Raw genomic sequence first — 57,179 nt, forward strand, 5'->3', positions numbered from 1 at the left:
GACGAAAGGTCGCTATAAAAGCGACCTTTCTATGTTTGGTACCGGTAGGCGGACTTATTGGACAGGCATTCCTGCCGCCACCGCGAAGGCAACGCTTCCTATACCCCAGATACAACAAAGCCCCGACCATTTCTGATCAGGGCTTTATCTAAATATGGTACCGGTAGGCGACTTGACTGGGCTTGCATCCAAGCCGACACGCTGGATTTAAAATTCACAAACGCCCAAAACGACGAAAGGTCGCTATAAAAGCGACCTTTCTATGTTTGGTACCGGTAGGCGGACTAATTGGACAGGCATTCCTGCCGCCACCGCGAAGGCAACGCTTCCTATATCCCAGATACAACAAAGCCCCGACTTTCGTCGAGGCTTTGTCATTTAAATATGGTACCGGTAGGCGGACTTGAACCGCCACGCCCGAAGGCAACGGATTTTGAATCCGTCGTGTATACCAATTTCACCATACCGGCATTATCTTGGGGCATTGCCCTTTCGATGTTTGGCATTATACGTATGCGAACTGATGTGGCAAGTATAAAAACTTGAATTCATGTGTGTTTGCCGATAATTTCGCCACTAAGTCATAAGCTGTGCGTCATGTCTCTTTTCAGGCTAAGCCTTAAACTATATTCTGACGCCTCAATTTTTAAAGAAGTAATAACACATGACATCAACAAACACTCTGCCACCAGCAGGAGTCATGCGCCGATTTGGTGCTTTGTTCTATGACGCCCTTATTGTAATCGCTATTGAAATGTTGGCGGCTGGCGTCATTGTCGCTCTACTGCACGCGCTCATGGCTCTCGGCATTTTTAACCACAGCGGTTATGCAGATGTTAGTGACTTCTTAACCAACCATCCGATTTGGAGCCCTGCATATACCTTTTACTTAGTCGCCGTTTGGGTATATTTCTTCGTGTTCTTCTGGACTAGAGCTGGTCAAACTCTCGGCATGAGAGCTTGGAAGCTGCGCGTTCAAAACAAAGATGGCTCAGCGATCACAGTAACTCAGGCGCTGATTCGTTTAGGTACTTCAGGTTTTGGATTGGCAAACCTATGTGTTCCATTCGATCCAAAAAAGCGTGGCTTTCACGATATCTGGGCAAAGACCGAAGTCGTTGTGTTACCACAAGCACGATAATGTGATTTAAGTTAGCTCCAATCAAGATCAAAAAAGGAAGGCGTTATGCCTTCCTTTTTACTATTTACAGTTTCCGCCTCAAGAGCATGATGGCAATTCCAAGGAACACCACGCTCGGGGCTATTGCGCCAAAGGCGGGTGGTATTTGATAAACCAAACTCACTGGGCCAAAGAACTCACTGGATATATAGAAGGTAAAGCCAGCAATAACACCTGACAAAATCCTCGCACCCATGGTCACACTACGCAAAGGACCAAAGATAAACGACAGTGCCATCAACATCATAACCGCAATAGAAATTGGCTGGGTTATCTTTCTCCACAGCGCCAATTCATAGCGTGATGCATCTTGCTCTGACGCCTTCAGATAAGAAACATAATCATACAACCCACTTAACGATAGCTCTTCTGGTTTAACCGTTACTATCGCCAACTTATCTGGAGCTAATGACGTTTCCCAAGAGTAAGTCGGTAAACTTTCTTTAGTAATTTGAAGTTCGTTTTCAAAAGACGTGATCTCTACATCCTTCATCGTCCACACGTTGTCTCCAACGTAATCAACTTCGTCAGAATAAATAGCGGTTTTAAGTGCCTTGTTTTCATCAAAGCGCCACATGTTCATTCCATATAGCTTCTGGTCATCGATTTTGACAATGAAGATGAAGTCATTGGCATCACGAGCCCAGACACCACTTTGCGTCGAAATAATATTACCACCAGCAATCGAGATAGTTCTTAAATCACGAGCCATTTTCTGCGCTTGCGGTGCTCCCCATTGACCAAGCAATGTCACCACGATCATCAGTGGAATAGCTGTTTTAAGTACTGATAGGCCGATATCTAACTTAGAGAAACCAGCTGCCTGCATAACGACAAGCTCAGAACTTGCAGCAAGCATACCAAGCCCTATCAATGCGCCAAGCAATGCAGCCATTGGAAAGAACATTTCGATATCACGAGGGATACTCAATAAAACGAAATACAGCGCTTGTAATAGATCGTATGTACCACGGCCAACTTTTCTTAGCTGTTCTACATATTTGATGATCCCAGAGAGACCAACAAACGTCACCAATACCAGTGACGTCGTTGCGATGATGGTTCTGCCTATATATAAATCGAGAATCTTAAACACGGCTTAAGCCAACCTCTTATTCTTGAATTTTTCTTTCAAACGCCTTACTGGCACGCTATCCATAAAGTTGGCACCAATCGCGACAAATAACAATAACGCATTGATTGGCCACATGCCGATTACCGCAGGAATGCTCCCCTCTTCGATTGAAGACTTGGTTGCACTGATTGCTAAGAAATAGGTGAGATAAATCAGTATTGCTGGGCCGATTTTCGCAAAACGACCTTGTCGAGGGTTTACCGCAGACAGTGGCACGACAAGCATGGTCAACAATGGAATACAAAGTACCAAAGAAATACGCCACTGCAACTCTGCTTTCGCACTATTATTTGAGTTACCAATCAGTTCAAGCGTAGGGATCGCTTCCCAGTCTCGACCTTTCTTCTCAACTTCACGCTGACCAATCAGGCCTTCGTATTCTTCAAAGTGCGTCACCCTGTAGTCGAGGCGAGTCGGAATGCCTTCATGACGAGTACCATCGTACATTACGATCACTTGGCGACCATCACTGAGCTCTTTTACATCACCTGACTTCGAGAACATCACACTTGGCAGTACAGAATCACGCGGACGCATTTGAGCTACGAACACGTTTTCTAACTTATTACCGTCGATATCATCAATAAACACGACAGAAGAGCCATCCGGCGTACCTTCAAACTTACCTTTTGGTAGCAAATCAACGCTGTTCTCTGCAGCTACTTCTTCATACATTTGTTCAACTTTGTCTTGTGACCAAGGAGATAACCAAAATGAGTTAAAGGCTGCAACAGATGCCGTAATTAAAGCGAGGTAAAGCGCAGATTGGATCAGGAATTTATTACCGATACCGGTGGCGTTCATGACCACTATTTCACTTTCAGCGTAAAGGCGGCCAAAAGTAAGCAAAATACCAATATAGATACTGAGTGGAAGCATCAATAGGCCCATCGCTGGCATATTTAAGCCAACAATCGACAATATAAGACTCGCAGGGATATCACCATCAGAGGCATCCGCTAAAACACTGATGAATTTTTGGCTGAGAAACACGAGAAAGAGAACAAAAAAGATCGCAAATTGGCTCTTGATTGTCTCGCGGATCAAATATCTAACAATAATCACGCTCAAATTACCTATACAAAACTTGTTTTTTTGATTGAATCACTATAATTTCCCGTTGAACCTTTTATTTTTTTAAATTTTTAGCTAAGTGTTAGCGTTCTTCTTTAAGGTTAGTTCCATTATAGGATCCAACAAGTAAGAACCCATTATCTAACATTTAGTTCGATTTGTCTTCAGGATGTAGGAGTACGCATGGAGTTCAGTGTAAAAAGTGGCAGCCCAGAGAAACAGCGCAGCGCATGTATCGTTGTCGGTGTATTCGAACCGCGCCGCCTTTCTCCAGTAGCCGAGCAATTAGATAAGATTAGCGATGGCTACATTAGTTCACTGCTTCGTCGCGGTGATCTAGAGGGTAAACCTGGCCAGATGCTACTACTGCATCAAGTACCTGGTGTACTTTCAGAACGTGTTCTACTGGTAGGCTGTGGTAAAGAACGTGAGCTAGGCGAGCGTCAATACAAAGAAATTATCCAAAAAACCATCAGTACACTAAACGAAACAGGTTCTATGGAAGCTGTATGTTTCCTTACAGAACTTCACGTTAAAGGTCGCGACACTTATTGGAAAGTTCGCCAAGCGGTAGAAGCGACTAAAGATGGTCTTTACACATTTGACCAATTCAAGAGCAACAAGCCAGAGACTCGTCGCCCACTACGTAAATTGGTATTCAATGTACCAACACGTCGCGAATTGAGCCTGGGTGAGAAAGCAATCTCTCACGGCCTTGCTATTGCTTCAGGTGTAAAAGCGTCTAAAGATCTAGGCAACATGCCACCAAACATCGCAAACCCTGCTTACCTTGCTTCTCAAGCTCGTCGTTTAGCCGACGATTACGAGACAGTGAAGACTAAGATCATTGGCGAAGAAGAGATGGAAAAACTGGGTATGACATCATACCTAGCAGTTGGCCGTGGCTCTAAAAATGAATCGATGATGTCTATCATGGAATACAAAGGCGCTCCGGATCCAGATGCGAAGCCGATTGTATTAGTAGGTAAAGGTCTGACTTTCGATTCAGGCGGTATCTCGCTTAAGCCTGGTGAAGGCATGGATGAGATGAAGTACGACATGTGTGGTGCGGCGTCTGTATTCGGTACAATGAAAGCACTGGCTAAGCTGAACCTGCCTATTAACGTGGTTGGTATCCTAGCCGGTTGTGAAAACATGCCGGGCAGCAATGCTTACCGTCCAGGTGATATCCTAACGACAATGTCAGGCCAAACGGTTGAAGTACTCAACACTGATGCTGAAGGTCGCTTGGTTCTATGTGATGCTCTAACTTACGTTGAGCGTTTTGAACCTGACTGTGTTGTCGATGTTGCTACGCTAACTGGCGCATGTGTTATCGCTCTAGGTCACCACATCAGTGGCGTTCTATCGAACCACAACCCACTTTCTCACGAACTTGTTAATGCTTCAGAGCAAGCAAGTGACCGTGCATGGCGTCTACCAATGGCAGACGAGTACCATGAGCAGCTAAACAGCCCATTCGCTGATATGGCGAACATCGGTGGCCGTCCTGGCGGCACAATCACTGCTGGTTGTTTCCTGTCTAAATTCACTAAGAAGTACCACTGGGCACACATCGACAGTGCTGGTACAGCTTGGAAGTCAGGCGCAGCGAAAGGCTCGACAGGTCGTCCTGTCTCAATGCTAGTCCAATTCTTATTGAACCGCAGCGGCCAAGAGACTGAAGAGCAATCTTCAAAATAATAAAAAGGGCCTACGGGCCCTTTTTTAATAAGCGCTATTTGTTAGACCCTGTTAACCAAGTAACATTGATATCCACGATTTTCAGTTCGAGTATTAAGTATGCAGACTGCTACATTTTACATTGTGCCTTCAGACAGCCCGCAAGCCAGCGAAGATGGTTTTGCTCACTATGTGCTGTTTCTTGCTCAGCACTTTGCAAAACAAGGCGCTAAACTTTATCTCAACTGTAATGACAAAGAGCATGCCGAGCGTATTGCTGAAGTTTTCTGGCAAGTCGAACCCTGTGATTTTATTGCGCACAACTTGGTTGGCGAAGGCCCGAAGTATTCAACCAACATCGAAATTGGCTATCAAGGCGTAAAACATAATTGGAATCGTCAGCTAGTAATTAATCTGGCCGATAATCATACAACCTTTGCGAACGCCTTTGCTCAGGTGATAGACTTCGTCCCTTGCGAAGAAAAAGCTAAGCAACTCGCTCGAGAAAGGTATAAAATTTACCGTCAAGCTAGATATCAGCTACAAACTATCGAGATTCAACATCCATAGTCAAACCTCATAGTTAAAGCTATCTTTGGATTTAGATTCAAGAAGCTTCACTTATGAAGTTTGACCACGATTAACCATTCACAGTATCCGTTTAAGAGCACTATGGAAAAGACATACAACCCAACATCAATCGAACAAGCTCTGTATAAGACTTGGGAAGAGAAAGGCTACTTTAAGCCACACGGTGACACATCAAAAGAAGCTTACAGCATCATGATCCCGCCACCGAACGTCACTGGCAGCCTACACATGGGTCACGCGTTCCAAGATACGATCATGGATACGCTTATCCGTGCTCAACGTATGAAAGGCAAAAACACGCTTTGGCAAGTGGGTACTGACCACGCTGGTATCGCAACTCAAATGGTTGTTGAGCGTAAGATTGCTGCCGAAGAAGGCAAAACAAAACACGACTACGGCCGTGAAGCTTTCATCGACAAGATCTGGGAATGGAAAGGCGAATCAGGTGGCACGATCACTCAACAACTTCGTCGTCTTGGTGCATCTGTAGATTGGGATCGTGAACGATTCACTATGGATGACGGCCTATCGGCTGCGACTCAAGAAGTGTTTGTTCGTCTATACGAAGAAGACCTAATCTACCGTGGTAAGCGTCTAGTAAACTGGGATCCTAAACTGCACACTGCAATCTCGGATCTTGAAGTTGAAAACAAAGACAAAAAAGGTTTCATGTGGCACTTCCGCTACCCGCTAGCGAACGGTGTTAAAACGGCTGATGGTAAAGACTACATCGTTGTTGCGACTACTCGTCCAGAAACCATGCTTGGCGATACTGGTGTTGCTGTTAACCCAGAAGATCCTCGTTACAAAGATCTTATCGGCAAAGAAATCCTACTTCCTGTTGTAAACCGTCTTATCCCTATCGTAGGCGATGAGCACGCAGACATGGAAAAAGGCACGGGTTGTGTGAAGATCACTCCAGCTCATGACTTTAACGATTACGAAGTGGGTAAGCGCAACAACCTACCAATGATCAACATCCTAACGTTCAACGCTGATATCCGTGATGCTGCTGAAGTCTTCACAACGAACGGCGAAGAAAGCGATGTTTACTCAACAGATATCCCCGCTAAGTACCAAGGCATGGAGCGTTTTGCTGCACGTAAAGCTATCGTTGCTGAATTCGATGAGCTTGGTCTTCTTGAAGAGATCAAAGATCACGACCTAACTGTCCCTTACGGCGACCGTGGTGGCGTGGTTATCGAACCAATGCTGACTGACCAATGGTACGTGCGTACAGCACCTCTTGCTGAGCCAGCAGTTAAAGCGGTTGAAGATGGCCAAATCCAATTCGTACCTAAACAATACGAAAACATGTACTTCGCGTGGATGCGTGACGTGCAAGACTGGTGTATCTCTCGTCAACTTTGGTGGGGACATCGTATCCCAGCATGGTACGACAACGATGGTAAAGTTTACGTAGGTCGCACTGAAGAAGAAGTTCGTGAAAAGAACAACCTAGCGCCTGTTGTTGTGCTTAAGCAAGACGACGACGTACTGGATACTTGGTTCTCTTCTGCACTTTGGACGTTCGGCACACAAGGCTGGCCTGAAGATACTGAAGCACTGAAAACATTCCACCCATCTGAAGTACTAGTATCTGGTTTTGATATTATCTTCTTCTGGGTTGCTCGTATGATCATGATGACCATGCACTTCGTGAAAGACGAAGATGGCAAGGCTCAAGTACCTTTCAAAACTGTTTACATGACGGGTCTTATCCGTGATGAAAACGGCGACAAGATGTCTAAGTCGAAAGGTAACGTACTTGACCCAATCGACATGATTGACGGCATCGGCCTTGAAGAGCTAGTAGAAAAGCGTTGTGGCAACATGATGCAACCTAAACTGGCTGCTAAGATCGAAAAAGCGACACGTAAGACTTTCGAAAACGGTATCGAACCATACGGTACTGACGCACTGCGTTTCACTCTTGCTGCTATGGCTTCAACTGGCCGTGACATCAACTGGGATATGAAGCGTCTTGAAGGTTACCGTAACTTCTGTAACAAGCTATGGAACGCAAGCCGTTACGTACTGATGAACACAGAAGAGCACGACTGTGGCATGTCACTGTCTGTAGAAGACCGTGCAAACATGGAATTCTCTCTAGCCGATAAGTGGATTGAGTCTCAGTTTGAAGTTGCAGCGAAAGAGTTTAATGCTCACCTAGACAACTACCGTCTAGACATGGCAGCAAACACGCTTTACGAATTCATCTGGAACCAATTCTGTGACTGGTATTTAGAGCTAACTAAACCTGTTCTTTGGAAAGGTACTGAAGCTCAACAACAAGCGACTCGTTACACGCTTATCACGGTTCTTGAGAAGACTCTGCGTCTTGCTCACCCTGTTCTTCCTTACATCACTGAATCTATCTGGCAGAGCGTTAAGCCGCTAGTAGACGGCGTTGAAGGCGAGACAATCATGACTCAAGCGCTTCCTCAGTTTAATGAAGCTAACTTCAATGCTGAGATCGTTGACGACATCGAATGGGTTAAGACTTTCATCACTGCTATCCGTAACCTACGTGCGGAATACGACATTGCACCAAGCCAAGGCTTAGAAGTAATGATCAAGGTTGCTGATGAGAAAGATGCCGCTCGTATCGAAGCGAACAAGATCGTTCTTACTTCTCTAGCTAAGCTAGACGATATTAAAGTTCTAGCTGATGGTGAAGAGACTCCTGCTTGTGCAACTAAACTGGTTGGCAAATCTGAGTTGATGATCCCAATGGCGGGTCTTATCGACAAAGATGCAGAGCTTGCTCGTCTAGATAAAGAAGTCGCTAAGACTCACGGCGAGATTAAACGTATCGAAGGTAAGCTAGGTAACGAAGGTTTCGTTGCTAAAGCACCAGAAGCAGTTATCGCGAAAGAGCGTGAAAAGCTTGAAGGCTACAAGGAAACTCTTGTTAAGCTTGAAGAGCAAAAAGCGACAATCGCTGCGCTTTAAAACCGAGTGAACGAGAAGGCTTCAAACTTCTCGGTCTAAATAGAAAGGTTGGTCTTGGTGACCAGCCTTTTTTTATGTCCCTGATTCCAATATTCCAATGCTTCTCACTCTAGCCGCACTGATTGATAGGTTTCATCTATCAAATTAATCTCTACTTCCCATTATACTTAATGATAATAATTCTCAATAATAGACCTATCGAAACAACACAACGATTGAGTAATTATCATGAAAAAGACACTAACCTTTGCTGCATTACATTTTACTATCGCATTTAGTGTCGCTTATGTACTAACAGGCGACATCTTAATTGGTAGCTTAATCGCTATGATTGAGCCTTCTGTGAATACTGTTGCCTTCTATTTTCATGAAAAGGCGTGGGCTCAAGTTCCTGCTCTTAAAGCTCGTCAGTGGATGACCAAATTAAAAACAGCAAGCTTTGCTACCATCCACTTTAGTGTTGCCTTTACTGTTGTCTACTTGTTGACTGGAGATGCTTTTATCGGCGGTGTGATGGCTTTGCTAGAGCCAACTTTAAATACCGTTGCTTACTACTTCCACGAGAAAGTCTGGTTACGTAAATCAGGCGACCAAATGGCACAACAACAATTCTGTTTGCACCAACATGCTTAGTCACCATATATTGGGTCACATATTAGTGACCCTTTCATAGGCAGATCATGGAACAAATTGCTGAGTTCACCCTTAGACCCATTACACCGCAAGACAACCCAAGCATCGCACAAATCATTCGCCAAGTTTCGGCTGAGCATGGACTCACAGAAGATAAAGGTTATGGCGTAGCCGACCCAACACTCGATGATATGTACTCTGTCTATAGCCAAGCGAATGCAATGTACTGGGTTATCGAACACAACGGAAAGATCGTCGGAGGCGGTGGCTTTGCCCCTCTAGCAGGTAAACCCAATGTGTGTGAGCTACAAAAGATGTACTTCTTACCGCAAACTCGAGGGCATGGCCTAGCCAAGCGAATTGTCGCTTTGAGCTTAAAGCAAGCCAAGCAAGTTGGGTATCAACACATGTATTTAGAAACGACGAAGTACTTGGGTGCTGCGGTCAAACTCTATGAGAAGCTTGGGTTTGAGCATCTTGAGTCAGCTTGGGGAGAAACAGGCCACGACGCTTGTGAGGTTGTCATGGCCAAGTCGTTATAAGCAGAATGCGCCGCTATAGCGAAAGAAGATAACGCTAAAATATACGGAGTTAACGTAGAAAGTTACTGACGCAAGAAGTTGGGTTCAAGGCAACAAAAGAACTCTCTTCTTGCCCATCAAGTACCACTTCTAATGGGTATAGATACTTGGGGTTAGGATTCTCAATATCAAAAATGATAGGAGCTTCGACCTGGAACACGACGCCAGTATGTTCAGCGCGTACATCAATCGGCATCACGAGAGTCATACCATTAAACTTGATGGATGCCGATACTAACCCCGCCTTTAGCGTTTGATAGATAACATCCACTTTAAACTCACAGCCACCACCGTGGTGCCAGATCTGCTCTGTGACAACTTGCTCTAGCTTGACGTTTCGAACGAACTGCAGGTATGGCGCTTGCCAAATCCCGATGCGTGAATCAGATTTAGCGATAGCCTGTGAAGATACAGAGTCATCCATGTCTTCTTCAAGCAATAGGCTCTCCTCTTCTTCAAGGAAAAGGATCTCGAAACGGTTTCGGCCGGACTGCATATAAGGACGGATATCTTTACGGTATTCAGCTTGGCTACCATCACAATCAAAAACAGCCACACCATTAAGTCGAACTTCAGCAAAATAATCGACTCCAGCCATCACTAACTCAACAAATGGACACGCTAACATAGCGTCATCCACTTCGATGTCGTGCATCAGGTGCCACTCTTGCTCTGCAATTTGACTTTCACTCAAGCTATCAGGGAGCTTTGAGCTTAACGGAGCCGGAAAGGTGATGTCATCTTGTGGGATAGAGAGATCCGTCAGTGGCGAAATTTGCCAAAGACCATCGAGAAGCAACCGCATATCATTCCTTGAGCTAGATCAATTTTGACCGCATTATAATGAATGAATGCATATAAAGACATTTATTTTTCTGAGGGTAAAAAAATGCCAGCTCGAGGCTGGCATTTTTTAAAATTGGGAAAGAATTACTCTTCGCCTTCATCATCTTCGTCTGGGTAGATAGCATCTTCACCTTCGTAGTAAGTGCCCCAACCGTCGTAGATAATGTCAAACTTCTCTGCAAGGTTTACAAGCTTCTCAACTTGCTCATCAATCGCTTCTGCATTCAGAGTACATTGCATCGTTGCATCACAACAAAGTAGCTTATTGCCATCTTCGTCTTCTGTCTCTTCAGCTTCAAGCACTTCAAAGCCCATTTTGAATGCTTCAACAACCGCTTTCTCAAGCACATCGAAATCTTCAGCAAATAGGTGATGCTCGATATCGTATAGAGCTTCAGGATCGCTACCATCTTCAATTAATGCTGTAATGATGTCGCGAGTCTCTTCCTTTTGAAATTCAATTAATTCCGCTACTGATAGATATTCATCTTCGTGAGACATGTGTCTGCTCCAGAGTGTTGACTATGAAAAGATCAAATTTGATTGCCACGAAATATGGCACGGATCGTCCAGAAAAGCCACCCAGATCAGGCCTAGAAAGGTAAGTTTATCGCGAGATCGCAGCGCCAATATCAATTCAAAAGTGAAATCAAAATCACAGAAACAAATTTTCAACATTTTATTAACTGCGCCGTATTTTAGCATTTCGTTTTTGTGGCCACTTTAGGGCTTATTGAATAAAACTTGCGTGATTAGTCACGTTAGGTGCATACGCTAAACCGCTTTTGGGGTGCATAAATCCTCAGCTTGTTATCAAAAAGTGCATAATAGTGAATAAAAAATCACGATTAATAAGCAAAATTCAATTCTAACAAGCCACGAATTGAGCATAGATCCTCAAAAACGTTGTTCCGTTCGATAGCCAGTTAGTTGGAATTTAATCTGTATAAACTTAAAAATCACAGGTTTTATGACCAATTATTACCCAAATACCTTGTATTAACTCAATCTACAAAACTTGCATATTACGGACAAGCTTGTCATAAATAGACGCTGGATTAATAGTAAGGATGCAAAATGAGTAAGCTGTACGTTGGCTCCGAAGTCGGTCAATTGAGACGAGTTCTCCTAAATAGACCTGAAAGAGCACTCACCCACCTCACCCCTTCAAACTGTCATGATCTTCTATTTGATGATGTACTTGCCGTTGAAGCCGCTGGTGAAGAACATGATGCCTTTGCAGCAACGCTGCGCAGCCAAGACGTAGAAGTACTACTGCTGCATGACCTGCTAGTAGAAACGCTTGCCGTATCTCAGGCTCGTGAGTGGTTGCTGAATACTCAAATCTCAGATTTCCGTTATGGGCCGACTTTCGCCCGTGACTTAAGAAACTACCTTGCTCAAATGGATAATGAGCATCTAGCAACGATCTTACTCGGTGGCTTGGCCTACTCTGAGCTTCCTATCAAATCATCATCGATGCTGCCTAAAATGCATCGACCACTCGATTTCGTTATCGAGCCACTGCCTAACCACCTATTTACGCGAGATACTTCTTGCTGGGTTTATGGCGGTGTATCGCTTAACCCGATGATGAAGCCTGCACGTCAACGTGAAACGAACCACCTGCGTGCTATCTACCGCTGGCACCCAGTGTTCGCAGGCCAAGATTTCATTAAGTACTTTGGTGATGAAGACCTTCACTACGACAACGCTAACATTGAAGGCGGTGACGTACTGGTTATCGGTAAAGGTGCGGTACTGGTTGGTATTTCAGAGCGTACTAAACCACAAGGTGTCGAAAACCTAGCGGCTAGCTTATTTAGATCAGGCCAAGCTACCGAAGTGATTGCGATCGATCTACCAAAACACCGCTCTTGTATGCACCTTGATACGGTGATGACACACATGGATATCGACACGTTCTCTGTCTATCCAGAGATCGTGCGTAAAGACCTAGACACTTGGCGCTTAACGCCAAAAGAAAATGGCGAAATGCGTGTCGAGAAAGCTGAAAACTACCTGTCAGCGATTGAAGGCGCGCTAGGCCTTGATCAACTGAAGATCATCACAACCGGCGGTGATAACTACGAAGCTGAGCGTGAACAGTGGAATGACGCAAACAACGTACTGACAGTGAAACCGGGTACGGTTATCGGTTATGAGCGTAATGTTTACACCAATGAGAAATACGACAAAGCAGGTATCGAAGTTCTGACGATTCCGGGCAATGAGCTAGGTCGTGGCCGAGGTGGCGCTCGCTGTATGAGTTGTCCTATCGAAAGAGACGGTATCTAAGCCACAAAACTCAATAAAACGAACACACTAACTTATCTAGGCCAGTACCATTGTACTGGCCTTTTTTATCAAATTAATAAAATAAATATTCACAAATATAGCATTTTTATGTTTAACTGAGTTCTTCATTGATCCTATATACGCAAGGAGCGAGAGATGGCCTTTAATCTTCGCAATCGTAACTTTCTAAAACTTCTCGACTTTACTCCTAAAGAGATTCAGTTTTTACTCGACCTGTCTGCCGACCTTAAAAAAGCTAAGTATGCAGGTACAGAGCAGAAAAAGCTTAACGGTAAAAACATCGCTTTGATCTTTGAAAAAGCATCCACTCGAACTCGATGTGCTTTTGAGGTAGCTGCTTTTGATCAAGGTGCTCAAGTCTCTTATTTAGGCCCTTCTGGTTCTCAGATTGGTCAGAAAGAATCAATGAAAGATACGGCGCGTGTATTAGGTCGCATGTACGATGGCATTGAATACCGAGGGTTTGGCCAAAGCATTGTCGAAGACCTAGGCGCTTATGCCGGTGTACCGGTTTGGAATGGCTTAACCGATGAGTTCCACCCTACTCAGATCTTGGCTGATTTCCTCACTATGCTTGAGCATGGTCGTGGTAAACATCTACATCAAATCAGTTTTGCTTACCTAGGTGATGCACGTAACAACATGGGTAATTCTCTGTTAGTGGGTGCAGCTAAAATGGGTATGGATATTCGCCTTGTCGCGCCAAAAGCCTTTTGGCCAGAAGAGCAGCTTGTTGAAGAGTGCCAAACCATTGCGCAAAACACTGGCGCAAAAATCACGTTAACTGAAGACGTTGCTGAAGGCGTGAAAGGTTGTGATTACCTATACACCGATGTTTGGGTTTCGATGGGCGAAGCCCCTGAAGCTTGGGACGAACGTGTGGCGGTAATGAAACCATACCAAGTGAATATGGATGTCATTAAGCTAACTGGTAACCCTCAAGTGAAGTTCATGCACTGCCTACCCGCTTTCCACAACAATGAAACTGTGATTGGTCAGCAAGTCTCTGACAAGTATGGAATGAACGGCTTGGAAGTGACTGACGAAGTGTTTGAATCTGACTACTCGATTGTATTTGATGAAGCTGAAAATCGCATGCACACCATCAAGGCGGTGATGGTCGCGACGCTTGGTTAATAGACAATAATGAAAGTAAACAAAAGCTTGATGTAATCGCTTGCGCTCACAAATTGAAAGCGTATAATTCTCGGCAATTTGTCTGAGAGTAGTGAAAATGACGCCAACCAATATTGTGATAACACATAGTAATATTGTGAAAACACCAAATATTGCTCGTAAGCTAAGATGCTTACCAGGCCGTCTATTCTGCTTTTCAGCACTTTTTTAAAGCCTCCCATTATGGGGGGCTTTTTTATGGCCAATACATTATTGTGGGGAAGAAGATCATGGCGAATTCGCTCTATCAAAAGCACATCATCTCAATTCCAGAGCTTTCTCGTGAAGAGCTAGAATTAATTGTTCAAACGGCAGGTCAGCTAAAGGCTGAGCCAAACCCAGAACTCATCAAGAACAAAGTTGTTGCCAGCTGCTTCTTCGAACCTTCTACGCGAACTCGTCTCTCTTTTGAAACTGCGATTCAACGCATCGGTGGTGATGTGATTGGTTTCGACAGTGGTGGTAACACTTCTTTGGCAAAGAAAGGCGAAACGCTAGCGGACTCGGTACAGGTTATCTCTTCATACGTTGACGCTTACGTGATGCGTCACCCTCAAGAAGGCGCAGCGCGTCTGGCTTCTGAGTTCTCAAACGGTGTTCCTGTTATTAACGCAGGTGACGGCGCAAACCAACACCCAACACAAACGTTATTAGACCTATTCTCTATAGCTGAGACACAAGGCCGCCTCGACAACCTAAACGTTGCATTCGTTGGTGACCTTAAGTACGGCCGTACGGTTCACTCGTTGACTCAAGCACTAGCAAAATTCGACAACATCTGTTTCTACTTCGTGGCTCCAGAAGCACTAGCGATGCCAGACTACATTTGCGAAGAGCTTGATGAAGCGGGCATCAAGTACCAACTATTGACGGACATGGAAGATGTGATTCCTGAACTAGATGTCTTGTACATGACTCGAGTTCAAAAAGAGCGCTTCGATGAGTCAGAATACGCGCACATAAAATCCGCATACATCCTGACCGCTTCGATGCTGGAAAATGCACGCGATAACCTGAAGGTTCTGCACCCTCTTCCTCGCGTTGATGAAATTACTGTCGATGTCGATAAAACACCTTACGCTTACTACTTCCAGCAAGCAGAGAATGGTGTTTACGCCCGTGAAGCATTGCTAGCCCTTGTTCTTAACGAAACGCTGTAGAGGAGAGATATAATGTCTAAAGAGACTCAATTAAAAGTTGAAGCAATCAGAAACGGTACTGTTATCGACCATATCCCAGCCAATATCGGGATCAAGGTTCTAAAACTGTTCGACATGCACAATTCTCATCAGCGCGTGACGATTGGCCTGAATCTACCGTCTTCTGCACTAGGCGGAAAAGACCTGCTCAAGATTGAGAATGTGTTTATCACAGAAGAACAGGCGAGCAAGCTGGCACTTTATGCGCCTCACGCAACAGTGAATCAAATCGAAGATTACGAAGTGGTTAAGAAACTACCACTAGAACTTCCTGAGCAAATCAACGATGTGTTCGAGTGTCCAAACACCAACTGTATTACTCACAATGAACCGGTTGAAAGTAGCTTTAAGATCTTTGAAAAGAAAGAAGATATTCGATTGAAGTGTAAGTATTGCGAAAAAGTCTTCTCTCGCGAGATCGTAACAGAAAGATAACGTCATACGGCAAAGCAGACCGAATGTAAAAACTATCAAATACCTCGCCTGTGCGGGGTATTTTGCACTTTACCTATCCAAAGTTTGAAGGCACACTGAAAATTGATTTTTATCTAATAACTGATGGAATAAACCAATGACTAAAGTACTTCACACAGAATCTGCTCCAGCTGCAATCGGCCCATACGTACAAGGCGTTGACCTTGGCAACATGGTACTGACTTCTGGTCAAATCCCAGTAAACCCAGCAACTGGTGAAGTATCTGCTGATATCGCAGAGCAAGCTCGCCAATCTCTAGACAACGTTCAAGCGGTTGTTGAAGCTTCAGGCCTGACTGTAAAAGACATCGTAAAACTAACGGTATTCGTTAAAGACCTAAACGACTTCGGCACAGTAAACGAGGTTTACGGCAAATTCTTCGATGAGCACGGCGTTGCAAACTACCCTGCACGTTCATGTGTTGAAGTAGCTCGTCTACCAAAAGATGTAGGTATCGAGATCGAAGCTATTGCGGTTCGCAAATAGCTTTTAATCTCTAGATTAAACACCTTCGGATAAACGACTTAGCGTAATGCTGAGTGTTTATTAGATACAAAAAAGGTTGCCCCGTTGGCAACCTTTTTTATTGTTCATCGTTTCGCTTAGATAATTACTTTTTATTAAGCTCAACCACTTCTTTGTCTAACTCTTCAAGTTTCGCAGCCATCTGCTCACGAGCTAGGTTAGCCAGTTCACGAACATTAGACTTGTCGTAGCCTTCAGTGCTGATTGGTGGCAGCATTTCAACAATCACGTGACCATTGTTCCAACGGTTTAGCTTCACGCCACCGGTTGAGCTACACACGATAGGGATGATAGGCAAGCCAGCACCAATCGCAGCATGGAATGCACCTGTTTTGAATGGCAGCAGACCACGGCCACGAGAACGGGTGCCTTCAGGGAACATCCAAACTGAAACATCGCTCTCTTTTAGACTCGTCACGACCTGATCAATCGTACCTACCGCTTTGCTACGGTTAGCACGGTCAATTAGGATGTTACCCGTCAACCAGTAAAGCTGACCAAATAGAGGCATCCACACTAGGCTTTTCTTACCAACAGTTACCACTTTTGGCGTTACCGCTGATGAAATCGTGAATAGATCCCAGCTGTTTTGGTGGTTCGCCACATAAACATGCTGGCCGCGAGAGTAGGCATCTTCTGGGATGCGAAGCTCTAACTTCATGCCGAAGATCTTCGACATGCGACCGAAATAACGGCCAAAGGTAAATACGTGTTTCGGGTTGCGTGGACTTAATAGGCAGTAACCACAACCAAATACAAACATAAGAATCGCAAATATCGCCACTGCGAAAATACGTAATATTGCTATCATTTTGTTCCTCACCGACCGCCAAGTTGATTCATCTATTCGCGCAAAAATGAGCAATAGATTTACTCGCGGTAAATACAACTATAAAAAAGCCGAAACCAAGGTTCCGACTTTTATGTTTTCATCTTACTGATTCATGAATCCACTAACCTAGGTTAGTTCGACTCACTAAATCGTGTAATGTTTGCGCCTAAGGCTGACAATTTATCTTCAATCTTATCGTAGCCACGATCGATGTGATAAATACGGTCAACGATGGTTTCACCTTGAGCAATACAGCCAGCAATAACAAGGCTCGCAGATGCGCGAAGGTCCGTTGCCATTACTTGAGCGCCGCTCAGTTTTTCCGTTTCACCACAGATAGCCGTGTTACCTTCGATTTCCGCTTTTGCACCCATTCGCTGTAACTCAGGAATGTGCATAAAACGGTTTTCAAAGATAGTCTCAGTGATAACACCACTGCCCTTCGCCATCATGTTAAGCAGAGTAAACTGTGCTTGCATGTCGGTTGGGAAACCAGGGTGAGGTGCCGTTACGATTTTCACCGCTTTCAGTTCACGACCCGTCATATCAAGACTGATCCAGTCTTCGCCCGTTTCAACCTTCGCACCCGCTTCTTCAAGCTTCGCTAAGGCAGCTTCAAGAAGATGAGCGTTGGTGTTGCGACAAACCACTTTACCGCCAGAAACAGCAGCAGCAACCAGGAAAGTACCTGTTTCAATACGGTCAGCAACCACAGAGTGTTGGCCACCACCAAGACGTTCAACGCCTTCGATAGTAATCGTATCTGTACCTGCGCCAGAAATTTTAGCACCCAGTTTGTTTAGGAAGTCAGCCGTATCAACAATCTCAGGCTCACGCGCTGAGTTATCGAGTACTGTTGTTCCTTCCGCTAGCGTTGCTGCACACATGATAGTAATGGTGGCACCCACACTTACTTTATCCATCACGATGTGCGCGCCTTTCAGACGGCCATCAACACTTGCTTTCACATAACCATCTTCCAACTTAATGGTCGCACCTAGTTGCTCTAGGCCGTGGATATGCAGATCAACAGGTCGAGCACCAATTGCACAACCGCCTGGAAGTGACACTTGGCCTTCACCAAAACGAGCGACTAGAGGACCTAAAGCCCAGATAGAAGCACGCATTGTTTTCACTAAATCGTAAGGCGCACAAAATTCATTAATTTCGCTGCCATCAACATGAACACTACCATTACGCGATACTTTTGCGCCTAAACGCTTAAGCAGTTCCATCGTAGTATCGATGTCACGTAGGTGAGGAACGTTACTTACTTCCACTGGCTCTTCAGCAAGAATTGAAGCAAATAAGATAGGTAGCGCTGCATTTTTTGCGCCTGAGATCGTCACTTCACCGCTTAGCGGCTTATCCGATCCAATAACTCGAAACTTTTCCATCATAAACCTTAAAGTGACATCAGTTTCTTATCACGTTCCCACTCTTCCGGCGTGAAAGCCTTAATAGAAAGAGCATGGATGTCATTGCGTTGAATGTATTCCATTAGTGGGCCGTAGATTAGTTGCTGCTTCTTAACTCGATTCATGCCGTCAAAACATGGATCAACCGCAACAACTTCGTAATGACTGCCTTCCCCTTTCACGAAAATTTCCTGAAGGTTCAGTGCTTCTGCTAATAATTCTTGTACTTTTGTGCTGTCCACAAATAGCTCCTGCCTAATTTTTTATGTGTTCTGCCATCATTGGCTGGATATTGCTCAATTGGAACAACGTTCGTAATTGTTCTGGCACGAAACTGAGCATTATATGACAGTTTTGATTTTTTGCATGCTCTAATAAGTGAATTAGCATCACCATTCCTGCTGAATCGACTCGATTTATATGGCTAAGGTCAATTTCAACGCTCGATTCCGTCGTTTGCCACTTTTCCAATATACGCCAGATTGCAGGGACACTGTCTCGGTCTAAATCACCGAACAGTTGATACTCTTTAGAGCTTAGTGCTTGCCATTGAGAATGGCTCATTATTTGTTACTCTCAAAACGAATCGGTTGTGCGGCTAATTTCTCTAGTTCGTCTGCAACTTGTAAGATGCCTTCTTGACGAATCTTAGTATTCCACTCCGATTGCTTGCTCGACAACAAGCTAATACCTTCGGCAACCATATCAAATGCTTTCCACTCGCCAGATTTCTTGTCTTTGCGAAGCTTAAATTCAAGCTTAATGTTTGGTCGTGGCGTATCGATGATGTCGACCTTGATACTGGTAATGCGGCTATCCGCTTTGATTTTTGGTTCTGGACCAAATTCAATCGTCTGATCTGTGTATTGAGTCAGCACTTGGGCATAAGAAGAAACAAGGTATTTACGGAATGAATCGATAAACACGCCCACGTCTTTTCTATCCGCGCCTTTCAAGTTTGGTCCAAGTAACTTAAGAGCTGCATATTGTGCATTCACATAAGGCATCAACTCTTCTTCCACGATGACCTTCAATAACTCTGGATCTTGGTGGATGTTGTCTTGTTCACTCTTCAAACGCTCAAATGCCACTTCGGCAACTTGAGTCATCATCTGGTAAGGCTGAGTACGGTCAATCGATTCTGCAGCAAAGGCTTGGGTAGAAATAAGCAACGCCATTGCCGCCATAAACATTGATTTCAAGTAACCAATAGCTTTTAAATAACTAATAGTTTTCAACATTATCTTATTCCTTAGCTTCGCTGTCATTAGAACCACCAACGCTATACAGCACTTGGCCAATCAAATCTTCTAGTACCAATGCTGACTTAGTGTCTTCAATTGAATCACCATCGACCAACATCTCTTCATCATCAAAAATGAAGCCTGGAACCAGACTAATGTACTGCTCACCAATTAAGCCAGATGTTAAAATTTGAGCACTAGAGGTATCTGGAAATTGTGAGTACTTCCCGTCAATAGACAGTTCAACGACAGGAAGGTAGCTCTCGGTATCAAGCTCAATGCTTTTAACTCGTCCAACAACGACGCCACCCACTTTCACTGGAGAACGAACTTTTAGGCTGCCAATGTTGTCAAAGGTCGCTTTTAGATTGTAAGTATGGTTCGAACCTATGCCTTTTACGTCAGCGACTTGAAAGATCATGATTAAGATTGCGCAAATTCCGGCAATAACAAAGGTGCCGACCCATAATTCTAATTTTCGAGTTTGTTGCATGATTAATTCCCAAACATCAATGCGGTAAGAACAAAATCTAGCCCTAGTACCGCTAGAGAAGAGTGCACTACAGTGCGTGTGGTTGCCTGACTGATACCTTCTGAAGTCGGTACTGCGTCATAACCATTGAAAAGTGCGATCCAAGTTACGGTGATAGCGAAGACCATACATTTGATCATGCTGTTACCAATATCTCGGCCAAGTTCTACTGAAGACTGCATCGCAGACCAGAAACTGCCGTGATCAATGCCTTTCCAATCAACACCAACCAGTTGACCGCCCCAAATACCTACCGCCATAAAAATCATAGCAAGCAATGGCATTGAGATAAGCCCGGCCCAAAGACGTGGTGCAATAATGCGTTTAAGAGGGTCAACGGCCATCATCTCAAGGCTTGAGATCTGCTCTGTTGCCTTCATTAACCCAATCTCTGCCGTGAGTGCTGAACCGGCTCGACCTGCAAATAATAACGCAGTCACCACAGGCCCCAACTCACGCAACAGTGAAAGCGCGACCATTTGACCAAGGTTTCCCTCAGCACCGTAGTCAATTAACACGACATAGCCCTGCAGGCTGAGCACCATGCCGATAAACAGACCCGAAACTAAAATAATAGCCAATGACTGAACGCCAACGCTATAAAGTTGTTTTACTAATAAGGGGAAGTTTTTTAGTCGCGGGATGCCAAACAAAGCCCCAAATAACATCAGGCTTGCTCGACCAAATGACTCACAGCTCGCAAGTGTACGCTTACCGACACCCGCAATAGTTTTAACAATCATATTAAAACAAATCCTTTTCTAAGCTCTTCGCAGGGAATCTAAATGGTACTGGACCATCGGCTTCGCCTTGCAAAAATTGCTGCACTCTCGGATCGTTATTGTTGTACAACTCATCAGGTGTTCCAGCGGCAATAATCTTGCTATCTGCCATGAGGTAAACCCAATCAGCAATACTCATCACCTCTGGCACATCGTGAGAAACAACAATCGAGGTTAAGCCCAAGGCTTGATTGAGATTTCGTATCAATTCAACCAATACGCCCATGGTGATGGGATCTTGGCCAACAAACGGCTCATCGTACATGATAAGTTCTGGATCCAGTGCGATTGCGCGCGCCAGTGCGGCACGCCTAGCCATTCCGCCAGACAACTCACTCGGCATCAATTGCGCAGCACCACGTAATCCTACCGCTTCAAGCTTAAGTAATACGATGGTACGAATGAATTTTTCATTAAGTTCAGTGTGCTCTCGCAGCGGAAACGCCACATTATCAAAGACATTGAGATCCGTAAAAAGCGCACCCGATTGGAATAGCATGCTCATTTTCTTACGTGCTTGATATAGCTTTCGACGTGATAATGCAGGGATATTGTCACCATCAAACCAAATTTCGCCTTCATCTGGCGGCAGTTGCCCACCAATCAAACGCAGTAAAGTCGTTTTGCCAATCCCAGACGGCCCCATGATGGCGGTTATCTTGCCTTGAGGCACCTCTAAACTGATGTCATCAAAGATAACGCGCTCACCACGTGAGAAGCTGAGGTTCTTAACTTTCACAAGCTCAGTGTTCAACATATTTTTGTTGTTTCCTTGCTTTAAAAAACGCCAATTATGGCTGCAATAATAATGAGTCTACTTTAGAATTAAAAGCACTGTTCAATTAATTCATATTAAACAGGAATCTATGCAGGGATTTGAAAGCATTAGGAAATTATCTATTGATCTCTCTTTCTTGCCTGCTAACTGGTAATTAATTTGCCGAGTGACTTCCCTTTTATCTAGCAACAGGTCAAAATTAGCGGTTAATTCTCCGTTTTTATTAATTTTTTAGGAATCATCATGCTTGAAGCGATTGCGTTTCTTATTATCGGTCTAGGTTTTTTGGTGTGGAGTGCAGATAAGCTGGTTTACGGTGCCGCTGCTCTTGCTCGCAACTTCGGTATTTCACCACTAGTTATCGGTATGACGATCTTAGCAATGGGGTCTTCGGCTCCTGAAATGATGGTTTCTGCGACAGCAGCCCTTGATGGCAAAACAGATACAGCTGTAGGCAACGTACTGGGCTCTAACATCGCCAACATCGCGCTGATTTTAGGTATTACAGTCCTTATCAAGCCGTTATCGATTAGCTCAGGCGTGATTCGTCGTGAACTACCATTAATGATCGGTGTCACTCTGCTAGCGGGCGCCCTATTGTGGGATAACCATTTAGGCTTCTATGAAGGCGTGTTGTTGTTTGTTCTTTTTGCCGCGTTTTTGTTTGCTATGTTGCAAATCAGCCGCAGCGAGAAAAAGAACGGCGATGCTTTCCTTGATGAGCAAGAATCAGAGATCCCTGAAGGCGTAAGTAACCCTAAGGCTGCAATGTGGGTCGTGATTGGTCTAATCGTCCTACCTTTAGCTGCTGATATGCTGGTAGATAACGCTGTGATCATCGCGAAGTTCTTCGGCATGAGCGACCTTGTCATTGGTTTAACCATCATTGCTGTTGGTACTAGCCTTCCTGAACTTGCAGCATCACTAGCCGGCGTTATGAAGGGTGAAGATGATATGGCTGTAGGTAATATCATTGGTTCAAACGTATTCAACATCCTTGCTGTTATGGGTATCCCGGGCATCCTAAACCCTTCGATCTTGAGCGAGTTCGCTATGGGTCGTGACTTCTGGGTAATGCTAGGCGTATCGCTACTACTTGTTGTGATGGCACTAGGAAAATCTCGTAGTGTGAATCGTATTGAAGGCGGCGTGTTAATTGTGACGTTCGTGGCCTACCAAAGTTACCTATTAATGAACATGTCGGCTTAATTGTTGATTTAACTTCCCGTACTTGGAGTATTTGATGTCTCAGCCATTTGATTACCGCAGCGTTGCAAAACAAGTTTTGGAAACCGAAGTTGCAGGTCTCACTCAATTAGACCAATATTTTAATGATGATTTTTGTAAAGCTTGCGACCTTATCCTGAACAACAAAGGCAAAGTCGTTGTGATGGGCATGGGTAAATCAGGCCACATTGGCAACAAAATCGCAGCAACATTGGCAAGTACCGGGACATCGGCTTTCTTTGTTCACCCAGGCGAAGCGGCGCATGGCGACTTAGGCATGATCGAACCTGGTGATATTGTAATTGCAATATCCAACTCCGGCGAATCGGGAGAAATCCTCAGCCTATTTCCTGTGTTAAAGCGTCTGAGCATCAAGATCATCAGCATGACAGGCAAGCCAGCATCAAACATGGCAACCCTGTCTGATATCCATTTACAAATTTCAGTACCGGAAGAAGCTTGTCCACTGGGCTTAGCACCAACAACAAGCACCACGGCGACCTTGGTCATGGGTGATGCATTAGCCGTTGCACTTTTGCAGGCTCGAGGCTTCACCGCTCAAGACTTTGCCCTGTCTCATCCTGGTGGCGCTTTAGGTCGTCAGCTGCTGTTGAAGCTCGACGACATCATGCACACAGGCGATTCACTTCCTGTTGTAGCACCCGACGCACTAGTAAGAGACGCTCTACTAGAGATATCTCAGAAAGGCTTAGGCATGACAGCAATCGTTGGTGAAGATGGCCAAATGGCCGGTATTTTTACCGATGGTGATTTACGCCGTATCTTAGACAAACGCGTTGATATCCATAACACGCAGATCGGTGATGTGATGACGCTAAACCCGACGGTAGCCGAGCCAAACATGCTCGCGGTTGAGGGCTTAAACTTGATGCAAGCGAAGAGCATCAATGGCCTGATGTTATGCCAAGAAGGTAAATTAGTCGGAGCGTTAAACATGCATGACTTACTGAAAGCAGGAGTAATGTAATGACACAGACAGTCGAAACTCTATACGGCACTGTTAATTCAGATGTATTTGCAATTGCAAAAGAGATCAAACTGCTGATTTGCGATGTCGATGGTGTCTTCTCTGATGGTCGCATCTACATGGGCAACAACGGTGAAGAGCTGAAAACCTTCCACACTCGTGACGGTTACGGTATCAAATCACTGATGAACGCAGGCATTGAAATCGCGATCATCACGGGTCGCAAATCTCAAATTGTTGAGAATCGTATGACCGCTCTAGGCATTAAGCTGATTTATCAAGGTCAAGACGATAAAGTTAAGGCATACCAAGATATTTGCGATAAGCTTTCTGTAAACCCTGAAAATACAGGTTACATCGGAGACGATCTGATTGACTGGCCTGTAATGGAAAAAGTTGGCTTGAAGGTCTGTGTGGCAGATGGGCACCCGCTACTTGCAAAGCGTGCAAACTACGTGACAACCATTAACGGTGGTCATGGCGCGGTACGTGAAGTCTGTGACCTTATTTTACAAGCAAGAAATGAACTCGACGTGCATAAAGGTTTAAGCATATGAGTTTTACTCGTATTATCTATTTAATACTCATATTTATTGCCTCTTGGTCGACCTATTACTTGTACGACAAAGAGCAAACATCAACGATACAAGTGGCTCCAAATTTGGAGCTGCCCGCGTTTAGTGGCAAAAGCCTGAACAACATTAGCTACGACGAAAGCGGTATTCGCAGCTATCAGGTTGAATCGACGTATTTAGAACACTACTCAGTAGTTGGCGATACGCACTTTCAAAACCCAGTTCTTTCGGTATTCCGTGAAGGGCACACGATTGAATGGCAAGTCACCGCTGATCGCGCGATTATGGATGAGAATCAAGTTGTCACGTTTTATGACAACGTCGTGGCAAAGAACCTGTTGCCAGAAGCCAGCTTCGATACAATGACCACAGATAAAATGGTTGTTGAGCTGCCTAGCCGAGATTTTTATTCAGAGACTCCGGTCCATATGATCGGTACATTTTTTGAAACTGAGGGACAAGCAATGAAAGGTAACTTCGGTACCAACAATGCAATCCTCTTTAATTCTGTTCAAGGTAGATATGAAACTCTTACACCTTAGTTTATTCGCTTTGACCCTTGCGGCACCTAATGTCTATGCTCTGTCTTCGGATAGTGAGCAACCTGTCTACATTGACTCAGACAGCCAGCAATTGGATATGAAAAGTAACCAAGTGACTTTCCTTGGTGATGTGAACCTTAAACAAGGCAGCATCAATATCAATGCCGATAAGGTTATTGTTACTCGTAACGCCGTAAACGGTGAGATTGAAGAAATTCAAGGCTTCGGTAAGCCAGCAACCTTCTCTCAGCTTACTGACGACGGTAAGACACTCTACGGTGAAGCTGACGACCTGCACTACCAGCTTGTTGCCGACCGACTGATCATGACTAAGAATGCGATGTTATCTCAAGATGGCAGCATCATTCGCGGTTCTAAGATCACTTACCAGATCGGTTCTCAGAAATTAGTCGCTGACAGTGGTGAAAACAAAAGAGTGTCAACGGTTTTACAACCAACGGAAGTGAATAAGTAACGATGGCTGTTCTTAAAGCAAAAAACCTAGCGAAAACCTACAGTAAACGTAAGGTTGTTACCGATGTAAGCTTACAGGTAGAGTCAGGCCAGATCGTCGGTCTGCTTGGGCCTAACGGTGCAGGTAAAACCACATCTTTCTATATGATTGTTGGTTTGGTGGCGCGTGATGAAGGTACCATCAGCATTGATGACCGAGACATCAGTATCTTACCAATGCACAGCCGCTCTCGTCTTGGTATCGGTTACCTGCCTCAAGAAGCATCGATTTTCCGTAAGTTGTCCGTAGAGAACAACATCATGGCGGTTTTACAAACCCGTGATGAAATGACCAACGAACAACGCCAAGATAAGCTGGAAGACCTGCTAGAAGAGTTCCACATCCAACATATCCGCACCAGCAATGGTATGGCTCTGTCGGGTGGTGAGCGTCGTCGTGTAGAGATTGCTCGTGCACTAGCAGCAAACCCGCAGTTCATTCTATTGGATGAACCATTCGCCGGTGTTGACCCGATCTCAGTAATCGATATCAAAAAAATCATTGTTCACCTGCGTGATCGCGGCTTGGGCGTTTTGATTACCGACCACAACGTTCGTGAAACATTAGACGTGTGTGAAAAAGCTTACATCGTAAGCCAAGGACACCTGATCGCTGAGGGTACTCCTGAAGATGTTCTCAATAACGAACAAGTTAAACAAGTTTATCTAGGCGAACAATTCCGTCTATGATTATATAGAGAGTATCGAGAGTTCTAAGAATAATAACTAGGTAAGTCACACTGAATGAAACCCTCATTACAACTTAAGCTAGGCCAACAGTTAGCAATGACTCCTCAATTGCAGCAAGCGATTCGTTTGTTGCAATTGTCTACTTTAGATTTGCAGCAAGAGATTCAAGAAGCACTTGAATCTAACCCACTACTCGATGTCGAAGAAGGCAATGAAGATACGCCAACATCGGAAGAAAAACCTAGCAGTGACGAAAAAGAAACTGTTGAAGCCACAGAGCAAGACTTACCTGATAGCTCAGACTTAATCGAAAAATCAGAGATTGGCAACGAACTAGAAATCGACACAACTTGGGAAGACGTCTACAGCGCGAACACCGGTAACACGGGTATTGCGATTGATGACGACATGCCGGTTTATCAAGGCGAAACCACTCAAAGCCTGCACGATTACCTACTTTGGCAACTCGACTTAACGCCATTCACTGACACCGACCGAAGCATCGCTTTTGCATTAATCGATGCCATCGACGACTACGGCTACCTCACTGTAACTTGTGAAGACATCCTTGAAAACTTCGACAATGAAGAGATCGAGCTTGATGAAATTGAAGCGGTACGTAAACGAATTCAGCAGTTTGATCCGCTAGGTGTCGGTTCAGTCAACCTGCAAGATTGCTTGTTACTGCAACTGGCAACCTTTCCCCAAGATACGCCTTGGCTTAACGAAGCTAAGTTAGTACTTACTAGCCATATCGACCAACTCGGCAATCGCGATTACAAACTGGTTATCAAAGAGACCAAGTTGAAAGAAGCAGAACTACGTGAAGTTTTGCAACTGATTCAACAGCTGGACCCTCGTCCTGGCAGTAAGATTACTCCGGATGAAACTGAGTATGTGGTTCCAGATGTATCTGTCTTCAAAGACCTTGGCAAATGGTTAGTGACCATTAACCCTGATAGCGTGCCTAAGTTGAAAGTGAATCAGCAGTACGCTGATCTGGGCAGTAAAGGCAACAGCGCCGACAATCAATACATCCGCTCAAATTTGCAAGAAGCAAAGTGGTTAATTAAAAGCCTAGAGAGCCGAAATGAGACGCTACTCAAAGTTGCGCGATGCATTGTTGAACATCAGCGTGATTTCTTCGAACATGGCGAAGAAGCGATGAAGCCAATGGTTCTTAATGATGTTGCGTTAGCTGTTGATATGCACGAATCCACGATCTCTCGTGTGACGACTCAAAAATTCATGCATACGCCACGTGGCATCTTCGAGCTCAAATACTTTTTCTCAAGCCATGTCAGCACTGACAATGGCGGTGAATGTTCATCTACAGCAATTCGCGCACTCATCAAGAAGCTTGTCGCAGCGGAAAATACCGCGAAGCCTCTAAGTGATAGTAAGATTGCTGCTTTACTGGCTGACCAAGGAATTCAGGTAGCTAGACGTACCATAGCGAAATACCGTGAGTCTCTGGGCATTGCCCCATCGAGTCAGCGTAAACGCCTGCTATAAGCTCATTTAGTCGCTAGTTACTTAGCAACTATGATCAGGCAACCAACTGAAAAGGAAAGTCTATGCAAATCAATATTCAAGGCCATCACGTTGATCTTACCGATTCAATGCAAGACTATGTTCACACCAAATTCGACAAACTTGAGCGCTTCTTTGATCATATCAATAGCGTTCAGGTTGTTTTAAAAGTTGAGAAAATCAATCAAATCGCAGAAGCTACCCTGCATATAAATCAGGGGGAAATCCATGCGACAGCAACAGATGAAAGCATGTATGCCGCGATTGATTCATTGGTTGATAAACTCGTCCGCCAACTCAACAAGCACAAAGAAAAGCTAAGTAGTCACTAACATGCAATTAAGCGAAGTACTTTCATTGGACTGCACCAAAAGTGCAGTCCAATGCACAAGCAAAAAAAGAGCCCTTGAGCTCATCAGCCAGATCGCAGCAGAAAGCTGCGGTCAAGATTCAACAGAGCTATTTGAGTGTATGTTGAGCCGTGAGAAGATGGGCAGTACCGGTATTGGTAATGGTATCGCGATTCCACATGCTCGTATGAATGTCAGTGATAAAGCGATAGCTGTATTACTGCAATGCCAAGATCCTATCGAATTTGATGCGATTGATAATCGTCCTGTCGACCTACTATTTGCCCTGCTTGTTCCTAGCGAACAATGCAAAGAGCATCTAAAAACCCTTTCTTGTATGGCAGAACGATTAAACGACAAGCAGACTCTTAAACAGCTGCGTAATGCTCAGAGCGATCAAGAGCTTTACGACATCATGATTCAAGTGCCAACTTGCGAGCAATAACATGCGATTAATCGTGGTTAGTGGCCAATCAGGGGCCGGTAAAAGTGTTGCGTTACGAGTCCTAGAAGACTTGGGGTATTACTGTGTCGATAATCTACCAGTAAACCTGCTCAACAACTTTGTCGAATCGGTACGCGAAAGCAACCAAAACGTTGCGGTAAGTATTGATATACGTAACCTACCGAAAGAGCCTCAGTTAGTCACCGACACGCTCGAGCAACTCGAGTCAGCTACAAACATCGATGTTGATGTATTGTTCCTCGATGCCAGCAAGCAGACACTCCTTAAGCGCTACAGCGAAACCCGCAGAATCCACCCTTTATCAATTGGCCAAGAAAAGCTCTCTCTTGAGCAGGCTATTGATTTAGAAAAGACACTTCTCAGTCCTCTAGCAGAGCAAGCCAGCATTGTGATTGATAGCAGTGACTGCAACCTCTACGAGTTGAGTGAAAAAGTGCGCTTTAAAGTCGAAGGCAAAGAGAAGCAAGAGCTGATCATCGTCTTTCAATCTTTCGGTTTTAAGTATGGCTTGCCAAGTGATGCCGACTACGTGTTTGATGTTCGCTTCTTACCAAACCCTCACTGGGAACCTGACTTACGACCAATGACAGGCCTTGATGCTCCGATTCACTCCTTCCTAGAGCAGCATCAAGAAGTGATTGAACTCAAACAACAGATTCAAGGCTTTATTGAGCAGTGGCTACCAATGTTAGAGAAAAACAATCGCAGTTACCTAACGGTAGCCATTGGTTGTACTGGTGGTAAGCACCGCTCGGTCTATCTAACCCAGAAGATTGGTGAGTACTTCGAACAACTTGGTCATCAAGTTCAAATCAGACATGCCTCTTTAGAGACGCACCAACAGGGCTAACCATGGAATTAACTCGAACTGTACTGATCCAAAACCGTTTGGGTCTTCACGCTAGAGCGGCCGTAAAGTTGGTTGAGCTTGCACAAAGCTTTGATGCCACTATCACAATTCATAGTGAAGAAGATAAAAGTGCCACCGCAGACAGCGTAATGGGACTATTGATGCTGGAGTCAGCCCAAGGCCAACACATCACGATTCAAGCTTCGGGTACTGATTCACAACAAGCACTTGATGCCGTTTGCCACCTTATCGAAGATAAATTTGATGAGGGTGAGTAGCTAAGACGCTTTACTCACAACACCGCAAACTCAAACGGTGAACCAACCTATATTAAATCTTAGCTCTACCTAAGTTTATGATTTAAATAAGCCCTAGAATTAAGTTACTATTCCAAGCATTGTAAGAATAATGAGATAGGAGGAAAATATGGCAGAGCAATTAGAATTCGACCAAGCTCACCAAACCCTCCAAGAAGTCAGCGAAGCCCTAGAAAACGGCCGATTTGTTCACGTACGCCGACAACTTCAGGACATGGAACCTGAGGATATTGCACACCTTTTAGAAGCCTCCCCTCGCAAAAGTCGTGACGTACTCTGGCAACTCACCGATCCTGAAGACTACGGTGAAATTCTTGATGAACTAAACGAAGACGTCAAAGATGCTCTTGTGTCAAAAATGGCACCTGAGACCTTGGCAGAAGCAACCGAAGGCATGGAAACCGATGACGTCGCGTACGTACTTCGAAGCCTACCCGACGATGTTTCTCGCGAAGTCCTTTCTCAAATGGACTCCGTCGATCGTGCATTAGTTGAAACTGCCCTGTCGTACCCTGAAGATTCAGCGGGTGCGATCATGAACACCGACGTAATCACGATTCGTGGTGATGTCGATATTGACGTTGTATTGCGCTACATGCGTATGCGTGGCGAACTGCCGGATGCAACTGATGCTCTGTATGTTATTGATGAAGAAGAACGTCTTATCGGTAACCTATCACTTACCACGCTAGTAACGACTCAACCTGATGTCCCTGTTTCAGAAGTGATGGATGATGCCGACGAAGCGATCGCGGTAGAAACCAGTGCGTCAGATATCGCGAGCCTGTTTGAACGTCGTAACTGGGTTTCTGCGCCTGTCATCGATAGTAACCAGCACCTTGTTGGTCGTATCACCATCGATGACGTGGTTGATGTTATCCGTGAAGATGCCGAACACTCAATGATGAGTATGGCGGGTATGGACGATGACGAAGATACCTTCGCACCGGTCGTAAAATCTGCTCGTCGTCGTAGTGTGTGGCTTGGTGCTAACGTACTCGCAGCACTGGCGGCAGCATCTGTATCAAACATGTTTGAAGCAACGCTCGATCAAATGGCAGCGATTGCGGTTCTGATGACTATCGTGCCTTCGATGGGGGGTGTTGCGGGTAACCAAACCGTTGCTCTGGTGATTCGTGGTTTGGCACTCGGTCATATCGGTGACAGTAACAAACGCGAACTGCTACTCAAAGAGGCAGCCATCGGCTTCCTAAACGGCGTTCTATGGGCCGTTATCATTGGTGGTATCGTGGTGGCTTGGAAAGGTAACTGGATACTGGGAGGCATCATCTCAGCGGCGATGATGACCAACTTGATTGTCGCAGGTATTGCTGGTGTAACTATCCCAGTGATGTTGAAGAAGATGAATATCGATCCAGCCCTTGCTGGCGGTATGGCACTGACCACAGTAACCGATGTTATTGGCCTATCGGTGTTCCTAGGCTTAGCGACCATACTGATCTAGTTAGCATAAGCAGTTAGCCAATTTTTGGCGAAATACAGAAAACAAAAAGGGAGCCACGGCTCCCTTTTTTAATTCATCAGATTCGCTTTAATTGAATTACTCACCCGCGACTTTCATCGACTCAAGCAGGATAGAACCCGTTTGAATTTGCGAACGTGTTTCTACGTCGTTACCCACAGCAACAATCTGAGTAAACATGTCTTTTAGGTTACCTGCGATTGTTACTTCTGATACTGGGTATTGGATCTCTCCGTTTTCAACCCAGAAACCTGCAGCGCCACGTGAATAATCACCCGTTACGGTGTTTACGCCTTGGCCCATCACTTCAGTGACTAGGAAGCCAGTACCCAACTCTTTTAGCATCTGCTCAAAGTTTTGACCGGTCGATTTAACGAACCAGTTATGAATACCACCAGCATGACCGGTTGGCGTCATATCCATCTTACGTGCGGCATAGCTCGTTAGTAGGTAAGTTGCTAGCACACCGTCAGTGATGATTTCACGATCTTGAGTGAACACACCTTCGCTATCGAATGGGCTTGAAGCCAAACCACGCAAGATATGTGGTCGCTCAGAAATGTTAAACCAGTCAGGTAGGATTTTCTGACCGAGATGATCCAATAGGAATGACGACTTGCGGTAAAGGTTACCGCCACTGATCGCCATAACAAGGTGACCAATCAAGCCAGTTGCCACATCATTAGCGAACATAATTGGGTACTGGCCTGTTGGTAGCTTTTTCGCATCCAAACGGCTAATGGTCTTTTCTGCAGCTTCCTGACCTACACGCTCAGGCGTCCACAGCTCGTCACGGTGACGTGCAACGGTGTAGCTGTAGTCACGCTCCATCTCACCGTTAGCGCCTTGTCCAATTACACAGCAGCTCGTGCTATGACGACTAGAAGCATAGCTTGCTAGTAAGCCATGGCTGTTACCATAAACCTTAACGCCATAGTGGCTGTCGTAGCTTGCGCCATCACTCTGTTTGATCTTATCGCTATAAGCTAACGCTTGCTTCTCAGCAGCAATCGCAATCTCAGCGGCATAGTCAGGGTTTGGTTCATCAGGGTGAAAAAGATCCAAATCTGGAATTTCTTTTACCATGTATTCTTTTGCCGCAGGACCGGCAAATGGGTCTTCAGAAGTGTACTGAGCGATATCAAGTGCGGCCGCGACGGTTTGAGCAATCGCCTTTTCACTCAGATCAGATGTAGATGCGCTGCCTTTTTTCTGGCCGCGATAAACAGTAATACCTAGCGCACCATCACTATTAAATTCAACGTTTTCCACTTCACACATACGTGTTGAAACACTTAAACCCGTTGACTTAGTAATAGCGACCTCAGCTGCGTCTGCACTCACTGATGCCATATCCAACGCTTTAGCTACTGCGGCTTCTAGCTCAACTCTTTGCTGGGCGACTTGCTGTTTTACATCCATATCTATTCTAATTTTTTAGGTCAATATTACGTAGGATAACAAGAATTTCGCTTTCTCCCCAAGATTCTTGCTAAAATAGGCAATATATTCGTTTGAGATAGTGACATAGGCAGAAAAGATGGCTCGCAAAAACCAAAAAGCCCCATGGGAACCAGAAGAAGAAATCATCTGGGTAAGTAAGACAGAAATGAAAACGGACATGGATGCCCTGCAAAAGCTGGGAGAAGAGCTTGTTGGTCTAAAGCCTTCTGTATTAGACAAATTTCCGCTGTCTGAAGATTTGGCACAAGCGATTAAAGATGCACAACGCTTTAAAAATGAAGCGAAGCGTCGTCAACTTCAATACATTGGTAAAGTAATGCGCAATGTCGATCCTGAGCCAATTCAAGCGGCTTTGGATAAAGTACGTAACAAGCACTCACAAGCAACAGCTGAACTACATAAGCTTGAGCAACTGCGTGATCGTGTTGTTGCTGAAGGTGATGCGGCTATTTCAGAAGTAATGGAAATGTACCCTGAAGCAGACCGTCAGCGTCTTCGTCAGCTAGCTCGCCAAGCTAACAAAGAGAAATCAGCGAACAAGCCTGCAAAGTCTTCTCGTGAGATCTTCCAAATCTTAAAAGAGCTAAAGCTAGAAGACTAATCGTTATCTCGCTTTACTCATAGAGTGAATAAAAGACCTAGCACATGCTAGGTCTTTTTGTTTTTGACGCACTCGATATCAAGAAGCACTCAATATCAATAAATACTCACAGGAGTGATGAGTCGTCACTCACCCGCTTTAACAAATGAGCTTAATTCTACCTGTGGATGATCCGCCGTCAGTGCCTCTATCGAGTCTTCAACCAACACCTTACCTAGCGCCACAAACACAAACTTATTCGCGATACTGCGTGCGTCACCTAAATGGTGAGTCACCATCAAGACCGTAATATTTCGCTCTGCCGCTAATCGCTTCACTAAGCTAAGCATCTCTTCACGCAGCAAAGGATCAAGCGCAGAGAAAGGTTCATCAAGCAGCCAAATATCATGAGGTTGGACAAAACAACGCGCTAACGCAACACGCTGGCGTTGACCGCCGGATAAGTGCTCAGGCAACCTATCCAAATACTCAGCGACGCCAACTTGCGCTGCGGCTTGCTCCACAGCTTGCTTTTGGGTTGCAGTAAGCTTTAAACCTGGATGCAGACCTAAACCAATATTTTCTCGCACCGTAAGGTGAGCAAACAGGTTGTGCTCTTGAAACAACATCGCCAACGGACGCTGATGTGCTTCTTTACCAATAAGCGACTGCCCAGCCACTGATATCTCACCCGATGTAGGCTCGATGAAACCAGCAACTAGCGCCAACAGTGTAGACTTACCCGCACCACTCGGCCCCATAAGCGCAACAATATCGCCCTGCTCAGCTTGAAAATCAAAGCTAAACAACTCTCTGTGATAGTGGTAATCCACATCTTTCATCACTAACATCATCGGTTCCTTAATTCTTTAGCATCGAGCTTAGATCTTCGAGTAAATAAGAATTCTATTAAGCTAAAGCTGCCGACACTCAATAACAGTAAGCTCACAGAAACTACCGCCGCCGCTTCCATTTGATAGCTGCCTAACAATTGGAATAGGTACAAAGGCAGAGTTCTAAAATCTTGGCTACCAAACAAGGCAATCGCGCTTAAATCACCCATCGCCAACATAAAGCTGATCGAGAAGGCTTGCGCCATCGGCTTACGCAATGCTCGCCACTCCACTAACCTAAAACGCGTGAAACCTGTCATACCCAAGCTTGCACACACATACTGGTACTGCTGAGACAAATGCAGCATAGGTTGAGCTAGGGTTTTAATTACGTAAGGCAGCGCCATTAAGCTGTTGACGGCAATCACGATAAAGAAAGCTAAACTGAATACATCGGTGAATGAACGCAGTAATAAGAAGATACCCGTACTGATCACCAGCCCCGGAGTCACCAAGATAATAGCGCCAATCAGCTCGATTTTATCGGCTCGAAAATTCTTGTTCTGTAAACGCCATGCTCGGCTAGTCAGTAGTATGGCGATACCAATACCAACTGCGATAACACTTGCTAATGACGCAACTTTAACCGAGGTCATTAACGCCGCCCAAAACGGCTCGCTGCTGAGTACGGTTAATGCCTGCGAGTTAATTCCATTGACGATAACCATAGCTAATGGCGGCAATACCAGCATTGAGACTATGATGATCCAAAAGCTATCCCAAGCTTTTGACCACCAGCTGTCCTTAACCAAATATTTCTCTTCCGACAGCTGACTGGCCGTCACTGAAATAGGCTTCGATAGGCGTTGAATGCTCACCGCTAGCACACCACACAGCAGCATTTGCCATATCGCGAGCAAGGCACCAGCTTGAAGGTCAAAGTCGAATTTAATCGCCTGATAAATAGCGAGCTCGATAGTGGTTGATTTAGGTCCACCGCCTAGCGCCATCACGGTAGCAAAGCTGGTAAAACACAACATGAAGACTAAGCCACACACATGTGGTAATTGCTGTCTTAAGCGAGGCCATTCAACCCATCTGAATTTGTTCCAATGACTCATACCCAAGTGAGCACAAAGCTTGTGTTGCTCGGCAGGCACGGTATCTAACGCTTGCAGAAGTAAGCGACTGGCATAAGGCAAGTTGAAGAAAACGTGCGCCAGCAAAATACCATTCAATCCGTATATGGAAAATGGCAATTCAATATCGAAGTTCGCCAAAAACTTAGCTAACCAACCACTATTGCCATAGATCGCAAGTAAGCCAAATACACCCACTAACACTGGCAGGACTAAGGTCGACGCGAACAGCCTTAACAACAAAGCGCGTCCAAAAAATTGTCTACGACACAGCGCATGAGCAATAGGTATAGCAAAGCCAACACTCAGCACCGTTGAGAGTGTCGCCTGATAAAAACTGAATTTCGTTACATGCCAATAGTAGGGATCGGACCATACTTGGCTGATATCAAGAGAAGGGGCATTGCTAAGCAATGCCCCAACTGCTGAAACCACGAAGGCGGTAATGAGTATCGCTACCCAAATCCCAACCTTAGGTGTTTTCTTTATCATAGATTGATTTTTTACCGTAAATGGTTCGCTCAGTTAACATCGAACAAACCTTTAAATACAGAAAGTTAGAAAGCTAATTTTTTAAAAGCAAATTAAAAAGTAAGTGCACTCTGCCATTCACGAATCCATGGCTTACGCTTAGCTGCAATTTCTTCGGGCGTAAAGCTTAGCGCTTTCTGAGGAACCGTAAGTTGCTCGAACCCTTTTGGAAGCTCAATATCGGTCACTGGGTACATCCAGTTGCCTGTTGGCATCGCCGATTGGAATTCATCACTTAGGATAAACGCCATAAACTCATCAGCAAGCTTTTCGTTCTTGCTGCCTTTAACCTTAGCGGCCACTTCCACTTGAGTGTAATGCCCTTCTTCGAAGCTTGCTGCTGCATACTTAGAATCGCTCTCTGCAATAATGTGGTAAGCCGGAGACGTTGTATAAGACAACACTAAATCCGACTCGCCTTCTAGGAACATAGAGTAAGCTTCAGACCAGCCTTTGGTTACAGTCACTGTTTTCTGAGCAAGCTTCTTCCATGCTGCTGTCGCTTCATCACCGTATACTGATTTCATCCAAAGCATCATGCCTTGGCCTGGTGTTGATGTACGTGGATCTTGGTAGATGACCTTAAGATCATCACGCTGCTCAACCAGTTCTTTCAAGCTCTTCGGCGGGTTTTCCAGTTTCTCTTTATTGTAAACAAAAGCAAAGTAGCCAAAGTCATAGGGTACAAAAGTGCTGTCGTTCCAACCATTAGGAAGCGTTACCGATGACGTATCAACATTATGCTCAGCCAATAAGCCCGTCGCTTTCGCTTCAGCCATCAGGTTGTTGTCGAGACCTAGCAAGATATCGGCTTTGCTGTTGCCGCCCTCAAGACGTAAACGGTTCAGAATAGACACGCCATCTTCTAGAGCGACAAAATTCACATCACAACCACACTTCTCTTCGAATGCTTTTTCAACGGCAGGACGAGGGCCCCAATCCGCAGCAAAAGAGTCATAGGTGTATATAGTCAAAGTGTTGTCTGCAGCAAAGGCAGAAAAAGAAATAGCTGTAGTAACAGCAAGGGTAGTTAATGTGAATTTCACTGGACGCTCTCCATGGTCTGAGCGGCACAGGTTTGAGGGAGGAGAACGGTAGAGGTTGTTCCTAACTCAATTCCTACGCCAGCATTATCTGGTTCAGGTTTACGGGTCCCAAGCACCTGCTTGATCTCAGCTCGCATTCATTATTTGAATGGTTCGCTCCCCGATGAGTGTTCAGAATTGTAATTTGATTTTTAACAATAAGCTATCAAGTTTGGATCAATTACGTTGATCGTAACCCCAACGTGGCACTAAACCTTGTTCGATACCAAGGTGATCTAGAATACGCGCCACCATAAAGTCGACCAGATCTTCAATTGACTTGGGTTGATGATAAAAACCCGGAGCTGCAGGCATGATCGTTACGCCCATGGTCGAAAGTTTGTGCATGTTCTCGAGATGAAGCGTCGAAAATGGCGTCTCGCGAACCACCAACAACAATTGGCCTCGCTCTTTCATGACTACGTCTGCTGCTCGCTCAATCAGGTTATCTGATAGACCATGAGCAATCGAAGCCAAGCTTCCCGCTGAACATGGACAAACGACCATCTGTTTAGGTGCTGCTGAACCAGAGGCAACCGGCGAGAACCAATCATCTTTGCCACACACCACCAGCTTTTCAGGGTCGCAGCCAAGATGTTTAACCAAAGCTTGTTTCGCCGCATCTGGCCCAGCAGGTAACTTAAGTTCATGCTCGGTCGCCAATACCACTCGCGCTGCCGATGAAATCAGCAAGTAGACCTGATAATCGGCTGCCAAAAGGCATTCAAGTAAACGCAGGCCATAAGGCGCACCGGATGCGCCAGTGAAAGCAAGGGTTATCGCTTTATCGTGTTTTGTCATGTTCTCAATTACTTCAAATTATAAGGTCGTGGATGCCGTTAGCCTTTGAGTGCCAATCCATCCAACAGTTTTTGATGAATGCCACCAAAGCCACCATTACTCATTACCAAAATTTGGTCGCCAGCTTGTGCCTCTGAGACAATTTTAGCAACGAATGCATCCATGTCATCACTCACGTGTGCCGGTTGGTGACAAGCGTCTGCAACATCTTGAACTGACCAATCAATGTTATCCGGTTGGAATAAGTAGGTAGAATCCGCTTGTTTAAGCGAATCAGCCAAGGTTTCTTTATGCACACCACGTTTCATGGTGGCGGAACGAGGCTCTAAAACGGCAATGATTTTTTTCGAGTCGACCTTATTACGTAAGCCGCCGAGCGTAAGTTCAATCGCCGTTGGGTGATGAGCAAAATCATCATAAACAGACACACCTGCCACCTCGCCTTTAAACTCCAAACGGCGCTTAGTATTAATAAAGGTAGCTAGTGATTCACAAGCAAGGTCAGGTGTCACGCCCACATGACGTGCAGCTGCAATCGCCATCAAAGCATTATTTACGTTGTGGTCGCCCACTAAATCCCAATTTACGGTTCCAACACATTCATTTTGGAAGTAAACCTCAAATTGAGAGCCATCTTTGACCAGTTTCTTGGCATCCCAGTCGCCTTGCTCGCCACTCGATTCAGTTTCACTCCAGCAACCGCGAGCTAGAACATCTTCAATAGCGCTGTCTTGCTTAGGTGAGAAAATGCGACCATTGCTTGGCACAGTACGCACCAAATGATGAAATTGTCGCTTAATCGCTTCAAGATCGTCAAAGATGTCCGCATGATCAAACTCTAGGTTATTCATCACTAAGGTTCTTGGGTGGTAATGAACGAACTTAGATCGTTTATCGAAAAAAGCACTGTCGTATTCGTCGGCTTCTACCACGAAGAACATGCTTTCACCAAGGCGAGCAGAGATACCAAAGTTACCCAACACTCCGCCAACTAAGAAGCCCGGTGCATAGCCACAGTCTTCCAAGATCCAAGCCAACATGCTTGATGTCGTGGTCTTACCGTGCGTTCCCGATACCGCTAACACCCAACGGTCATGCAGTAAGAACTCTTGCAACCACTGAGGACCAGAGGTGTATCTAAGGTTGTTATCCAACACATACTCAACACACGGATTACCGCGGCTCATTGCGTTACCGATAACCACGAGATCTGGCCTTGGTTCTAATTGGCTAGGGTCGAACCCTTCAATAATTTCAATCCCTTGTGATTCCAACAAGGTGCTCATTGGTGGGTAAACATTCGCGTCACTACCCGTAACCTTGTGACCTAATTGACGAGCCAATACCGCAGCACCACCCATGAAGGTGCCACAAATTCCTAAGATATGAATATGCATAAATTGCTTCCAAACGCTTGGCTAAATAAACAGTGCCTAATTAAAACGGCTTGCACTCATTATCATTAAATGGCGATTAAAAGCGAGCAGCAATGCAAAACAAATTGAGTCGACATAGTAAGTGAGATCTGTGTCGCTTAGTTCATTACCATTAAAAAGATCTAACCTTTAGAATTTAGGTAAGCGTCTAGATGAATAAAGCCCACTCAAGAGGCCGAATCTACAGTGCTCAAATCCCCCCTAATATTGAGAGAAGTTTAAGGAAATAACATGTCTGAGATGCGCACCCTTGGTGAGTTCATTGTTGAGAAACAGAGTGACTTCCCCCATGCAAGCGGTGATCTATCATCCCTTTTGTCGTCTATTCGACTTGCTGCAAAAATTGTTAACCGTGAGATCAACAAGGCTGGCCTAGTCGACATCACTGGCGCTGTTGGTACAGACAACGTGCAAGGTGAAGAGCAGCAAAAGCTAGACCTTTACGCGAACGACAAATTTAAAGCGGCTCTAGAAGCCCGTGACCAAGTTTGTGGTGTTGCAAGTGAAGAAGAAGACGAAGCTGTCGCCTTCAATAAAGAGCTCAACAAAAACGCAAAATACGTTGTACTGATGGATCCACTAGATGGCTCATCAAACATCGATGTAAATGTATCGGTTGGTACAATTTTCTCTATCTACCGTCGAGTATCACCGATCGGTACACCACCAACACAAGAAGATTTCTTACAGCCAGGACACAAGCAAGTAGCCGCGGGTTACGTGATTTACGGTTCTTCAACCATGCTTGTATACACAACAGGTGCTGGCGTAAATGGCTTCACCTACGACCCATCACTGGGTACCTTCTGCCTATCTCATGAAAACATGATGATTCCAGACGAAGGTAAGATTTACTCAATCAACGAAGGTAATTACATCCGCTTCCCTACGGGTGTTAAGAAGTACATCAAGTACTGCCAAGAAAATGAGCCAAGCGACAACCGCCCTTACACATCACGTTACATCGGTTCTCTAGTATCAGATTTCCACCGTAACCTTTTGAAAGGCGGCATCTACTTGTACCCAAGCACGCAAAGTCACCCTCAAGGTAAACTGCGTCTGCTTTACGAGTGCAACCCTATTGCTTTCCTTATGGAGCAAGCTGGCGGTATTGCATCAGACGGTGCACAGCGTATCATGGATATCAAACCAACTGAGCTACACCAACGTGTGCCTTTCTTCGTTGGTTCAACAAAAATGGTACGTAAAGTAGAAGAGTTTCTTGAGCTGAACCCTGAGTAACCCTCTCATTTCATTCTCAAACTAACGCTATTAAAAAGCCAGCACCTCAGTGCTGGCTTTTTGTTGTCTCGTAAGGTGATTAACTAGTTAGGAATCATTGTTCCGCTGACACCAGTTACCCGAAAGTATTTCTTTATTAGCTGTTAGATCGAGCTGATACAAATATACCCATGCTAATCCAAATATAGTCTCTATTTGCTCGCGACGATACTCAACAGGAACATCTTCTAGCCGATCGAGCGACTCTAAAATTTCGTCGTTAATGATATAGACCTCACCAGCGACACTTTTCTTTCCCAAAATCATCGCCGGATAGGCACCTAAATCAAAAAGTGCGTATTCCTTAGGTGTATCAAACTGCCCTAATAAATCGCAGCCCTGCAAATAATGGTGATTGGACTGACCTTGCCTCAAGGTTCCATAGACAAAAACAAGATGCTGCATATGCCCTCCCATACGGCTCTACTCGAACTCAAATTGATAGAGAAGATCCACAGCACTGTCTAGGCCAGAAACAGCTTCAACATAGAGATCCTGCATCAATCTATAACGAACGGTAAACTCACCTAACGAGTTAAAGATACCCACACCATACTTCACCTGTAAGCCAGGCAGGATGTAACCACTTACCGTCACTTGAGAGTCATCGCCAGAGCCTGCAGTATCCAGTTGCAAGTCCTTTACACCAAAGGCTTCACCGATTTCACCAACAACCTTACCACTCTTCGCTAAACTCAAACCGATTAAAGTCGTTGTCATCGAACCGCTCGACTCACCGTCGATATCTTGGCCACGCAAAATATAAGACAGTGCGTTCGCTTGTGGCATCGCTGGGTCAGAATAAATCTCGATGGTAGGCTCTGTCGCAGGGCCAGTCACTCGAATACCAGCGGTCACGTCATCCTGAGTATTATCAGGATTACGAATCGCGTTGATGGCTACGTATGGCTGATCCGGTGGTCCATTCATTAGGATCTTACCCTCTTCGATCAAGAGGTCTTGCCCGAATGATTGATAAGTACCATCGACGATGTTCACTTCACCTGTAATAAATGGACCTTGGTCTTTTTGAGCCACGTTGAGCTTACCGACCAAATCACCTTCAAGACCGAAGGCAGACAGTTTAAAGTCATCACCAATGGAGATATTAATATTCGTCATCACATTGAATGGAATCGTATCTTCGTTTTCTGGCTCTAGATCTTTATTCAAAATAACCTGATCAGAAGAGACGCCAACCGCTGACGGTGGTAAATCTTCAACAACAATTCGTCCCCATGGTAATGCAATATCACCGGTGATTTTCGCCAGATCTGGTGTGACATCAATAGTCATATCAGGTACGACCTTCACCTTAACCATCGGTGGGATATCAACCATCAACTCATCAGCGAAAACTCTAACGTTCGAATGCCATGCTTTAAGATCTTGCCAATCTCCGGTTCCCTCAATATCAAGGTGACCATCAGGTGTTTCGACATTCGCATCCAGTTTTGCACTATAACCATCAAAGTCGAGGTCGATGCGGCCATCTTTCACATCAACAGGCGTAACATCGCCTTTGACTTGAATACCATCAACAGAGAATTGACCAAAGACTTGAGGGTGCATCAGAGAGCCTTTAACTTGAAGATCACTCTCAAGGTCGGCTTTCAATAAGCTGTATTCACCTAGAATTGGTTGTAAGAAATCAAGATGGAACGTGGTCAGCTTAATTGCCGCATCGACCATTTTGTCTTCGGCAAGAATATCCGGTAACGACACCGTGCCAGACAGGTCACCATTGTCGGAAACATCCAACTTAAAATCGGCATCCAGTTTGTTGTCTTTCAGTTGGGCATTCAATGCAACGCTTTCCCAACCCAGTGTGATTGGCTCACCCACTTGTTGAACAACCTGACCTTTCGGCATATCAACGCTTACCGTGACTTCAGGCTCATCTTGTTCAGACCACTTTGCATGAGCAGTCGCATTGACTAAGCCCTGTAATTGCGTCTCTTTAGGCACAAAGGCTTTAATCTGCTCGAAATCGAATTGATTGATGGCCACTTTGGCCTCACCCGATTTTCCGACACGAACGTCTTCATCCAAACACACACTCGAACCCGATTGGTTCCAACAATGCGCTTGAACATCAGCAAACTGCTTATCGACATCCGCCTTTATCGCGACAGGTTGGTCTAATACCCAAGGACCTTGCTGAGTAGTGATTTTGACTCTGTCTAACGATCCATCCCAAATAAGAGAAGGCTTTTGAATCAACTCTCCGGAAATAGCTAAGCTTGTAGACACGATGTCGGATATCACATCAAGTGTCATTGTGTGTTTCTTCTCACCACCACTCACCGTGAGAGCAATGCTTTCTACGCTTTGATCTTGATAGGTTAAGTTCTTAGCTTTTAATTCAAGATCAGCTTGAGCTTCAGGCAATGGCAGAGGAATCACAGAGCCATTAAGCGACAAGGATTCTAGTGTTGCTTCGCTATTCCAATCTACCTTATCCACATTTAGAGCGAGATCGACTTCAGGCTCTTTCGTTAGACCGCTTAGCTGGATGTTACCAATCACTTTACCTTTCAAGTCAGGGACGCTTTTTACAAGCTCAGGGAAGTAAATCTCAACACCCATGTCCCATTTCTTATCAAGCTCACCCTGAGCCTTAATCGAGTTAACACCGTGAGCCAAACTCAAACCACTGGTTTTCAGTTTTGGTTCACCGCTCGCGCTGCGATCCGACGCTGACAACTGACCTTCGATATCCAGAGGGTATTCTCGCAAGATCCCTTCAATATCCAATTTAGGCAGTTCAATCGCCCAGCCGCCCGCTTCCGTCAACCCACCCGAGGTGACGATGCTTCCGCTAATGTTGCCCTCGGCTTCAGGCCACTGCAGACCCGGCTGAATATCTTTGAGTGTCACGTCAGCTTGCCAGTTAACGAGACTCTTCCAGTTCGCTTTAACGACACCGTTAAGCTCACCGCCTAGCGTGTTGAGCTTTAGACGCTCGAGCTCAATTTGTTCCGTCGTGCCTTTACCCTGTAAATCAATGGCTAATTCAGGGATTTCCTTACCATCGGCTTCACCTTTAAGAAGAACATTGAAACCATCTAGTGAGCCATCAGCTTTGAATTGCTCAATTGTCGCTTGGTAATCGCTTTTTCCGGTAAGGGGCCACTGTGCTTGTCCGCCCTCTAAAAGAAGGTCAAATGGCAGAGTCGGTTCTAAGGGTTGAATGTCCCCAGACAACTTTGCCTCAATCAGCTCAGAAAATTGGGAATCTAGGTTTAGCTTAGCCACGCTGCCTTGTGCTTTCAGAGACAACTTCTGACCAGCAAGGTCGGTTTCTTTCACTAACGCATCCAAAGAAAGTTCTAGCGGGTAACCGCCCTTGAGCTCAACCTTCGTGGTTAGATTGGCGCTTGCTTGTGGCATATCGAGTTCGAGAGTTGAAACATCAACCGTGTGTTTGCCCGCGCGAGCTTCTAGCCCAAGGTGGTTAACAACGATTGGTATTTCTTGTTCTAAGGTGAAACGGTTGAGGTCAAAACGCTCCAACACAACCTGCAGAGGAATCCAGACTTCCGGCAATTCGATAGCCGTTTTAACGGCAGCTTTTGGCTCAACCTTTTCTGCTTGCGGTTCTTCTGTCGACTCAGCGAGTTTAACCTTAAGATCATTGAATAAGGTTGGCGATACAGTTAGCTTTTCGCCCTGCATACTCAAAGCCGTAGAGAACAAGCTCCATTCAATTTCATGCCCTAAGATATTCAACTTGATATCAGACAAAGCGATACGGTTGATTACGATTGGCAACGGTGTTTTTACCGATGTTACGGGCGGAGTAGGTTCTGTTTCTTCTGTAGAGGCCGGAGGCAGTTCAGTAAATGCGAAGTCCAATCCTTGAATCGCTAAACGATCGACACACAACTTAGGGTCGAGCAGACAGCGAGGATTAATCGCCAAGTTCAGCTTTTGAACTTTGGTGTCTATATGCAGGCTGTCATCTTTAAACTGAACATTATTAAGCGTAAAGCTCGGGAACAGAGCCCCTTTAGTGCTTTCCACTTTAAGCTGTGGCAACGCTTTTTCAGCGCCCCACAACACAGTGTTCAACCCTGGATTGGTGAACAAAACAAAACCTAGCAAGGCTATCAACAACAGCAAAATAGACGTCAATGAGATCGACGTCCACTTGATGCACTTGCCCATCACTTTGATCATAATTCTGGCCCTAAACTAAAGTGTAACTGGAACTCATCACCTTTTGCTGCATCTAGACCCCAAGCAAAATCTAAGCTCACAGGGCCGACGGGCGACGCCCAACGAACCCCGACGCCGGTACCATGTTTCCATTCAGGTTTATCATTGAAGGCATCACCAATGTCGTAGAATGCTGCGCCCCACCAGTTTCCAACCAAGCGGTATTGGTATTCAAACGAGCTGGTTGCAATGAATTTGGCACCCGTTAGTGCGCCACTTTCATCTCGAGGAGAGATCGACTCATAACCATAACCACGAATGCTATTGTCACCACCAGCAAAGAATCTTAGGGAGGGAGATAGCTTATCAAACTCGTCGGCAAAGTTGCCGCCAAATTGAAGTCGAGTTAAGCCTCGGTGATTGTCGCCAATGCTTCGAATCCAAGCGGTTTGACCTTGAAAACGAACAACCTTAGTTTCAGATAACAAGGTATCATCACCCGCTTCAACCATAATGGTTTGTTTATCGCCCCACATCGGCATCGAACCGCCTCGCGTTCGAGTGCGTGAGAAAGAGATACCCGGCAGCACAAATTGCGCTAAATCATCCTGCAAACCTTGCTCATAGTTTTCGACCAAGTATCGAATGAAGACCGTGCGTTGCCAACCGTTATCCAGTCGCCAATATCTTTCTAGCGCTAAGTTTGACTCCAAACTCTTGGTATCACGATTATCCAAGTTTTTCATACCGTACTTAACTTGATAGTAGTCGTTCAGCACGTCATCCAGAGGGATTTTATAGGTAGCGGTAATCGTCTGTTCAGGTTTAGAAATCGACAGGCTGCTATTGAAGCTATGGCCTTGTTCATTAACCCAAGGTTTTTTCCACTTCAGAGTGCCTTTTACGCCAAGGTCGGTGGATACACCGATACCCGTTTCGATTTGGTTACGAGCTTGCGGAGCAAGGCTAACCTTCATCGGGATCTCTCGGCCTTCGCCTAACTGGCTTAAATCTGGTTCAACAAATACCGAGGAGAACCAATCCGTATTGGACAGGTTTTGGTTGTACTCACCGACTTTGGTGATTGAGTAAGGTTCGCCATCCTCAAATGGTTTAAGTGACTGCACCTTATCTTCTTCTATCTGGCTACCAGTAACCTGAGTAGTACCAAAGTGATAGCGGATACCACTGTTATAATGAAGACGAACATAAGCGCGGTTCAATTCAGGAGCGACTTCTAGCTTACTAAGATCATAAGCACCATCGAAGTAGCCTTTCGCTAAGCCAAGGTTGCGGATCGACGATTTCAAAGAGTCATAATTACCATGATTCAGAGTCGAACCTTTAGACAAGCTACTCTTCGCTATCAAGGCTAAAAAGTCTGGGTCATCCTTGGCTTCACCAGTTAGAACGATATCTGAAGTATAAATAACAACAGGCTCTCCCGGCTCAACCGTAACGGTCATTTCGGTATCATCTTCGGAGTGAGTAAATGTGATTTTAAGGTGGTAGTAGCCTAACGCATTCAGGGCTTCTTTAATCATAGATTCCAAGCGGGATTGGAATCTTAGTGAAACCGAATACTCTTCTTCAGGGATCGCACTCAGATAAGCATCAACATTATCCTCAAGCGCTCCATCTAGCCCTTTGATTTCAAGGGAAACGTCAGCGAAAGCGAGCGTCGATGACAATAGAGTGCCAATCAGAACTGGTAAAGTTTTTCTTATCATGTTTAATTGGTGAAGAAGTTATCAATACGTTAATAAGTGAAAAGAAATAATACCGCTAAATAGGCATTGAGTCTGTAATAAATCCTGGAATAACACGGTCTAATTTAAAGACTTATTCAATATTGACCAACAGTTAATATGAACCCACGTTAAATAAAAGCCAGCGCGGTAAACGTATGCGAAAAGGAATATAACATGCTAAACAAACAACAACTGGTTTCTGCAGCAACCGCACTACCGGGAAATGCTGACCCAATTCGAATCACTGAGCGCCATTTCGTCAATCAAACCGACCTGCTCGATGCACCCACGGGCTCTCAACAAGAAGTCCTGTTTGGTATGGGGTGCTTCTGGGGAGCTGAGCGTTTGTTTTGGCAATTGGATGGCGTTATTTCAACATCCGTTGGTTACGCTGGCGGATACACAGTTAATCCCACTTATGAACAAGTATGTACTGGGCAAACCGGCCATACCGAGGTCGTTCGTGTCATATTTGATAGTGAACAAACCTCTCTAGCTCGAATACTTGAAACCTTTTGGGAGCGTCATGACCCAACTCAAGGGATGCGCCAAGGCAACGATTTAGGGACTCAGTACCGTTCTGCGATTTACACCTTCAGTGAAGAACAACAATCTATCGCTGAGCACTCTAAACGTGAATATCAACGAGCAATGACTGAATCTTTAGGCAACGAGATCACGACGGAAGTTCTGCCTGCTGGAAAATATTTTTTCGCAGAAACCTACCACCAGCAATACCTAGCTAAAAATCCGAATGGGTATTGCGGGTTGGGTGGAACAGGTGTGTGCTTCCCTCCACAATAAGGTGCCGTTCGACATACCATCGTGAACGACACGCATTAAAAAAGGGCTTCCATCAGGAAGCCCTTTTCATTGTTAATCTATTCGGTGCAAGACAAATCGATAAAGCTCAGTTACACCGGCAACGCAGCAATGGTGCCGTTAACTTCTTTAAAAATAGTGAGCTTTTGTTTGTCTGAAACTTCAGGAAGTAGCACCTTGCCTTGGTCGAAGCGAAACTCTCCAACACCTTCAATAGCAAATTGGCCTTTGAACAGGACTTTAACGAAACGCGCCACCTGACGTGGACGGTAAGTAGAAAATTTTCTTAACATAATACAACCTCAATTCCATTTGAGTACTACAGTCACATACCTGAACAGCGTCGCTGTTCAAAGCACATTTAATCGCTAATTCCTTTAGCAAACAGCAAGATAATCTATTGTTCATCTTGATATTGATGCATTATACCTTTTGGTAACAAGCCTGCAACTTCTTTCTACGTCGTACGATAAAAAAGTTAAAGAGGCATTTTTCAAATTTCATATTATACTTCCTGTGCAAACCAATAAGCGGAACAAAAATATAATGAAAAACAAAACTCTACTGGCTTTTCTAGCCGCAGCCTCTCCACTCTTCGCCAATGCTCACAACCTATCAGTAGGCGCTACCCTGCCTGCCGTCGATGTGAGTAACTATGGTGAGATTGTTCTAAACGACGGAAATACTGGATATCAAGCTTGGGCAACCAATGATCTTCTAGGTAAAGTTCGCGTCGTTCAAGCTATCGCTGGCCGCAGCAGCTCTAAAGAGCTCAACGCACCACTGATGGCAGCCATTACCGCATCGAAATTCTCAGAAGACAGCTACCAAACCACCACTATCATCAACCAAGATGATGCGATTTGGGGTACTGGGTCTTTTGTTAAGTCCTCTGCCGAAAGCAGCAAAGAAGAATTTCCATGGTCTTCTATGGTCCTAGATGAAGACGGCGCCGTTGCGTCAACATGGGCTCTAAAAGAAGAAAGCTCAGCGATTATCGTTCAAGACAAGCAAGGTAAAATCTTGTTTGTAAAAGAAGGTGCATTAAACGAATCAGAAGTCACTCAAGTCATTGAGTTGATTAAAGCGAGCCTTTAATAAGATATTCGCGTCTTTTTCGAGACCTAACCAAAGGATATTGTTATATTATAACAGTATCCTTTTTTTAATTCTGTGGTTAATCATCCTGATGTGGCAAAACACACCCAACAATGTGAAACGCAAAACAGGCTTCTTGCTTGGGCTTATGCTCATGTTAAGCGTGTTAGCCGCAACACACATTGTGGATATCGCACCAGAGCACCACACTTCACACCATTGTGAGCTGTTTTCGCTTAATCAGTTCATCACAGCGCACTCACTACCACAGATTCCAGAGTTCCATTCGGAATTTACTGTCGCTATTACAGAGTCAGTAACTTCACTACAGCGGCTATATTTCGCTTATTTGGCACGCTCACCTCCTGTAAATATCGCTTAATTACCACTACTTTTTAATTAACCTTTATTCAGGAAAAAACATGAAACCTACTTTTTTAGCCGTTGTTATCGGCATGACTGTCTCTACAAATGCTCTAGCTAACGAAGAATTCCGCTCTCATGATGCACACGTACATGGCCAAGTTGAAGTAAACATCGCGCAAGATGGGCAAGAATTGCTTGTTGAAGTAACAGCTCCAGGCGCAGATGTGGTTGGGTTTGAACATGCTCCAAAAACTGCAGAACAGAAGAAAGTGTTTGAACAGGCTATCGCACAATTAAACAAGCCAGAAGAGCTGTTTAGTTTTAACAATGCGAGTTGTACTCTGAAGTTCAAGTCAGTAGCAAACACCTTAGAACACGGTCATGGCGACCACAAAGACCATGATCACGCTGAACACGATCATGACGACCACAAAGACCATGACCACGCTGAGCACGATCATGATGACCATAAAGACGATGACCACGCTGAGCACGATCATGACGACCACAAAGACCATGACCACGCTGAACATGATCATGACGACCACGAAGGTCACGACCACCACGATCATGAAGGTCATGACCACTCTGAAGGTGGCCACGGTGAGTTCACGGTTGAGTACCACTACCAATGTTCAGATGTAGCTAAGCTAGACACAGTTAACACTCAGTGGTTCTCTAAGTTCAGCAACACTGAAAAAATGACGGTGAACCTACTAACAGACACAGCTCAAGTACAAGAAGTGCTTAACGCAGAGCGTATTAGTTTCCGATTCTAATCACTCCTAGATCGGATTAAACGTAAAATAAACAGCCAGGTAAGTCATCGCTTACTTGGCTGTTCAAATCGGTGTGTTCCTGGGAATTTATGTTTCAAATTACTGTCCAGTAGATACACCGCTTTAATTATTGGAGCTAGCATGTCTTCTGACAGTTCATCACTTGTGGTCAAACTCGAAAATATCAGCTTTCGTTGGAAGCCTGAATTACCACCAACGCTAGAGATCCCCTCTCTTCACATCCAAGCCCAAGAGCACCTTTTTATTAAAGGGCCAAGTGGTTGTGGAAAATCAACTTTGTTAGGGCTACTGACCGGAATCAACCAAGCTGAGCAAGGAGAAGTCTCTATCCTTGATCAAGACCTCACTCAGCTTACACCTCGTCAAAGAGATAAATTCAGAGCCGATCATATTGGTTATATTTTCCAACAATTTAACCTGCTTCCTTATCTATCAGTTATCGATAACGTGACGCTTCCTTGCCAGTTTTCACAGATTCGTAAACAGCAAGTCGCTGAAAGCCAGAAAAGCTTACAAGAGACGGCTCGAGAGTTGTTACTCCGATTAAAGCTACCTCAAGCTTTAATGGACAAGCCCGTTACCGAGTTGAGCATCGGTCAACAACAACGTGTTGCTGCCGCTCGTGCTTTGATCGGCCAACCCAAAATCATTATTGCCGACGAGCCAACCTCGGCTTTGGATCATGACAACCGAGAAGCTTTTATCGAACTGTTGTTAGAACAAGCCAACCAGGCAGGTTCTACTCTTATCTTTGTTAGCCATGATCCAACACTAGAAAAGTTGTTCACTCGAACCATAGATTTAAAAACCGTTAACCAAGCTAAGGTTGTCGTATGAAAGTAATTACTCACTTAGCCTTAAAAAGCGTACTCAACCGTAAAGCCACGGCTATTCTCACCATTCTCACGGTGGCGGTATCTGTCATTCTCTTGCTCGGCGTAGAACGCGTTAGAACCGAAGCAAAAAGCAGCTTCGCCAATACGATTTCAGGTACTGACCTTATCGTTGGTGGCCGCTCTGGTCAGGTCAACCTGCTGCTTTACTCAGTATTCAGAATCGGTAATGCGACCAACAACATCGACTGGAAAAGCTATGAAGAATTTAGCCAGCACAACGCAGTAAAGTGGGCGATACCAATATCATTGGGCGATTCACACAAAGGCTTCCGTGTGATGGGTACAAATCATAGTTACTTTGAAAACTATCGCTATGGAAGTAAGCAATTACTTACTTTCCAACAAGGTAAAGAATTTGAACAGCTATTTGATGTAGTGATTGGTGCCGATGTTGCGAAGAAGCTAGATTACAAAATAGGTGATCAAATCATTCTTGCGCACGGTATCAGTGATGTTGCGTTTAGCCGTCACGATAATCTGCCCTTCAAGATTGTGGGAATACTCGCGCCAACAGGAACACCAGTAGACAAAACCGTACACGTATCGCTAGAGGCAATCGAAGCAATTCATGTTGGCTGGGAATCAGGTGCCAACCTCGGGCACACACCGAATGCTGAAGCGCTAAAGCAACGTGACTTCCAACCGAAGCAGATTACCGCGATGATGGTTGGCCTTAAATCGAAGATCCAAACCTTCGCACTGCAACGAGAAATCAATAACTACCGCCAAGAACCTTTAAGCGCCATTATGCCGGGCATTGCGCTTCACGAATTGTGGGGAATGATGGCTGTAGCAGAACAAGCATTACTGATTGTTTCAGGGTTTGTTGTCGTCGCCGGTTTATTGGGCATGCTCAGTAGCCTACTCACTAGCTTGCAAGAAAGGCGCCGAGAGATGGCCATCCTACGTGCGATGGGCGCAAGACCTCGTCATGTGTTTGGTTTACTGATCAGTGAAGCTAGTGCGCTAACCTTCCTTGGCATTACATTAGGTGTTGCAGTATTGTTTGCGCTGATCGCAGTGGTTGCTCCTATTGTGCAACAAAGTTATGGTATCAACATATCGATATCCGCAATCACACCGCATGAGTGGAAACTGCTTATGCTGGTACAAGTTGCTGGAATCATTATCGGCTTTATTCCCGCTTTCAGGGCTTACCGCCAGTCATTGTCTGATGGCATGACGATTCGAATCTAAAATAGGAACCTACGATGCAACGCAAATTCCTACTGATACTTGGGCTACTTCTGTTCCCATTTATCAGTACAGCTCACGCTGAAACCACTCAGAATGACGAATCGGTATTAACACTTGAATGGATTGATTTGATTCCAGAATCAGAACGTGCTCAGCTAGATTCATTTGGTATGCCGATGGTTGACCACAATAGTATGGACAAACCTCAACAATCGACACTTGGTGCTGTTCGCCCAGAGCTGAATGGCAGCACAGTGAAGATTCCTGGCTTTGTGATTCCATTGGAAGGTGATGAGAATATGATCACTGAGTTTCTGCTGGTACCGTACTTTGGCGCATGTATCCACGTGCCACCGCCGCCACCGAACCAAATCATCTACGTGAAGTTCCCGAAAGGTGCACCAATACAGCAGTTATGGGATGTGATCTATTTGGTCGGAACGCTGAAAACTGAGTCAATCAGCCATGACTTAGCGCAAACCGGTTATCTTATTGAAGGTACTGCGATTGAAGAGTATGACGACATGTAGTCATTAGAAGGGTGGCTCAAGGATGAGCTGCCGTCACTGAACGAGTGTGATCATTCAATAACAGTTTAATAACGATAATTTTCTTCTGAATTACGCGATGTAATTAGATAAGTAAGCTAGAACAGCGACATAAATCGCGAGTAATAACCCTATACTAAGCTGTTTCTTCAGCTTGTTATCATTGACTTGATTCATAACTCCTCCTTGAGAATTACAACAAATTTAACATTTTATTATCATTAACAAAAGTAAAATTTTGTTGAAACCTTCAACTATGCTCGCAAAATCTAGCCACCAATAAGATAAAGAGTTACATTTTAGACAGTTATACCAATCACAATAAGTAAGTGTTCAGAAATAGCGTAGGAAAAAGCCTTGAGAACAAGGCGGAGCTTTTTGATAAGTAGTTATTCTACAATCAAAAATTGTAGCTCAGTTATCAAGCGTTTTAACAAGCTAGGCTGAGCAATTATTTACTACGATTGGTTTTGAGTCGTCTCCTAACGGTACTCTTATGTCAAAAACCAAACAGCCAGTGATCATTGAGCATGCTAGCGACACACAGCATAAGCATGAGAAAAAGCCTCATATTGCCGACAGTGCCAGCAGAATGCTGCACATCGCACAAAGCTTCGGCCTCGATTCCTTAATTAGTCATAGTGCCAAGCCAAAGGATAAAGCTGAGAGTACGCTTATCGAACGGGCACTATTGCGAGAGAAAAAACGTAGAGAGCTTCGCCAAAAGAACCTAGAACAGATTCTAAAGTTGGCGCACTCTTCATGTAAGGATGAAGCGGCTGGAGACCCGGATCAGGACTGGTTATACCGTTTCTTCGACATGGCACAAGAGATCCACAATACATCGATGCAGAGGCTATGGGCTCAAGTACTGAAGCGAGAAGTCACCAACCCAGGCTCGACGTCGATGAAGGCACTGCAAATCTTAAAAGACATGACACCAAAAGAAGCGTTAACCCTACAAAGGGCAGCATCACTGGGTTGTAGCTTTGGTAGCGATAACAGCAGAAAGCTCTTACTCGGCTTTAAATCTCATGCTGGGCTATTCAACTTTGGCAAAAGGGACACCACCAACACCATCAACCTTGGTGGGCACAACCTGCCCTACTCCAGCTTGCTCCACTTGATAGAGCTCGGGATTATTCTGGGCACAGAATTAGAATCCGGAGAGATTGATTTCGATCCAGCCCTGCACCTAACCTATCAAGGTAAGAGCATGTCACTGGCACCATTATCAAAAGGCGTGAAGCTGGTTTACTACCGATTCAGCCCTACAGGCAATGAGCTTTGTACCTTGCTCGGCAACAAGCCAAACACACAATATTACGACCAACTGATTGCACTATTGAGCCAGAAATTCACGGTTCAGACAGAGGTGAAAAGCAGCGTGAATTACACCGTCTAGACACTCGACGGAGCTAAAATAGACGATGTAAGAAGTGAAGTATTAAGAGGAATAAAGAGAATCTAGGGGATAGGTTTCTTGTCTCGGTAAACCAAGGCTGTACTACTTATCAGTCATGAATAAGTCGATAAGTAAGTGAACAGCCTTAGTCGTACCAACGATCTCAATTGGCTAAAATATTTCGCTTCTCCAACGCATCAATACACAGTTCGACCAATTCATCGAGTGTCTTCTCACCTGCAGGTAGATCAATCTCAGGGTTCAGAGGCGCTTCGTACACTGAACTAATACCTGTGAAGTTCGGGATTTCTCCGGCACGTGCTTTCTTATACAGACCTTTAGGATCACGCTGTTCGCAAACCTCTAATGGCGTATTGACGAACACCTCAAGAAACTCACCTTCCGGCAATAAATCTCTCACGAGTTGCCTTTCAGCTTGATGCGGAGAAATAAAGGCTGACAACACGATCAAGCCTGCATCTGCCATCAATTTAGCAAGCTCACCAATACGACGGATGTTCTCTCGACGATCTTGCTCAGAGAAGCCAAGGTCACTACATAATCCATGACGCACATTGTCGCCATCCAATAAATAAGTATGGTAACCAAGCTGTGCCAAGCGATTTTCTAATGCTCCAGCGACTGTCGATTTACCAGAACCAGACAACCCCGTGAACCAGAGCACGGCTGGCTTTTGTGATTTCAGATCCGCGCGAAATGTTTTATCAATCGAGTGTTGATGCCACACAACATTCTCATCTTTGGGTTTGAGTACTGCGGTCATAATTAGTCCTTTAAATAAACAGCATTAAAATGGGAAAAAATAAGGAATTAGGGTCAGCACCAAGCCCGAATATACAATCGAGATTGGAATGCCGATACGCAGATAATCCGTTAAATGGTAATTACCTACGCTATAAACAAGTAAGTTGGTTTGGTAGCCGTATGGAGAGATAAAACTGGCACTGGCACCAAACAGTACCGCCATGATGAACGGCATAGGGTCAACGCCATAACCTACTGCCATACTGTAGCCAATCGGAAATGAGAGTGCTGCAGCCGCATTATTGGTCACCAGCTCTGTCAAAACCAAAGTCATAAAGTAGGTAGCAACTAACGCACCGAATACGCCCCAGCCATTAAACGCCTCCATAAACATCAGCCCCATCCGCTCAGATAAACCCGATGAAATCATCAGTTGAGCAATAGAAAGTGCAGAGCCCACGATCACCACAATATCGACTGGGAAACGGCGGCGGAGCTCACCCAGTTGCACCACGCCAAATGCCACCAGCAACAGTAGAAAACCAGCTAAGCCTTTGATAATAGGTACTGCATCGATAAGGGCTAAACCAATCACGCTAGCAAAGCCGAGCAACACGAACGTCGATTTATCGGCATCAAGCTTGGCACTCGAATCCAAGTCATTCATCAACACAAACTCTTTGTTGTGTTGTTGGCGCTGTTCTTCAAAGCGTTTACCTGGAACCAAAATCAAGGTATCACCAGCGGTCAATGTGATATTCCCTAGCCCACCTTCTAGGCGTTCATGGCCACGACGAATAGCAACCACAACCGCATCGAAACGGTCTCTAAACTGGCTAGTTTTCAGGGTTTTGTTACAAAAACTTGCTGATGAACTCACCACCACTTCAACAAAGCTCTGGCCATTCAAATGATGCTGACCAAACAGAGTCAGTCCTTGAATTTCTTGCAGTGTCGCCACGCTCTCAACATCACCACAAAACAGCAATCGGTCACGAGCTTGAAGAATAAAATCAGGGTCAATCGACGCGGTGGTTTTACCGTCTCGAATCACTTCGGCTAAGAACAGTTTTCTAAGAGCTCTAAGATTATTTTCACTGACGCTACGGCCAACTAATGGAGAACCTGGCTCAACTCGCGCCTCGAGAAAGTAAGGCAGATCATCTTGAGAACCATCATCGTAGCTGGGTAGAAAATAGCTAAGAGGAATAAGGATCAATACCCCACCGACCAAAACCGCTAAACCGATCAAGGTAGGTGTGAAAAAGTTTAAGCTCGGTAAACCTGCATCTTCAACAAAACTATTGATGATCAAATTGGTAGAGGTGCCGATCAATGTCAGGGTGCCACCTAAGATGGCAGCGTATGACAAAGGGATAAGTAACTTAGACGGCGCGTGCTGTTGATTACGTTTGATCGCCCCGATCAAAGAAACAACCACCGCGGTGTTATTAGTAAAAGAAGAAAGTAACGCTGTAGAAATACCCAACTTCGCAACCACGGTACCTAGCCTACCTTCAGAGATATTGCGGCTAACCCAGCTGATTAAGCGAGTTTTCTCCAACGCACTTGATGCGAGGATCAGAAGAATTAAAGTCAGTAACGAGGAGTTAGTGAAGTTATTAGCCAAGCTCGACAAGTCGATCATGCCAGCCATAAAAGCAATAAACGCCGCGCCAGCAAAGATAAAGCTTGGCTTAATACGGGTAACGAGCAGGCAAGTAATAATGCCGAGCAAAATCGCTAATACAAATCCTTGTTGCCACATATACCCGTCCTTTATGGCGGAAACGATCGGTTTCCGCCTGATTCAATAAGCTGTTACTTGGTCGTTTATGACTTCAGTAGTTGGCTTAGATCTTTGGCATCCCAATGAGGGAAATGTTTGCGAACCAATGCGTTGAACTCAAGTTCAAATGCAGAGAAGTTACCGACTTGCTGTTCAACAGAGTCCAAACGGTCTCGAATCAAACCCGCGCCAACCGTCACGTTGGTTAGTCGGTCGATAACGATGAAGCCACCGGTATCGGCACTTTCACGGTATTTATCCAGCGCGACAGTCTCGTTCAATGACCATTCACACAAACCAATACCATTCAATGGCAACTCATCGACAGCGTGAGTCGATAGGTTGTTGATGTCGTATTGGTGACGAACCGTTTCAACCTGACCAACGGTTTTCTTGCCTGCGATCTTGATGTCGTAAGCTTTGCCCGGTTGCAATGGTTGCTCTGTCATCCACACGATGTCAGCCAATACGTGGTTAGTGGATTCAATCTGCGCGTTTTCTAACACAATCAAATCACCACGACTGATATCAATCTCATCTTCAAGGGTCAGTGTTACTGCCAAGCCCGCTTGCGCAGACTCCAAATCACCATCAAAAGTTACAATGCGTGCAACCTTAGAGGTTTTACCCGACGGCAGCGCCTTGATTTCATCACCGACACTGACACGGCCAGAGGCAACGGTGCCAGCAAAACCGCGGAAGTCTAAGTTAGGACGATTGACGTACTGAACTGGGAATCGGAATTCACCTGCCGAACGCTTTTGGTCAATGTCGACGTTCTCTAACACTTCTAGCAGAGATGGGCCTTCGAACCATGCAAGCTCTTTACTTGGTGCAGCAACGTTGATGCCTTCAAGCGCCGATACTGGCAAGATCTGAATATTGGTTTCACCTTCTAGGTTTTCTGCAAACTCTAGATACTGATCGCGAATCTCTTCA

Annotated in this window: 58 protein-coding genes, 1 tRNA gene and 1 riboswitch (1 of these 60 cut by a window edge); of the genes, 33 read left to right on the forward strand and 26 right to left on the reverse strand. The window is 45.0% G+C overall.

The window, feature by feature from the left end; all coding sequences use genetic code 11:
• Positions 1-385 precede the first annotated feature (385 nt).
• Positions 386-470 (reverse strand) — tRNA-Leu (locus AB6E30_RS09290).
• Positions 471-664: 194 nt separating this feature from the next.
• Between AB6E30_RS09290 and AB6E30_RS09295 the strand changes: the two genes are divergently transcribed.
• Complete coding sequence (locus AB6E30_RS09295) at positions 665-1,141, forward strand: RDD family protein (RefSeq protein WP_102427921.1); 477 nt, start codon at positions 665-667, stop codon at positions 1,139-1,141.
• 64 nt (positions 1,142-1,205) lie between these two features.
• Here the strand turns inward: AB6E30_RS09295 and lptG are convergent, their stop codons facing one another.
• Complete coding sequence (gene lptG, locus AB6E30_RS09300) at positions 1,206-2,276, reverse strand: LPS export ABC transporter permease LptG (RefSeq protein ID WP_017058938.1); 1,071 nt, start codon at positions 2,274-2,276, stop codon at positions 1,206-1,208.
• Positions 2,277-2,279: 3 nt separating this feature from the next.
• The gene (gene lptF / locus AB6E30_RS09305) at positions 2,280-3,380 is read right to left on the reverse strand and encodes an LPS export ABC transporter permease LptF (protein WP_017058937.1); all 1,101 of its coding nucleotides are present in this window, start codon (positions 3,378-3,380) and stop codon (positions 2,280-2,282) included.
• 192 nt (positions 3,381-3,572) lie between these two features.
• Between lptF and pepA the strand changes: the two genes are divergently transcribed.
• The 5 genes from pepA to AB6E30_RS09330 all read left to right on the forward strand — a co-directional run bounded on the left by pepA (position 3,573) and on the right by AB6E30_RS09330 (position 9,793).
• A complete protein-coding gene (pepA, locus tag AB6E30_RS09310) occupies positions 3,573-5,093 on the forward strand; it encodes a leucyl aminopeptidase (protein ID WP_017058936.1) in 1,521 nt (506 codons plus the stop codon).
• A gap of 99 nt (positions 5,094-5,192) precedes the next feature.
• A complete protein-coding gene (locus AB6E30_RS09315) occupies positions 5,193-5,642 on the forward strand; it encodes a DNA polymerase III subunit chi (protein ID WP_017066664.1) in 450 nt (149 codons plus the stop codon).
• A 102-nt stretch (positions 5,643-5,744) separates the two neighbouring features.
• Complete coding sequence (locus tag AB6E30_RS09320; RefSeq protein WP_048605869.1) at positions 5,745-8,618, forward strand: valine--tRNA ligase; 2,874 nt, start codon at positions 5,745-5,747, stop codon at positions 8,616-8,618.
• A gap of 228 nt (positions 8,619-8,846) precedes the next feature.
• Positions 8,847-9,251, forward strand: a complete 405-nt coding sequence (locus AB6E30_RS09325; protein ID WP_017058933.1) for a DUF2061 domain-containing protein — start codon at positions 8,847-8,849, stop codon at positions 9,249-9,251.
• A 47-nt stretch (positions 9,252-9,298) separates the two neighbouring features.
• On the forward strand, positions 9,299-9,793 hold the full coding sequence (locus AB6E30_RS09330) for a GNAT family N-acetyltransferase (RefSeq protein ID WP_372103362.1): 495 nt from the start codon (positions 9,299-9,301) through the stop codon (positions 9,791-9,793).
• A gap of 49 nt (positions 9,794-9,842) precedes the next feature.
• On the opposite strand, the gene AB6E30_RS09335 is transcribed toward AB6E30_RS09330, so the two are convergent.
• The gene (locus tag AB6E30_RS09335) at positions 9,843-10,637 is read right to left on the reverse strand and encodes a glycosyl hydrolase 2 galactose-binding domain-containing protein (protein WP_017058931.1); all 795 of its coding nucleotides are present in this window, start codon (positions 10,635-10,637) and stop codon (positions 9,843-9,845) included.
• A gap of 125 nt (positions 10,638-10,762) precedes the next feature.
• Entirely contained in the window at positions 10,763-11,179 is a 417-nt protein-coding gene (gene rraB / locus AB6E30_RS09340) for a ribonuclease E inhibitor RraB (RefSeq protein WP_017058930.1), read from the reverse strand.
• A gap of 576 nt (positions 11,180-11,755) precedes the next feature.
• Between rraB and arcA the strand changes: the two genes are divergently transcribed.
• From arcA to AB6E30_RS09365, 5 genes are all read left to right on the forward strand, one after another.
• A complete protein-coding gene (gene arcA, locus AB6E30_RS09345) occupies positions 11,756-12,976 on the forward strand; it encodes an arginine deiminase (RefSeq protein ID WP_372103365.1) in 1,221 nt (406 codons plus the stop codon).
• Between the two features lie 156 nt (positions 12,977-13,132).
• The gene (locus AB6E30_RS09350; protein ID WP_372103367.1) at positions 13,133-14,134 is read left to right on the forward strand and encodes an ornithine carbamoyltransferase; all 1,002 of its coding nucleotides are present in this window, start codon (positions 13,133-13,135) and stop codon (positions 14,132-14,134) included.
• A gap of 269 nt (positions 14,135-14,403) precedes the next feature.
• On the forward strand, positions 14,404-15,333 hold the full coding sequence (pyrB, locus tag AB6E30_RS09355) for an aspartate carbamoyltransferase (RefSeq protein WP_012604860.1): 930 nt from the start codon (positions 14,404-14,406) through the stop codon (positions 15,331-15,333).
• A 12-nt stretch (positions 15,334-15,345) separates the two neighbouring features.
• Entirely contained in the window at positions 15,346-15,807 is a 462-nt protein-coding gene (gene pyrI / locus AB6E30_RS09360) for an aspartate carbamoyltransferase regulatory subunit (RefSeq protein WP_017058927.1), read from the forward strand.
• A 136-nt stretch (positions 15,808-15,943) separates the two neighbouring features.
• Positions 15,944-16,333 carry a RidA family protein gene (locus tag AB6E30_RS09365; RefSeq protein WP_004735319.1) on the forward strand — a complete coding sequence of 130 codons (390 nt, stop codon included), beginning with the start codon at positions 15,944-15,946 and terminating at the stop codon, positions 16,331-16,333.
• 124 nt (positions 16,334-16,457) lie between these two features.
• Here AB6E30_RS09365 and AB6E30_RS09370 read toward each other — a convergent pair whose 3' ends face one another.
• From AB6E30_RS09370 to mlaF, 8 genes are all read right to left on the reverse strand, one after another.
• Positions 16,458-17,183, reverse strand: coding sequence for a 1-acylglycerol-3-phosphate O-acyltransferase (locus AB6E30_RS09370; protein ID WP_017058926.1), 726 nt, complete (start codon positions 17,181-17,183; stop codon positions 16,458-16,460).
• Positions 17,184-17,335: 152 nt separating this feature from the next.
• Entirely contained in the window at positions 17,336-18,601 is a 1,266-nt protein-coding gene (murA, locus tag AB6E30_RS09375; protein ID WP_017058925.1) for a UDP-N-acetylglucosamine 1-carboxyvinyltransferase, read from the reverse strand.
• Between the two features lie 8 nt (positions 18,602-18,609).
• Positions 18,610-18,864 carry a BolA family iron metabolism protein IbaG gene (gene ibaG, locus AB6E30_RS09380; RefSeq protein ID WP_017058924.1) on the reverse strand — a complete coding sequence of 85 codons (255 nt, stop codon included), beginning with the start codon at positions 18,862-18,864 and terminating at the stop codon, positions 18,610-18,612.
• Between the two features lie 13 nt (positions 18,865-18,877).
• Positions 18,878-19,186, reverse strand: coding sequence for a lipid asymmetry maintenance protein MlaB (locus AB6E30_RS09385; protein WP_017058923.1), 309 nt, complete (start codon positions 19,184-19,186; stop codon positions 18,878-18,880).
• Positions 19,186-19,815, reverse strand: coding sequence for a phospholipid-binding protein MlaC (locus AB6E30_RS09390; RefSeq protein WP_120459707.1), 630 nt, complete (start codon positions 19,813-19,815; stop codon positions 19,186-19,188). Before AB6E30_RS09390 ends, AB6E30_RS09385 begins: the two co-directional genes overlap by 1 nt.
• A gap of 52 nt (positions 19,816-19,867) precedes the next feature.
• Positions 19,868-20,359 carry an outer membrane lipid asymmetry maintenance protein MlaD gene (mlaD, locus tag AB6E30_RS09395; RefSeq protein WP_017058921.1) on the reverse strand — a complete coding sequence of 164 codons (492 nt, stop codon included), beginning with the start codon at positions 20,357-20,359 and terminating at the stop codon, positions 19,868-19,870.
• A gap of 2 nt (positions 20,360-20,361) precedes the next feature.
• Positions 20,362-21,141: a lipid asymmetry maintenance ABC transporter permease subunit MlaE gene (gene mlaE, locus AB6E30_RS09400; RefSeq protein WP_017058920.1), complete on the reverse strand. Its 780-nt coding sequence runs from the start codon at positions 21,139-21,141 to the stop codon at positions 20,362-20,364.
• A gap of 1 nt (position 21,142) precedes the next feature.
• Positions 21,143-21,937, reverse strand: a complete 795-nt coding sequence (mlaF, locus tag AB6E30_RS09405; protein ID WP_102320271.1) for a phospholipid ABC transporter ATP-binding protein MlaF — start codon at positions 21,935-21,937, stop codon at positions 21,143-21,145.
• 264 nt (positions 21,938-22,201) lie between these two features.
• Between mlaF and AB6E30_RS09410 the strand changes: the two genes are divergently transcribed.
• From AB6E30_RS09410 to mgtE, 12 genes are all read left to right on the forward strand, one after another.
• Entirely contained in the window at positions 22,202-23,167 is a 966-nt protein-coding gene (locus tag AB6E30_RS09410; RefSeq protein ID WP_372103370.1) for a calcium/sodium antiporter, read from the forward strand.
• A gap of 34 nt (positions 23,168-23,201) precedes the next feature.
• A complete protein-coding gene (gene kdsD, locus AB6E30_RS09415) occupies positions 23,202-24,173 on the forward strand; it encodes an arabinose-5-phosphate isomerase KdsD (protein WP_017058917.1) in 972 nt (323 codons plus the stop codon).
• Complete coding sequence (kdsC, locus tag AB6E30_RS09420) at positions 24,173-24,730, forward strand: 3-deoxy-manno-octulosonate-8-phosphatase KdsC (RefSeq protein ID WP_017058916.1); 558 nt, start codon at positions 24,173-24,175, stop codon at positions 24,728-24,730. The genes kdsD and kdsC overlap by 1 nt, the downstream gene beginning before the upstream one ends.
• Positions 24,727-25,290, forward strand: a complete 564-nt coding sequence (gene lptC / locus AB6E30_RS09425) for an LPS export ABC transporter periplasmic protein LptC (RefSeq protein WP_017058915.1) — start codon at positions 24,727-24,729, stop codon at positions 25,288-25,290. The genes kdsC and lptC overlap by 4 nt, the downstream gene beginning before the upstream one ends.
• Positions 25,271-25,765 carry a lipopolysaccharide transport periplasmic protein LptA gene (lptA, locus tag AB6E30_RS09430; RefSeq protein WP_017058914.1) on the forward strand — a complete coding sequence of 165 codons (495 nt, stop codon included), beginning with the start codon at positions 25,271-25,273 and terminating at the stop codon, positions 25,763-25,765. The genes lptC and lptA overlap by 20 nt, the downstream gene beginning before the upstream one ends.
• A 2-nt stretch (positions 25,766-25,767) precedes the next feature.
• Positions 25,768-26,493: an LPS export ABC transporter ATP-binding protein gene (gene lptB, locus AB6E30_RS09435; RefSeq protein ID WP_004735304.1), complete on the forward strand. Its 726-nt coding sequence runs from the start codon at positions 25,768-25,770 to the stop codon at positions 26,491-26,493.
• 54 nt (positions 26,494-26,547) lie between these two features.
• Positions 26,548-28,008: an RNA polymerase factor sigma-54 gene (locus tag AB6E30_RS09440; protein ID WP_017058913.1), complete on the forward strand. Its 1,461-nt coding sequence runs from the start codon at positions 26,548-26,550 to the stop codon at positions 28,006-28,008.
• Positions 28,009-28,070: 62 nt separating this feature from the next.
• Positions 28,071-28,358 (forward strand): ribosome hibernation promoting factor, encoded by a 288-nt coding sequence (gene hpf, locus AB6E30_RS09445; RefSeq protein ID WP_009847742.1) that lies wholly within the window; start codon positions 28,071-28,073, stop codon positions 28,356-28,358.
• Between the two features lies 1 nt (position 28,359).
• Positions 28,360-28,821: a PTS IIA-like nitrogen regulatory protein PtsN gene (gene ptsN, locus AB6E30_RS09450; protein ID WP_004738707.1), complete on the forward strand. Its 462-nt coding sequence runs from the start codon at positions 28,360-28,362 to the stop codon at positions 28,819-28,821.
• Position 28,822: 1 nt separating this feature from the next.
• Positions 28,823-29,692 (forward strand): RNase adapter RapZ, encoded by an 870-nt coding sequence (gene rapZ / locus AB6E30_RS09455; RefSeq protein WP_372103373.1) that lies wholly within the window; start codon positions 28,823-28,825, stop codon positions 29,690-29,692.
• Between the two features lie 2 nt (positions 29,693-29,694).
• Positions 29,695-29,970 carry an HPr family phosphocarrier protein gene (locus tag AB6E30_RS09460; protein WP_008220439.1) on the forward strand — a complete coding sequence of 92 codons (276 nt, stop codon included), beginning with the start codon at positions 29,695-29,697 and terminating at the stop codon, positions 29,968-29,970.
• Between the two features lie 148 nt (positions 29,971-30,118).
• A complete protein-coding gene (gene mgtE, locus AB6E30_RS09465) occupies positions 30,119-31,474 on the forward strand; it encodes a magnesium transporter (RefSeq protein ID WP_102394282.1) in 1,356 nt (451 codons plus the stop codon).
• 96 nt (positions 31,475-31,570) lie between these two features.
• On the opposite strand, the gene pmbA is transcribed toward mgtE, so the two are convergent.
• Positions 31,571-32,914 carry a metalloprotease PmbA gene (gene pmbA / locus AB6E30_RS09470; RefSeq protein ID WP_017058910.1) on the reverse strand — a complete coding sequence of 448 codons (1,344 nt, stop codon included), beginning with the start codon at positions 32,912-32,914 and terminating at the stop codon, positions 31,571-31,573.
• Between the two features lie 118 nt (positions 32,915-33,032).
• Here pmbA and yjgA point away from each other — a divergent pair, with 118 nt between their 5' ends.
• A complete protein-coding gene (yjgA, locus tag AB6E30_RS09475) occupies positions 33,033-33,557 on the forward strand; it encodes a ribosome biogenesis factor YjgA (protein ID WP_017058909.1) in 525 nt (174 codons plus the stop codon).
• A gap of 125 nt (positions 33,558-33,682) precedes the next feature.
• Here the strand turns inward: yjgA and thiQ are convergent, their stop codons facing one another.
• From thiQ to mpl, 5 genes are all read right to left on the reverse strand, one after another.
• Positions 33,683-34,387 (reverse strand): thiamine ABC transporter ATP-binding protein, encoded by a 705-nt coding sequence (gene thiQ, locus AB6E30_RS09480; protein WP_372103375.1) that lies wholly within the window; start codon positions 34,385-34,387, stop codon positions 33,683-33,685.
• Entirely contained in the window at positions 34,387-36,000 is a 1,614-nt protein-coding gene (gene thiP, locus AB6E30_RS09485; protein ID WP_017071294.1) for a thiamine/thiamine pyrophosphate ABC transporter permease ThiP, read from the reverse strand. The genes thiQ and thiP overlap by 1 nt, the downstream gene beginning before the upstream one ends.
• Before the next feature lie 92 nt (positions 36,001-36,092).
• A complete protein-coding gene (gene thiB, locus AB6E30_RS09490) occupies positions 36,093-37,085 on the reverse strand; it encodes a thiamine ABC transporter substrate binding subunit (RefSeq protein WP_102320274.1) in 993 nt (330 codons plus the stop codon).
• A gap of 53 nt (positions 37,086-37,138) precedes the next feature.
• A riboswitch (TPP riboswitch) is annotated at positions 37,139-37,258 on the reverse strand.
• Between the two features lie 43 nt (positions 37,259-37,301).
• The gene (locus AB6E30_RS09495; protein WP_016787846.1) at positions 37,302-37,925 is read right to left on the reverse strand and encodes a flavin prenyltransferase UbiX; all 624 of its coding nucleotides are present in this window, start codon (positions 37,923-37,925) and stop codon (positions 37,302-37,304) included.
• Positions 37,926-37,963: 38 nt separating this feature from the next.
• Positions 37,964-39,322 (reverse strand): UDP-N-acetylmuramate:L-alanyl-gamma-D-glutamyl-meso-diaminopimelate ligase, encoded by a 1,359-nt coding sequence (gene mpl, locus AB6E30_RS09500; protein WP_017071296.1) that lies wholly within the window; start codon positions 39,320-39,322, stop codon positions 37,964-37,966.
• 270 nt (positions 39,323-39,592) lie between these two features.
• On the opposite strand from mpl, the gene fbp reads away from it, so the two are divergent.
• Complete coding sequence (gene fbp / locus AB6E30_RS09505) at positions 39,593-40,603, forward strand: class 1 fructose-bisphosphatase (protein ID WP_017063728.1); 1,011 nt, start codon at positions 39,593-39,595, stop codon at positions 40,601-40,603.
• 87 nt (positions 40,604-40,690) lie between these two features.
• Here the strand turns inward: fbp and AB6E30_RS09510 are convergent, their stop codons facing one another.
• The 3 genes from AB6E30_RS09510 to AB6E30_RS09520 are packed head-to-tail and all read right to left on the reverse strand — an operon-like array spanning position 40,691 to position 46,533.
• Positions 40,691-41,047, reverse strand: coding sequence for a gamma-glutamylcyclotransferase (locus tag AB6E30_RS09510; RefSeq protein ID WP_017069403.1), 357 nt, complete (start codon positions 41,045-41,047; stop codon positions 40,691-40,693).
• Between the two features lie 18 nt (positions 41,048-41,065).
• A complete protein-coding gene (locus AB6E30_RS09515; RefSeq protein ID WP_372103378.1) occupies positions 41,066-44,824 on the reverse strand; it encodes a translocation/assembly module TamB domain-containing protein in 3,759 nt (1,252 codons plus the stop codon).
• Positions 44,821-46,533: an autotransporter assembly complex family protein gene (locus AB6E30_RS09520; RefSeq protein ID WP_017058900.1), complete on the reverse strand. Its 1,713-nt coding sequence runs from the start codon at positions 46,531-46,533 to the stop codon at positions 44,821-44,823. Before AB6E30_RS09520 ends, AB6E30_RS09515 begins: the two co-directional genes overlap by 4 nt.
• Positions 46,534-46,728: 195 nt before the next feature.
• Here AB6E30_RS09520 and msrA point away from each other — a divergent pair, with 195 nt between their 5' ends.
• Entirely contained in the window at positions 46,729-47,358 is a 630-nt protein-coding gene (gene msrA, locus AB6E30_RS09525; RefSeq protein ID WP_017058899.1) for a peptide-methionine (S)-S-oxide reductase MsrA, read from the forward strand.
• 110 nt (positions 47,359-47,468) lie between these two features.
• Here the strand turns inward: msrA and AB6E30_RS09530 are convergent, their stop codons facing one another.
• Entirely contained in the window at positions 47,469-47,669 is a 201-nt protein-coding gene (locus AB6E30_RS09530; RefSeq protein WP_017058898.1) for a DUF1107 family protein, read from the reverse strand.
• 253 nt (positions 47,670-47,922) lie between these two features.
• On the opposite strand from AB6E30_RS09530, the gene AB6E30_RS09535 reads away from it, so the two are divergent.
• The 7 genes from AB6E30_RS09535 (at position 47,923) to AB6E30_RS09565 (ending at position 53,686) form a co-directional block, all read left to right on the forward strand.
• A complete protein-coding gene (locus AB6E30_RS09535; RefSeq protein WP_017063723.1) occupies positions 47,923-48,474 on the forward strand; it encodes a YtfJ family protein in 552 nt (183 codons plus the stop codon).
• Between the two features lie 91 nt (positions 48,475-48,565).
• Positions 48,566-48,856, forward strand: a complete 291-nt coding sequence (locus AB6E30_RS09540; RefSeq protein WP_017063722.1) for a DUF2607 family protein — start codon at positions 48,566-48,568, stop codon at positions 48,854-48,856.
• A 40-nt stretch (positions 48,857-48,896) separates the two neighbouring features.
• On the forward strand, positions 48,897-49,619 hold the full coding sequence (locus AB6E30_RS09545; protein ID WP_372103381.1) for a DUF2796 domain-containing protein: 723 nt from the start codon (positions 48,897-48,899) through the stop codon (positions 49,617-49,619).
• Positions 49,620-49,760: 141 nt separating this feature from the next.
• The gene (locus AB6E30_RS09550) at positions 49,761-50,477 is read left to right on the forward strand and encodes an ABC transporter ATP-binding protein (protein WP_017058894.1); all 717 of its coding nucleotides are present in this window, start codon (positions 49,761-49,763) and stop codon (positions 50,475-50,477) included.
• The gene (locus AB6E30_RS09555; protein WP_102427912.1) at positions 50,474-51,733 is read left to right on the forward strand and encodes an ABC transporter permease; all 1,260 of its coding nucleotides are present in this window, start codon (positions 50,474-50,476) and stop codon (positions 51,731-51,733) included. The genes AB6E30_RS09550 and AB6E30_RS09555 overlap by 4 nt, the downstream gene beginning before the upstream one ends.
• A 14-nt stretch (positions 51,734-51,747) precedes the next feature.
• A complete protein-coding gene (locus AB6E30_RS09560) occupies positions 51,748-52,263 on the forward strand; it encodes a DUF3299 domain-containing protein (protein WP_017058892.1) in 516 nt (171 codons plus the stop codon).
• Positions 52,264-52,777: 514 nt separating this feature from the next.
• Positions 52,778-53,686: a TIGR03899 family protein gene (locus tag AB6E30_RS09565; RefSeq protein WP_017069397.1), complete on the forward strand. Its 909-nt coding sequence runs from the start codon at positions 52,778-52,780 to the stop codon at positions 53,684-53,686.
• 163 nt (positions 53,687-53,849) lie between these two features.
• Here AB6E30_RS09565 and cysC read toward each other — a convergent pair whose 3' ends face one another.
• From cysC to cysN, 3 genes are all read right to left on the reverse strand, one after another.
• Entirely contained in the window at positions 53,850-54,470 is a 621-nt protein-coding gene (cysC, locus tag AB6E30_RS09570; RefSeq protein WP_017071301.1) for an adenylyl-sulfate kinase, read from the reverse strand.
• A gap of 24 nt (positions 54,471-54,494) precedes the next feature.
• Positions 54,495-56,219: an SLC13 family permease gene (locus tag AB6E30_RS09575; RefSeq protein ID WP_017067554.1), complete on the reverse strand. Its 1,725-nt coding sequence runs from the start codon at positions 56,217-56,219 to the stop codon at positions 54,495-54,497.
• A 65-nt stretch (positions 56,220-56,284) separates the two neighbouring features.
• On the reverse strand, positions 56,285-57,179 hold the 3' portion of the coding sequence (cysN, locus tag AB6E30_RS09580) for a sulfate adenylyltransferase subunit CysN (RefSeq protein ID WP_017063719.1). It continues 536 nt past the right edge of the window; 895 of the gene's 1,431 nt are visible here — the last part of the coding sequence; its start codon lies beyond the right edge, outside the window — the gene reads right to left on this strand; the stop codon is at positions 56,285-56,287.

This window comes from Vibrio sp. 10N.247.311.12, assembly GCF_041467515.1.
GTDB classification, from domain to species: domain Bacteria; phylum Pseudomonadota; class Gammaproteobacteria; order Enterobacterales; family Vibrionaceae; genus Vibrio; species Vibrio crassostreae_C.

What these genes read in the sequence shown, in the direction of transcription:
- pmbA (WP_017058910.1), bottom strand. Translation starts at nt 32,914, where the DNA reads ATGGATGTAAAACAGCAAGTCGCCCAGCAAAGAGTTGAGCTAGAAGCC.
- AB6E30_RS09370 (WP_017058926.1), bottom strand. Translation starts at nt 17,183, where the DNA reads ATGATAGCAATATTACGTATTTTCGCAGTGGCGATATTTGCGATTCTT.
- AB6E30_RS09495 (WP_016787846.1), bottom strand. Translation starts at nt 37,925, where the DNA reads ATGACAAAACACGATAAAGCGATAACCCTTGCTTTCACTGGCGCATCC.
- AB6E30_RS09545 (WP_372103381.1), top strand. Translation starts at nt 48,897, where the DNA reads ATGAAACCTACTTTTTTAGCCGTTGTTATCGGCATGACTGTCTCTACA.
- AB6E30_RS09575 (WP_017067554.1), bottom strand. Translation starts at nt 56,219, where the DNA reads ATGTGGCAACAAGGATTTGTATTAGCGATTTTGCTCGGCATTATTACT.
- AB6E30_RS09515 (WP_372103378.1), bottom strand. Translation starts at nt 44,824, where the DNA reads ATGATCAAAGTGATGGGCAAGTGCATCAAGTGGACGTCGATCTCATTG.
- kdsD (WP_017058917.1), top strand. Translation starts at nt 23,202, where the DNA reads ATGTCTCAGCCATTTGATTACCGCAGCGTTGCAAAACAAGTTTTGGAA.
- ptsN (WP_004738707.1), top strand. Translation starts at nt 28,360, where the DNA reads ATGCAATTAAGCGAAGTACTTTCATTGGACTGCACCAAAAGTGCAGTC.
- fbp (WP_017063728.1), top strand. Translation starts at nt 39,593, where the DNA reads ATGTCTGAGATGCGCACCCTTGGTGAGTTCATTGTTGAGAAACAGAGT.
- thiQ (WP_372103375.1), bottom strand. Translation starts at nt 34,387, where the DNA reads ATGTTAGTGATGAAAGATGTGGATTACCACTATCACAGAGAGTTGTTT.
- mlaE (WP_017058920.1), bottom strand. Translation starts at nt 21,141, where the DNA reads ATGATTGTTAAAACTATTGCGGGTGTCGGTAAGCGTACACTTGCGAGC.
- AB6E30_RS09540 (WP_017063722.1), top strand. Translation starts at nt 48,566, where the DNA reads ATGTGGCAAAACACACCCAACAATGTGAAACGCAAAACAGGCTTCTTG.
- murA (WP_017058925.1), bottom strand. Translation starts at nt 18,601, where the DNA reads ATGGAAAAGTTTCGAGTTATTGGATCGGATAAGCCGCTAAGCGGTGAA.
- AB6E30_RS09335 (WP_017058931.1), bottom strand. Translation starts at nt 10,637, where the DNA reads ATGCGGTTGCTTCTCGATGGTCTTTGGCAAATTTCGCCACTGACGGAT.
- rapZ (WP_372103373.1), top strand. Translation starts at nt 28,823, where the DNA reads ATGCGATTAATCGTGGTTAGTGGCCAATCAGGGGCCGGTAAAAGTGTT.
- pepA (WP_017058936.1), top strand. Translation starts at nt 3,573, where the DNA reads ATGGAGTTCAGTGTAAAAAGTGGCAGCCCAGAGAAACAGCGCAGCGCA.
- mpl (WP_017071296.1), bottom strand. Translation starts at nt 39,322, where the DNA reads ATGCATATTCATATCTTAGGAATTTGTGGCACCTTCATGGGTGGTGCT.
- AB6E30_RS09520 (WP_017058900.1), bottom strand. Translation starts at nt 46,533, where the DNA reads ATGATAAGAAAAACTTTACCAGTTCTGATTGGCACTCTATTGTCATCG.
- AB6E30_RS09350 (WP_372103367.1), top strand. Translation starts at nt 13,133, where the DNA reads ATGGCCTTTAATCTTCGCAATCGTAACTTTCTAAAACTTCTCGACTTT.
- AB6E30_RS09325 (WP_017058933.1), top strand. Translation starts at nt 8,847, where the DNA reads ATGAAAAAGACACTAACCTTTGCTGCATTACATTTTACTATCGCATTT.
- AB6E30_RS09565 (WP_017069397.1), top strand. Translation starts at nt 52,778, where the DNA reads ATGTCAAAAACCAAACAGCCAGTGATCATTGAGCATGCTAGCGACACA.
- hpf (WP_009847742.1), top strand. Translation starts at nt 28,071, where the DNA reads ATGCAAATCAATATTCAAGGCCATCACGTTGATCTTACCGATTCAATG.
- AB6E30_RS09560 (WP_017058892.1), top strand. Translation starts at nt 51,748, where the DNA reads ATGCAACGCAAATTCCTACTGATACTTGGGCTACTTCTGTTCCCATTT.
- AB6E30_RS09410 (WP_372103370.1), top strand. Translation starts at nt 22,202, where the DNA reads ATGCTTGAAGCGATTGCGTTTCTTATTATCGGTCTAGGTTTTTTGGTG.
- AB6E30_RS09440 (WP_017058913.1), top strand. Translation starts at nt 26,548, where the DNA reads ATGAAACCCTCATTACAACTTAAGCTAGGCCAACAGTTAGCAATGACT.
- lptA (WP_017058914.1), top strand. Translation starts at nt 25,271, where the DNA reads ATGAAACTCTTACACCTTAGTTTATTCGCTTTGACCCTTGCGGCACCT.
- AB6E30_RS09535 (WP_017063723.1), top strand. Translation starts at nt 47,923, where the DNA reads ATGAAAAACAAAACTCTACTGGCTTTTCTAGCCGCAGCCTCTCCACTC.
- AB6E30_RS09365 (WP_004735319.1), top strand. Translation starts at nt 15,944, where the DNA reads ATGACTAAAGTACTTCACACAGAATCTGCTCCAGCTGCAATCGGCCCA.
- pyrB (WP_012604860.1), top strand. Translation starts at nt 14,404, where the DNA reads ATGGCGAATTCGCTCTATCAAAAGCACATCATCTCAATTCCAGAGCTT.
- AB6E30_RS09295 (WP_102427921.1), top strand. Translation starts at nt 665, where the DNA reads ATGACATCAACAAACACTCTGCCACCAGCAGGAGTCATGCGCCGATTT.
- arcA (WP_372103365.1), top strand. Translation starts at nt 11,756, where the DNA reads ATGAGTAAGCTGTACGTTGGCTCCGAAGTCGGTCAATTGAGACGAGTT.
- AB6E30_RS09555 (WP_102427912.1), top strand. Translation starts at nt 50,474, where the DNA reads ATGAAAGTAATTACTCACTTAGCCTTAAAAAGCGTACTCAACCGTAAA.
- cysC (WP_017071301.1), bottom strand. Translation starts at nt 54,470, where the DNA reads ATGACCGCAGTACTCAAACCCAAAGATGAGAATGTTGTGTGGCATCAA.
- AB6E30_RS09390 (WP_120459707.1), bottom strand. Translation starts at nt 19,815, where the DNA reads ATGTTTATGGCGGCAATGGCGTTGCTTATTTCTACCCAAGCCTTTGCT.
- AB6E30_RS09330 (WP_372103362.1), top strand. Translation starts at nt 9,299, where the DNA reads ATGGAACAAATTGCTGAGTTCACCCTTAGACCCATTACACCGCAAGAC.
- AB6E30_RS09320 (WP_048605869.1), top strand. Translation starts at nt 5,745, where the DNA reads ATGGAAAAGACATACAACCCAACATCAATCGAACAAGCTCTGTATAAG.
- msrA (WP_017058899.1), top strand. Translation starts at nt 46,729, where the DNA reads ATGCTAAACAAACAACAACTGGTTTCTGCAGCAACCGCACTACCGGGA.
- kdsC (WP_017058916.1), top strand. Translation starts at nt 24,173, where the DNA reads ATGACACAGACAGTCGAAACTCTATACGGCACTGTTAATTCAGATGTA.
- AB6E30_RS09460 (WP_008220439.1), top strand. Translation starts at nt 29,695, where the DNA reads ATGGAATTAACTCGAACTGTACTGATCCAAAACCGTTTGGGTCTTCAC.
- mlaD (WP_017058921.1), bottom strand. Translation starts at nt 20,359, where the DNA reads ATGCAACAAACTCGAAAATTAGAATTATGGGTCGGCACCTTTGTTATT.
- AB6E30_RS09385 (WP_017058923.1), bottom strand. Translation starts at nt 19,186, where the DNA reads ATGAGCCATTCTCAATGGCAAGCACTAAGCTCTAAAGAGTATCAACTG.
- mlaF (WP_102320271.1), bottom strand. Translation starts at nt 21,937, where the DNA reads ATGTTGAACACTGAGCTTGTGAAAGTTAAGAACCTCAGCTTCTCACGT.
- lptC (WP_017058915.1), top strand. Translation starts at nt 24,727, where the DNA reads ATGAGTTTTACTCGTATTATCTATTTAATACTCATATTTATTGCCTCT.
- thiP (WP_017071294.1), bottom strand. Translation starts at nt 36,000, where the DNA reads ATGATAAAGAAAACACCTAAGGTTGGGATTTGGGTAGCGATACTCATT.
- AB6E30_RS09315 (WP_017066664.1), top strand. Translation starts at nt 5,193, where the DNA reads ATGCAGACTGCTACATTTTACATTGTGCCTTCAGACAGCCCGCAAGCC.
- rraB (WP_017058930.1), bottom strand. Translation starts at nt 11,179, where the DNA reads ATGTCTCACGAAGATGAATATCTATCAGTAGCGGAATTAATTGAATTT.
- AB6E30_RS09550 (WP_017058894.1), top strand. Translation starts at nt 49,761, where the DNA reads ATGTCTTCTGACAGTTCATCACTTGTGGTCAAACTCGAAAATATCAGC.
- AB6E30_RS09510 (WP_017069403.1), bottom strand. Translation starts at nt 41,047, where the DNA reads ATGCAGCATCTTGTTTTTGTCTATGGAACCTTGAGGCAAGGTCAGTCC.
- lptB (WP_004735304.1), top strand. Translation starts at nt 25,768, where the DNA reads ATGGCTGTTCTTAAAGCAAAAAACCTAGCGAAAACCTACAGTAAACGT.
- AB6E30_RS09530 (WP_017058898.1), bottom strand. Translation starts at nt 47,669, where the DNA reads ATGTTAAGAAAATTTTCTACTTACCGTCCACGTCAGGTGGCGCGTTTC.
- pyrI (WP_017058927.1), top strand. Translation starts at nt 15,346, where the DNA reads ATGTCTAAAGAGACTCAATTAAAAGTTGAAGCAATCAGAAACGGTACT.
- mgtE (WP_102394282.1), top strand. Translation starts at nt 30,119, where the DNA reads ATGGCAGAGCAATTAGAATTCGACCAAGCTCACCAAACCCTCCAAGAA.
- yjgA (WP_017058909.1), top strand. Translation starts at nt 33,033, where the DNA reads ATGGCTCGCAAAAACCAAAAAGCCCCATGGGAACCAGAAGAAGAAATC.